Annotated in this window: 59 protein-coding genes, 2 tRNA genes and 3 rRNA genes; 1 reads left to right on the top strand and 63 read right to left on the bottom strand. The window is 42.8% G+C overall.

Annotation, left to right across the window (positions count from 1 at the left end; translation table 11 throughout):
• The 48 genes from AC0DBE_RS21040 to metG form a co-directional block, all read right to left on the bottom strand.
• Positions 1–89 (bottom strand): 16S ribosomal RNA (locus tag AC0DBE_RS21040); the annotation flags it as partial.
• Between the two features lie 311 nt (positions 90–400).
• Positions 401–1,900: a lysine--tRNA ligase gene (gene lysS, locus AC0DBE_RS21035; protein ID WP_014112326.1), complete on the bottom strand. Its 1,500-nt coding sequence runs from the start codon at positions 1,898–1,900 to the stop codon at positions 401–403.
• Between the two features lie 91 nt (positions 1,901–1,991).
• A complete protein-coding gene (dusB, locus tag AC0DBE_RS21030) occupies positions 1,992–2,993 on the bottom strand; it encodes a tRNA dihydrouridine synthase DusB (RefSeq protein ID WP_014112325.1) in 1,002 nt (333 codons plus the stop codon).
• 13 nt (positions 2,994–3,006) lie between these two features.
• Entirely contained in the window at positions 3,007–3,225 is a 219-nt protein-coding gene (locus AC0DBE_RS21025; RefSeq protein ID WP_014112324.1) for a helix-turn-helix domain-containing protein, read from the bottom strand.
• A complete protein-coding gene (folK, locus tag AC0DBE_RS21020; protein WP_014112323.1) occupies positions 3,177–3,680 on the bottom strand; it encodes a 2-amino-4-hydroxy-6-hydroxymethyldihydropteridine diphosphokinase in 504 nt (167 codons plus the stop codon). The genes AC0DBE_RS21025 and folK overlap by 49 nt, the downstream gene beginning before the upstream one ends.
• Complete coding sequence (folB, locus tag AC0DBE_RS21015) at positions 3,677–4,039, bottom strand: dihydroneopterin aldolase (RefSeq protein WP_472963656.1); 363 nt, start codon at positions 4,037–4,039, stop codon at positions 3,677–3,679. Before folB ends, folK begins: the two co-directional genes overlap by 4 nt.
• The gene (gene folP / locus AC0DBE_RS21010) at positions 4,032–4,889 is read right to left on the bottom strand and encodes a dihydropteroate synthase (RefSeq protein ID WP_003218403.1); all 858 of its coding nucleotides are present in this window, start codon (positions 4,887–4,889) and stop codon (positions 4,032–4,034) included. The genes folB and folP overlap by 8 nt, the downstream gene beginning before the upstream one ends.
• Positions 4,871–5,752 carry an aminodeoxychorismate lyase gene (gene pabC / locus AC0DBE_RS21005; RefSeq protein WP_472963660.1) on the bottom strand — a complete coding sequence of 294 codons (882 nt, stop codon included), beginning with the start codon at positions 5,750–5,752 and terminating at the stop codon, positions 4,871–4,873. Before pabC ends, folP begins: the two co-directional genes overlap by 19 nt.
• Positions 5,752–6,336 carry an aminodeoxychorismate/anthranilate synthase component II gene (gene pabA, locus AC0DBE_RS21000; RefSeq protein WP_014112319.1) on the bottom strand — a complete coding sequence of 195 codons (585 nt, stop codon included), beginning with the start codon at positions 6,334–6,336 and terminating at the stop codon, positions 5,752–5,754. Before pabA ends, pabC begins: the two co-directional genes overlap by 1 nt.
• A 13-nt stretch (positions 6,337–6,349) precedes the next feature.
• On the bottom strand, positions 6,350–7,759 hold the full coding sequence (locus AC0DBE_RS20995) for an anthranilate synthase component I family protein (protein ID WP_472963652.1): 1,410 nt from the start codon (positions 7,757–7,759) through the stop codon (positions 6,350–6,352).
• A 163-nt stretch (positions 7,760–7,922) separates the two neighbouring features.
• Positions 7,923–8,849, bottom strand: coding sequence for a cysteine synthase A (gene cysK / locus AC0DBE_RS20990; RefSeq protein WP_014112318.1), 927 nt, complete (start codon positions 8,847–8,849; stop codon positions 7,923–7,925).
• 75 nt (positions 8,850–8,924) lie between these two features.
• Positions 8,925–9,818 (bottom strand): peptidyl-prolyl cis-trans isomerase, encoded by an 894-nt coding sequence (locus tag AC0DBE_RS20985; protein WP_087987618.1) that lies wholly within the window; start codon positions 9,816–9,818, stop codon positions 8,925–8,927.
• 47 nt (positions 9,819–9,865) lie between these two features.
• A complete protein-coding gene (hslO, locus tag AC0DBE_RS20980; RefSeq protein ID WP_041520828.1) occupies positions 9,866–10,741 on the bottom strand; it encodes a redox-regulated molecular chaperone HslO in 876 nt (291 codons plus the stop codon).
• Between the two features lie 11 nt (positions 10,742–10,752).
• A complete protein-coding gene (locus tag AC0DBE_RS20975; protein ID WP_014112315.1) occupies positions 10,753–11,529 on the bottom strand; it encodes a type III pantothenate kinase in 777 nt (258 codons plus the stop codon).
• Between the two features lie 193 nt (positions 11,530–11,722).
• On the bottom strand, positions 11,723–13,636 hold the full coding sequence (gene ftsH, locus AC0DBE_RS20970; protein ID WP_003218392.1) for an ATP-dependent zinc metalloprotease FtsH: 1,914 nt from the start codon (positions 13,634–13,636) through the stop codon (positions 11,723–11,725).
• 97 nt (positions 13,637–13,733) lie between these two features.
• Positions 13,734–14,276: a hypoxanthine phosphoribosyltransferase gene (gene hpt, locus AC0DBE_RS20965; RefSeq protein ID WP_472963646.1), complete on the bottom strand. Its 543-nt coding sequence runs from the start codon at positions 14,274–14,276 to the stop codon at positions 13,734–13,736.
• Entirely contained in the window at positions 14,273–15,691 is a 1,419-nt protein-coding gene (tilS, locus tag AC0DBE_RS20960; RefSeq protein ID WP_072181789.1) for a tRNA lysidine(34) synthetase TilS, read from the bottom strand. The genes hpt and tilS overlap by 4 nt, the downstream gene beginning before the upstream one ends.
• A gap of 103 nt (positions 15,692–15,794) precedes the next feature.
• The gene (prkT, locus tag AC0DBE_RS20955; RefSeq protein ID WP_072565627.1) at positions 15,795–16,811 is read right to left on the bottom strand and encodes a serine/threonine protein kinase PrkT; all 1,017 of its coding nucleotides are present in this window, start codon (positions 16,809–16,811) and stop codon (positions 15,795–15,797) included.
• Positions 16,777–17,514, bottom strand: a complete 738-nt coding sequence (locus AC0DBE_RS20950) for a vWA domain-containing protein (protein WP_014112311.1) — start codon at positions 17,512–17,514, stop codon at positions 16,777–16,779. Before AC0DBE_RS20950 ends, prkT begins: the two co-directional genes overlap by 35 nt.
• Before the next feature lie 84 nt (positions 17,515–17,598).
• The gene (gene spoIIE / locus AC0DBE_RS20945; protein ID WP_061187558.1) at positions 17,599–20,082 is read right to left on the bottom strand and encodes a stage II sporulation protein E; all 2,484 of its coding nucleotides are present in this window, start codon (positions 20,080–20,082) and stop codon (positions 17,599–17,601) included.
• A gap of 199 nt (positions 20,083–20,281) precedes the next feature.
• Positions 20,282–20,353: transfer RNA gene (locus AC0DBE_RS20940), tRNA-Glu, on the bottom strand.
• A gap of 9 nt (positions 20,354–20,362) precedes the next feature.
• Positions 20,363–20,439, bottom strand: a tRNA-Met gene (locus tag AC0DBE_RS20935).
• A gap of 168 nt (positions 20,440–20,607) precedes the next feature.
• Positions 20,608–20,994: a S1 domain-containing RNA-binding protein gene (locus AC0DBE_RS20930; RefSeq protein ID WP_003218379.1), complete on the bottom strand. Its 387-nt coding sequence runs from the start codon at positions 20,992–20,994 to the stop codon at positions 20,608–20,610.
• 80 nt (positions 20,995–21,074) lie between these two features.
• Positions 21,075–21,452: a cell division protein DivIC gene (gene divIC / locus AC0DBE_RS20925; protein ID WP_003242110.1), complete on the bottom strand. Its 378-nt coding sequence runs from the start codon at positions 21,450–21,452 to the stop codon at positions 21,075–21,077.
• A gap of 17 nt (positions 21,453–21,469) precedes the next feature.
• Positions 21,470–22,105 carry a spore cortex biosynthesis protein YabQ gene (yabQ, locus tag AC0DBE_RS20920; RefSeq protein WP_472963642.1) on the bottom strand — a complete coding sequence of 212 codons (636 nt, stop codon included), beginning with the start codon at positions 22,103–22,105 and terminating at the stop codon, positions 21,470–21,472.
• Complete coding sequence (gene yabP, locus AC0DBE_RS20915; protein ID WP_014112309.1) at positions 22,102–22,404, bottom strand: sporulation protein YabP; 303 nt, start codon at positions 22,402–22,404, stop codon at positions 22,102–22,104. The genes yabQ and yabP overlap by 4 nt, the downstream gene beginning before the upstream one ends.
• A 78-nt stretch (positions 22,405–22,482) precedes the next feature.
• Positions 22,483–22,743, bottom strand: a complete 261-nt coding sequence (locus AC0DBE_RS20910) for an RNA-binding S4 domain-containing protein (protein WP_003218370.1) — start codon at positions 22,741–22,743, stop codon at positions 22,483–22,485.
• A 2-nt stretch (positions 22,744–22,745) separates the two neighbouring features.
• The gene (gene yabN / locus AC0DBE_RS20905) at positions 22,746–24,215 is read right to left on the bottom strand and encodes a bifunctional methyltransferase/pyrophosphohydrolase YabN (protein ID WP_472963638.1); all 1,470 of its coding nucleotides are present in this window, start codon (positions 24,213–24,215) and stop codon (positions 22,746–22,748) included.
• Positions 24,205–25,803, bottom strand: a complete 1,599-nt coding sequence (locus tag AC0DBE_RS20900) for a putative polysaccharide biosynthesis protein (RefSeq protein WP_472963636.1) — start codon at positions 25,801–25,803, stop codon at positions 24,205–24,207. Before AC0DBE_RS20900 ends, yabN begins: the two co-directional genes overlap by 11 nt.
• Positions 25,804–25,985: 182 nt before the next feature.
• Entirely contained in the window at positions 25,986–26,522 is a 537-nt protein-coding gene (gene spoVT / locus AC0DBE_RS20895) for a stage V sporulation protein T (RefSeq protein ID WP_003218365.1), read from the bottom strand.
• 134 nt (positions 26,523–26,656) lie between these two features.
• Positions 26,657–30,190, bottom strand: a complete 3,534-nt coding sequence (mfd, locus tag AC0DBE_RS20890; protein WP_087987611.1) for a transcription-repair coupling factor — start codon at positions 30,188–30,190, stop codon at positions 26,657–26,659.
• Positions 30,191–30,259: 69 nt separating this feature from the next.
• Positions 30,260–30,490: an anti-sigma-F factor Fin gene (fin, locus tag AC0DBE_RS20885; protein ID WP_014112305.1), complete on the bottom strand. Its 231-nt coding sequence runs from the start codon at positions 30,488–30,490 to the stop codon at positions 30,260–30,262.
• A gap of 59 nt (positions 30,491–30,549) precedes the next feature.
• A complete protein-coding gene (gene pth / locus AC0DBE_RS20880) occupies positions 30,550–31,116 on the bottom strand; it encodes an aminoacyl-tRNA hydrolase (protein WP_014112304.1) in 567 nt (188 codons plus the stop codon).
• Positions 31,117–31,223: 107 nt separating this feature from the next.
• On the bottom strand, positions 31,224–31,841 hold the full coding sequence (locus tag AC0DBE_RS20875) for a 50S ribosomal protein L25/general stress protein Ctc (RefSeq protein WP_087987610.1): 618 nt from the start codon (positions 31,839–31,841) through the stop codon (positions 31,224–31,226).
• A gap of 84 nt (positions 31,842–31,925) precedes the next feature.
• The gene (locus tag AC0DBE_RS20870; protein ID WP_003218353.1) at positions 31,926–32,879 is read right to left on the bottom strand and encodes a ribose-phosphate diphosphokinase; all 954 of its coding nucleotides are present in this window, start codon (positions 32,877–32,879) and stop codon (positions 31,926–31,928) included.
• Between the two features lie 22 nt (positions 32,880–32,901).
• The gene (gene glmU / locus AC0DBE_RS20865) at positions 32,902–34,272 is read right to left on the bottom strand and encodes a bifunctional UDP-N-acetylglucosamine diphosphorylase/glucosamine-1-phosphate N-acetyltransferase GlmU (RefSeq protein WP_053407025.1); all 1,371 of its coding nucleotides are present in this window, start codon (positions 34,270–34,272) and stop codon (positions 32,902–32,904) included.
• Between the two features lie 192 nt (positions 34,273–34,464).
• Positions 34,465–34,758 carry a septation regulator SpoVG gene (gene spoVG / locus AC0DBE_RS20860; RefSeq protein ID WP_003218346.1) on the bottom strand — a complete coding sequence of 98 codons (294 nt, stop codon included), beginning with the start codon at positions 34,756–34,758 and terminating at the stop codon, positions 34,465–34,467.
• 195 nt (positions 34,759–34,953) lie between these two features.
• Positions 34,954–35,331, bottom strand: a complete 378-nt coding sequence (gene ridA, locus AC0DBE_RS20855) for a 2-iminobutanoate/2-iminopropanoate deaminase (RefSeq protein ID WP_003218344.1) — start codon at positions 35,329–35,331, stop codon at positions 34,954–34,956.
• Complete coding sequence (gene purR, locus AC0DBE_RS20850) at positions 35,328–36,185, bottom strand: pur operon repressor (protein WP_003218342.1); 858 nt, start codon at positions 36,183–36,185, stop codon at positions 35,328–35,330. Before purR ends, ridA begins: the two co-directional genes overlap by 4 nt.
• Positions 36,186–36,240: 55 nt before the next feature.
• Positions 36,241–37,110 carry a 4-(cytidine 5'-diphospho)-2-C-methyl-D-erythritol kinase gene (gene ispE, locus AC0DBE_RS20845; protein WP_003218334.1) on the bottom strand — a complete coding sequence of 290 codons (870 nt, stop codon included), beginning with the start codon at positions 37,108–37,110 and terminating at the stop codon, positions 36,241–36,243.
• 147 nt (positions 37,111–37,257) lie between these two features.
• Entirely contained in the window at positions 37,258–37,443 is a 186-nt protein-coding gene (locus AC0DBE_RS20840; RefSeq protein WP_003218333.1) for a small, acid-soluble spore protein, alpha/beta type, read from the bottom strand.
• Between the two features lie 160 nt (positions 37,444–37,603).
• Positions 37,604–37,864, bottom strand: coding sequence for a biofilm formation stimulator Veg (gene veg, locus AC0DBE_RS20835; RefSeq protein ID WP_003218330.1), 261 nt, complete (start codon positions 37,862–37,864; stop codon positions 37,604–37,606).
• A 210-nt stretch (positions 37,865–38,074) separates the two neighbouring features.
• Positions 38,075–38,947 (bottom strand): sporulation-specific protease PrtG, encoded by an 873-nt coding sequence (gene prtG, locus AC0DBE_RS20830; protein ID WP_014112299.1) that lies wholly within the window; start codon positions 38,945–38,947, stop codon positions 38,075–38,077.
• A gap of 160 nt (positions 38,948–39,107) precedes the next feature.
• Positions 39,108–39,986, bottom strand: a complete 879-nt coding sequence (gene rsmA, locus AC0DBE_RS20825) for a 16S rRNA (adenine(1518)-N(6)/adenine(1519)-N(6))-dimethyltransferase RsmA (protein WP_014112298.1) — start codon at positions 39,984–39,986, stop codon at positions 39,108–39,110.
• On the bottom strand, positions 39,979–40,539 hold the full coding sequence (gene rnmV / locus AC0DBE_RS20820) for a ribonuclease M5 (RefSeq protein WP_014112297.1): 561 nt from the start codon (positions 40,537–40,539) through the stop codon (positions 39,979–39,981). Before rnmV ends, rsmA begins: the two co-directional genes overlap by 8 nt.
• Before the next feature lie 144 nt (positions 40,540–40,683).
• Entirely contained in the window at positions 40,684–41,907 is a 1,224-nt protein-coding gene (locus AC0DBE_RS20815) for a ubiquitin-like domain-containing protein (RefSeq protein ID WP_472963624.1), read from the bottom strand.
• Positions 41,908–42,152: 245 nt separating this feature from the next.
• The gene (locus tag AC0DBE_RS20810) at positions 42,153–42,920 is read right to left on the bottom strand and encodes a TatD family hydrolase (RefSeq protein WP_087987608.1); all 768 of its coding nucleotides are present in this window, start codon (positions 42,918–42,920) and stop codon (positions 42,153–42,155) included.
• Between the two features lie 78 nt (positions 42,921–42,998).
• Positions 42,999–44,993, bottom strand: coding sequence for a methionine--tRNA ligase (gene metG, locus AC0DBE_RS20805; RefSeq protein ID WP_242735221.1), 1,995 nt, complete (start codon positions 44,991–44,993; stop codon positions 42,999–43,001).
• 500 nt (positions 44,994–45,493) lie between these two features.
• Between metG and abrB the strand changes: the two genes are divergently transcribed.
• Positions 45,494–45,778, top strand: coding sequence for a transition state genes transcriptional regulator AbrB (abrB, locus tag AC0DBE_RS20800; RefSeq protein ID WP_003218316.1), 285 nt, complete (start codon positions 45,494–45,496; stop codon positions 45,776–45,778).
• A gap of 49 nt (positions 45,779–45,827) precedes the next feature.
• On the opposite strand, the gene rsmI is transcribed toward abrB, so the two are convergent.
• The 15 genes from rsmI to AC0DBE_RS20725 form a co-directional block, all read right to left on the bottom strand.
• Positions 45,828–46,706, bottom strand: a complete 879-nt coding sequence (gene rsmI, locus AC0DBE_RS20795) for a 16S rRNA (cytidine(1402)-2'-O)-methyltransferase (protein WP_014112293.1) — start codon at positions 46,704–46,706, stop codon at positions 45,828–45,830.
• Positions 46,681–46,980 (bottom strand): GIY-YIG nuclease family protein, encoded by a 300-nt coding sequence (locus AC0DBE_RS20790; RefSeq protein WP_014112292.1) that lies wholly within the window; start codon positions 46,978–46,980, stop codon positions 46,681–46,683. The genes rsmI and AC0DBE_RS20790 overlap by 26 nt, the downstream gene beginning before the upstream one ends.
• On the bottom strand, positions 46,967–47,710 hold the full coding sequence (locus AC0DBE_RS20785; RefSeq protein WP_014112291.1) for a tRNA1(Val) (adenine(37)-N6)-methyltransferase: 744 nt from the start codon (positions 47,708–47,710) through the stop codon (positions 46,967–46,969). The genes AC0DBE_RS20790 and AC0DBE_RS20785 overlap by 14 nt, the downstream gene beginning before the upstream one ends.
• Before the next feature lie 58 nt (positions 47,711–47,768).
• Entirely contained in the window at positions 47,769–48,128 is a 360-nt protein-coding gene (gene yabA / locus AC0DBE_RS20780; RefSeq protein WP_003218308.1) for a replication initiation-control protein YabA, read from the bottom strand.
• A 14-nt stretch (positions 48,129–48,142) separates the two neighbouring features.
• On the bottom strand, positions 48,143–48,970 hold the full coding sequence (gene ricT / locus AC0DBE_RS20775; protein ID WP_472963617.1) for a competence/sporulation regulator complex protein RicT: 828 nt from the start codon (positions 48,968–48,970) through the stop codon (positions 48,143–48,145).
• 2 nt (positions 48,971–48,972) lie between these two features.
• Positions 48,973–49,962 carry a DNA polymerase III subunit delta' gene (holB, locus tag AC0DBE_RS20770; RefSeq protein ID WP_014112289.1) on the bottom strand — a complete coding sequence of 330 codons (990 nt, stop codon included), beginning with the start codon at positions 49,960–49,962 and terminating at the stop codon, positions 48,973–48,975.
• 11 nt (positions 49,963–49,973) lie between these two features.
• Complete coding sequence (locus AC0DBE_RS20765; RefSeq protein ID WP_003218297.1) at positions 49,974–50,414, bottom strand: YaaR family protein; 441 nt, start codon at positions 50,412–50,414, stop codon at positions 49,974–49,976.
• Between the two features lie 12 nt (positions 50,415–50,426).
• The gene (darA, locus tag AC0DBE_RS20760) at positions 50,427–50,756 is read right to left on the bottom strand and encodes a cyclic di-AMP receptor DarA (RefSeq protein ID WP_003218295.1); all 330 of its coding nucleotides are present in this window, start codon (positions 50,754–50,756) and stop codon (positions 50,427–50,429) included.
• Between the two features lie 74 nt (positions 50,757–50,830).
• On the bottom strand, positions 50,831–51,469 hold the full coding sequence (tmk, locus tag AC0DBE_RS20755) for a dTMP kinase (RefSeq protein WP_014112288.1): 639 nt from the start codon (positions 51,467–51,469) through the stop codon (positions 50,831–50,833).
• Positions 51,466–52,908 carry an aminotransferase class I/II-fold pyridoxal phosphate-dependent enzyme gene (locus AC0DBE_RS20750; RefSeq protein ID WP_472963611.1) on the bottom strand — a complete coding sequence of 481 codons (1,443 nt, stop codon included), beginning with the start codon at positions 52,906–52,908 and terminating at the stop codon, positions 51,466–51,468. Before AC0DBE_RS20750 ends, tmk begins: the two co-directional genes overlap by 4 nt.
• 81 nt (positions 52,909–52,989) lie before the next feature.
• Entirely contained in the window at positions 52,990–54,147 is a 1,158-nt protein-coding gene (locus tag AC0DBE_RS20745) for a toxic anion resistance protein (RefSeq protein WP_472963609.1), read from the bottom strand.
• A gap of 18 nt (positions 54,148–54,165) precedes the next feature.
• Complete coding sequence (locus tag AC0DBE_RS20740; RefSeq protein ID WP_061187566.1) at positions 54,166–54,780, bottom strand: 5-bromo-4-chloroindolyl phosphate hydrolysis family protein; 615 nt, start codon at positions 54,778–54,780, stop codon at positions 54,166–54,168.
• A 132-nt stretch (positions 54,781–54,912) separates the two neighbouring features.
• On the bottom strand, positions 54,913–55,107 hold the full coding sequence (gene csfB, locus AC0DBE_RS20735) for an anti-sigma-G factor (RefSeq protein ID WP_014112284.1): 195 nt from the start codon (positions 55,105–55,107) through the stop codon (positions 54,913–54,915).
• Between the two features lie 178 nt (positions 55,108–55,285).
• Positions 55,286–55,401, bottom strand: a 5S ribosomal RNA gene (gene rrf, locus AC0DBE_RS20730).
• Between the two features lie 135 nt (positions 55,402–55,536).
• Positions 55,537–55,665: ribosomal RNA gene (locus AC0DBE_RS20725) — 23S ribosomal RNA — on the bottom strand; the annotation flags it as partial.

Raw genomic sequence — 55,665 nt, 5'->3', positions numbered from 1 at the left:
GGGAGCAAGCTCCCATCTGTCCGCTCGACTTGCATGTATTAGGCACGCCGCCAGCGTTCGTCCTGAGCCAGGATCAAACTCTCCGATAAAGTAGTTTGACTGACTACGCACATCGCTGTGCGATTTTGTAAAAAATGAATTAACAGGTACGTTTTGTCTTGTTTAGTTTTCAAAGATCATTTTGTCCACTTCGTTCAAGCGACTTTATTATTATAACTCGTTGACTCAGTGAAGTCAACAAATTTTTTTGAAGTTCTTTTTTCGTTATCGCCTTGTTTAGCGGCAACGAATATTAATATACCACCTTGTAAATAATAGTGCAATAGTTTTTTTGAAGAAATACTTAGGAATTTAAAAAGAGCGGTATCCCTTCATAGAGAAAGGATGCCGCTCTTCTTTATTAGCGTTGTCTCATCTGCGGGAATAACAGTACATCGCGAATAGAAGGAGCATTCGTCAGCAGCATAACCAGACGGTCGATACCGATGCCTAAACCTCCTGTTGGCGGCATACCGTATTCCAGAGCTTCAACAAAGTCTTCATCCATTAGATGAGCTTCATCATTACCGGCTTCACGCTCTTTTAATTGCGCTTCAAAGCGTTCTCTTTGATCAATAGGATCATTCAGCTCTGTAAACGCGTTTGCATGTTCACGGCCAACGATAAACAGTTCAAAACGGTCTGTAAAGCGTGGGTCCTCTGGGTTTTTCTTAGCTAGAGGAGAGATTTCTACAGGATGTCCGTAAATAAACGTTGGCTGAATAAGCGTTTCTTCAATTTTTTGTTCGAAGAATTCGTTGATGATATGGCCTACTGTCATAGAATCTTTAATCTCTACGCCATGTTCTTTTGCATATTCACGCGCCTGCTCAACAGTAACCTCTTCCCAGAAATCAACGCCAGTCGCTTCTTTGACCGCGTCAACCATATGGATTCTTTTCCACTCAGGTTTAAGGTCGATTTGTTCTTCGCCATATTGGATCGTAGTTGTCCCAAGAACTTCTTGGGCGATATGAGCGACAAGGTTTTCAGTTAAGCTCATGATATCTTTATAGTCCGCATATGCTTCATATAACTCAATCATCGTGAATTCAGGGTTATGGCGTGTAGAGACACCTTCATTACGGAAAACACGGCCGATTTCATATACTTTTTCTAAACCGCCGACAATTAGGCGTTTTAGATGCAATTCGATTGCAATACGCATGTAGAGCGGAATATCTAACGCATTGTGGTGAGTGATAAATGGACGTGCAGAAGCTCCCCCAGGAATGCTGTGCATTGTTGGTGTTTCTACTTCTAAGTATCCGTGATCATCAAGGTATCTTCTCATAGCTTGAATGATCTTGCTTCGTGCGATGAACGTATGTTTGCTGTCTGGATTTACGATAAGATCCAAGTAGCGCTGGCGGTAGCGCTGCTCAACATCTTTCAAACCATGGTATTTGTCAGGAAGCGGACGAAGCGCTTTTGTCAGCAATTCAAAAGAAGTTGCTTTAACAGACAATTCGCCTACATTTGTTTTAAAGACTTTTCCGGTTACACCGATAAGATCACCGAGGTCAGAAGACTTGAAGATTTCATATTGGTCGTCACCGACACTGTCTTTTCTTACGTAGATTTGAATTTGGCCTTCTAAGTCCTGAAGATGTGCAAAACCGGCTTTTCCTTTACCGCGTTTTGTCATCATGCGGCCTGCGATTGTGACTTCAATCGCTTTTTCTTCTAACTCTTCTTTGGTTAGATCTTGATATGCTGAAATAACTTCCTGAGACTGATGAGTTCTTTCAAAACGTGCGCCGAATGGATCGATGCCGTTATCTCTCAGCTGATTCATTTTATCGCGTCTGACTTGCAGCTGGTCGTTCAATTCTTCATGGTTATGCTCTTCTTGACTCATTGTTATCACTCCATTACAGATATTGTTTCATGAAAAAAGCAGAAAAACTGCCAGCGCAAAACTGGCAGTGAGCAGCAAATAGAGGTGAGCATTATCCTACTTTTGCGTTTTGAAGCTCTTTTGCCTCAACTTCAACAGTAAATGCATCTAAAAGCTGCACAAACTCTTCTCTTGTCTCGCAATGATTGATTTCATTACGAACATTCGCATTGCCTCTTACACCTTTCAGATACCATGCAGCATGCTTTCTCATTTCTCTTACCGCTACGTTTTCACCTTTTAAGTCAACCAGGCGGTCAAGATGCAGTTTGCATACCGCCATTTTTTCGCGTACTTGCGGCTCTTCTTTTAATTCACCTGTTTCAAGGTACTGAACCGTACGGTAAATCATCCACGGATTGCCCAATGCAGCGCGTCCGATCATGACACCGTCTACTCCTGTTTCATCGAGCATACGCTTAGCATCCTGCGGCGTCTTAACATCGCCGTTTCCGATAACCGGAATCGATACTGATTGTTTTACTTCTTTGATGATGTCCCAGTTTGCCGTTCCTTCGTACATCTGCACTCTCGTACGGCCGTGAAGCGCAACTGCTTTTCCGCCCGCACGTTCTACAGCCTGTGCATTTTTCACTGCGAAAATATGGTCTTCATCCCAGCCCATTCTCATTTTCACTGTAACTGGTTTATCAACGGCATCCACTACTGCAGAAACCATTTCGTAAATCTTATCAGGATCGAGAAGCCATTTGGCTCCTGCATCGCATTTTGTAATCTTTGGCACAGGACACCCCATGTTAATATCAATAATATCAGCAGTTGTGTTTTGATCTACAAACTTCGCCGCTTCCACAAGGGTTTCCTTTTTTCCTCCGAAAATTTGAAGGCTGAGCGGTTTTTCACGTTCATCAATGTAAAGCATACCCATGGTTTTCGCATTGTTGTAAAGGATCGCTTTGTCACTGACCATTTCAGCACATACCAATCCAGCTCCGAATTCCTTTACAGTCAATCTGAAGGCTGAGTTGCAGACACCAGCCATAGGGGCAAGCACAACCCTGTTTTTCAATTGAATATCACCGATTTTAAACATTTTTGACCTCCCTTCATTTGTTATCTTTTTCTGGCGGCGCTAATTCGTCCGCGCTTATATTTAAAACATCTGCTGCACCTTGAATGATGGCAGCTGACGGCAATCGGTTTCCGCGTTCAATTTCGCCGAGAATAGAAACTGATATACCTAACGCTTTTGCAAATCCTTCTTGAGTATAACCTTTCAGCTTTCTGAATGCACGAATTCGTCTACCCCAGATTTCTGCTTCCATACTCTTACACCTTCTTGGTCTGTTTCCGCACTTGTTGCCTCTTTTTCAACCTGCGGGCAAATCTCCGCAAGCGGCGCAAGGACAAACAAACGCTCATACATTCTCGGATGCGGAACAATTAGTTGCTCTGTTTCAATATTTTCACGATTAAACAGCAAAATGTCAAGGTCTGCCGTCCGCGGTCCCCATCTTACTTCCCTTGTTCTTCCTAATTCATTTTCTATATGCTGCGTCAGCTCAAGGAGTTCAAAAGGGTTCAGCGACGTCTTGATTTCAACAGCCATATTCAAAAATTCATCTTGGTCTTCGTATCCGACCGGGTCAGTTTCGTAAATGGACGACACTTTAGTGACTGTCACCGCATCATGCTGGTGCAGCAATGCCACTGCTTGTCTTAAATATGTTTCTCTATCTCCAATGTTTGATCCAAGTGCGATATAAGCTATGTTGTTCATGACTTTTTTCTCGTGATTTCAATTGCTACTGATTTATAGTGTCCGGGAATTGGCGGATCTGGCTTAATCACTTTCACAGTACATTGCTGCACCGGCTGAAATTTCTTGAGCACATTGTCGGCAATACGTTCCGCCAGCGTTTCCACCAATTTCACAGGCTCCCCTTCTACGATATCTTTACATAAGTGATAGAGCTCAGCATAGTTAATCGTTTGCTCAAGGTCGTCTGTTTGTCCGGCTTTGCTTAAATCCAGCTCAGCGGTTAAATCAACTTTAAATCGCTGTCCAAGCTTGTTTTCTTCTTTGAACACACCGTGGTATCCGTAAAACTCCATTCCTTCTACAAAGACTTTATCCATGGTGCACCCCTCCCTTATTCAGCATCGCGTCCATCATTTTCGCCATTCTGGCAATTTGTTTCACGTCATGGACCCTGACAATGTCACAGCCTTTTTGAATGCCGAGACACACGGTCGCACCTGTGCCCTCAGCCCGCTCCTCAGGCGGAAGATCCAGAACACGTCCGATGAATCTTTTTCGGGAGGTTGCCAGAAGAACCGGATACCCCAGTCCGCTCAAAATCTCGAGTTTGTTCATCACTGCCAAGTTATCATGATAGGTTTTCGCGAAACCGATACCTGGATCAAGGATAATGTTCCTTTCCTCTACTCCGGCCTCAACAGCGATTTTTACACTCTCCATTAAGTCCGACAGCATATCCGGTAATAAGTCATTGTAATTTCTCTCAGGGCGGTTATGCATGAGAACAATCGGAACATTGTGTTCTGCTGCAACGGAAGCCATCTTCGGATCATGTTTCGCTCCCCAAATATCATTGATGATGGATGCGCCTGCTTTAACAGCTTCATCTGCGACAGAAGCCTTGTACGTATCTACAGAAATCGGCACGCCCAGTTCTTTTGTGATCCGCTCAATTACCGGAATCACTCTGGACATCTCCTCATCCTCTGAGACATATTCAGCGCCAGGCCTTGTCGATTCTCCTCCGATGTCAATGATATGGGCACCGTCATCGATCATCTCTTTCGCGTGCAGGAGTGCCTTGTCCAAGCTGTCATATTTTCCGCCGTCCGAGAAAGAGTCAGGCGTTACGTTTAAAATTCCCATCACCAGTGTCTTCTCTTTATATGATAAAGCGCTGGGCTTGGTGTGGATTACTTGTGTTTGGTCTATCGTTTGCTGCGCCATTCTCTTCCTCCCTTTTCATGAATCATGTTCTTTATTTCTTTTTTGTATAGCGCTTGAAGAGCAGAGGCTGCTCCTCCGCTTTGGCCCGCGTAGTTTACTTCTTCTATTTTCGTAAAAGGGATGATCTCAAGAACCGAGTTCGTCATCCACGCTTCGTCAGCTGTCAAAAGAGCTTCCAGCTCATATCGGCCCGTTTTGAGTGCCAGTCCTATTTTGTTCGCATTTTCCATGACAAAACGTCTCGTGACACCGTCCAGAATACCGGTATCAAGAGATGGGGTATAGATGCAGCTGTCTTTTCTCCAGAAAACATTTGATATGATGCCCTCCGCAATAGCTCCATCCTCCGTTAGGAAAATCCCTTCGACACGCGGATCATTTCCGATTTCTCGCTTCGCATACATATTATTTAAATAATGATGAGATTTTAACCGGAACGGCCCCTCTGGTGTGTTTCTCCGTATCGATAAAACCTTTCCTTCTTTTTGCAAAGGAAGACTTTCTGGTTTCAGTTGGTTCACATAGCATAAAACAGTTGGCTTATCGTAAGTCTGGGCAACAAAGCCTTTATCGCTGATGCCGGCTGATATGTCCAGCCTGACACGGGCATTGCCATCCTTGATCTTATTCAGCCGAAGCAGCTTGTCCAGCATCTCAAGGATCTCATGCTTTGAAACAGTATATTCGATTTGCAGATCCTTAAGTGCGCGTTCAAGCCTTTTTATATGCCAATCAAGCAAAAATGGGCAGCCTTCGTAAAGCCTGAAGGTTTCGAAAACACCGATCCCATATAAAAATCCATGGTCAAAAGGAGAAAGAACTGCATCTTTCTCCTCTATATACCGGCCGTTAACATATATCATCACGCAATAACTTCCTTGCGGTATGTCTCAATGAAATTTCTGAGCATTTCTTTCCCAAAGGAAGTCATAATAGACTCTGGGTGAAATTGCACGCCCTCTATCGGGAGGTCATTGTGGCGAATGGCCATGATTTCTCCTTCTTTCGTTTGTGCTGTTACTGTAAAACAGCTTGGCAGCGTCTCAGATTTTACGATCAGCGAGTGATAACGAGTCGCGACAAGGGGATTTTTCAAGCCTTCGAAGATTGTCTTGCCGTCATGCTCAATATCCGAGGTTTTCCCGTGCATAAGCCGTTCAGCCCTAATTACGTCCCCGCCAAATACTTGTGCGATGGACTGATGACCGAGGCATACACCAAAAACGGGAATTTTCCCTGCAAAATGTTTAATTGCTTCAAGGCTAATCCCTGCCTCATCAGGACTGCACGGTCCTGGTGAAATCATCAGAAAATCAGGAGACAGCTCTTCGATTTCTTCGATCGTGATGTCGTCATTGCGTTTCACAATCAGTTCTTCCCCAAGCTCGCCCAAATACTGCACCAAGTTGTACGTGAATGAATCGTAGTTATCAATCATTAAAATCATTTCTCCGCTCACCTCATCTAATTTTTGTCTCTTCTTTGCTCAGCTCTAACGCCTTTTGCATCGCAAAAGCTTTTTTGAATGATTCCCTGTACTCGTGCTTTGGAACGGAATCAATCACAACTCCTGCGCCGGACTGCATAAATGCCTGCCCTCCGGTTGCATAAATGGTTCGAATGACGATATTAAACTGCAGATCGTGATTATATCCAAACCATCCTATAGATCCAGTATAAAGCCCGCGGCGTGTCGGCTCAAGTTCTTCTATAATTTCCATCGTTCTTACTTTGGGAGCACCTGTAATGGTTCCTCCAGGAAACACAGCATGAATAATATCTACGGCATCATACCCATCCTGCAGTTCACCTTGGACGTTAGACACAATATGCATCACATGCGAGTATTTTTCAATCGCCATGAATTCGTTCACGCGCACAGATCCGTACCGTGATACTCTTCCCAGATCATTTCGCTCAAGATCAACCAGCATGACATGTTCAGCGCGTTCTTTTTCATTGTGGATCAATTCGTTTGCGAGCGCTTCGTCTTCTTCATCCGTTTTTCCCCTGGAACGGGTGCCCGCAATCGGTCTCGTCTCTAATAGCTTGCCCTTTTTGCTGACAAGCAGTTCAGGCGATCCGCAAATGATTTGGAAATCAGGTGTTTCTAAATAAGCCATATACGGCGAAGGATTTACTTCTCTCAGGGTCTTGTAAATTTGATATGGGTGGACAGACAGCGACTGTGACTGCCTTATTGATAGATTGACTTGGAACACATCTCCGCTGGCAATGTATTGTTTGATTTTCTCTACAGCTTGTGAGAATCCATCCTCGGTAAATGGTGCCGCGAAGGAACCGTCTGATTCATGCTTCATCTCTCGCGAAGGGACAGCGGGAAGCTCAGTCAGCCACATCCGCTCCAACTCGGATAGCTTCACGTCAGCAGAATCATCAGTGCCATTAACATGAGTAATCAGCCACAGAGACTCATCTTGATGGTCATAAACTGCTATATCATCAAAAACAAGAAAATAAATATCGGGTGTTTCCAGATCATCTAATGAGAGCATTTTAAAATTTTCAATGTAACGTGCGTAATCATAGCTGAGAAACCCGATTGCCCCGCCTTGAAAATCCGGGAGCTCGTGATCTGTTTCTGTTTCCAGCGTTTTAAACCAGCTGTGGAAGGCACGTAATGGATCACCTTCTTTAAACAGCATCTCATCCCCATGCTTAATGGTTGTAATTCCGTCTTTTCCTTTTACAGTCGCAATCGGATCAAGACCGGCTATACTGTATCTGCCGCCTCTTGCACTTTCAAGAAGTACATGCTGTTTTCTGGATTGCGCAAGTTTCTCAAATTGTTGTAAGAATGAGTCTTTTTGAAAAGGTACTTTTTTGCCTGCCGGTCTGCGTTGTGCCATTTATATCATTCCTCTATTTTCTTTTTTGCTTGTTTTTTATTGTAAAGCAATCTTGTTAGTGAAAAAAGTGAATTTCTCTTCCAAGAATAACATTCGTCGCAGACATGGCATATTTGATGCACAAATATAAAAAAACTCCCGGCGGACCGGGAGTTTGGCTTTTTTAATCGAATTGATACAGCGGCGTGCTCAGATAACGTTCGCCATTACTTGGAATGATGGCCAATACTTTTTTGCCTTTTCCGAGTTTTTTCGCTACTTGAAGAGCAGCATAAATTGCCGCGCCTGATGAGATGCCTCCGAGAATTCCTTCTTCACGTGCAGCTCTGCGTGCATATTCGAATGCTTCTTCATTCTTCACGGGGAAGATTTCATCATATACTTCAGTATTTAAGATGTCCGGTACAAATCCAGCTCCGATTCCCTGAATTTTATGGGGGCCTGGTTTTCCTCCTGATAGCACTGGGGAATCTGACGGTTCAACAGCGTAAATTTTGATGGAAGGGTATGCTTCCTTCAGAACTTCACCCGCTCCTGTAATCGTTCCGCCTGTACCGATTCCGGCTACAAATGCATCAAGCTGATCATCACCGAATTGCTCAACGATTTCTTTACCCGTTGTTTGGCGGTGAATTTCTGGGTTAGAGGGGTTATTAAACTGCTGCGGCACAAAGTATCCGTGCTGCTCAGCAAGCTCTTCAGCCTTCTTAATGGCGCCTTTCATGCCTTCTGCACCAGGAGTCAGCACAAGCTCAGCACCGTATGCGCGAAGAAGGTTGCGACGCTCCATGCTCATTGTATCAGGCATAACCAAAATAGCTTTTAACCCTTTAGCAGCAGCAACCATCGCAAGCCCGATTCCAGTATTTCCGCTTGTCGGTTCAATGATTGTATCACCGGCTTTTAATTTCCCTTCTTTTTCAGCGGCTTCAATCATAGCTAAACCGATACGGTCTTTTACACTGCTTCCAGGGTTCATGTATTCAAGCTTTAGATATACATCCGCACTGTTTTCATCTGCAAGGCGATTTAATTTCACGATTGGCGTATTCCCAATTAATTCAGTAATGGAGTTTGCTACACGTACCATTCTCGACACCTCAATTTCCGACTATTTGTATTGGTATTATGTATATAATCTATCAATTTCAAAATTTTTTGTCAATCACTTAGTACTTTTTTCCCCATAAAACCACGATACATCGGCTTCTTTCCAAAGTGTTTTGACTGTCGCTTTATCGCCTAGCTGATCCATTGCGATTTGCCGTCTGATCTGATCCTTTACTTCATCATACGAGAATGTTCTTGCCTTTAGTTTTTCTTTCAGCTGAATAACGGCATATCCGTTACTGACCTTTATCGGTTCGTCAGACCATTCATCCTCTTTGAGTGTTTTTGCTTCTTCAATGTATGCTGACGAAATGTTGTCTGATGCTTCTGTGACAAAACCTAAATCTCCGCCGTATGGTGATGTATATCTGTCTGTAGACCTTTCCGCCGCGACAGCTTCAAAGCTTGAGCCGCCTTTCAGTTCTTTCAGGACTTCTCTCGCTTCTTCTTCATCTTTTACAACAATGTGCCGAATTCGATACGAATCATCAAACTGATACAGTTCTTTATTTTTATTATAGAATGATTTCAGTTCTTTGTTTGAAATATCAATATCCCTTGTTAACAATTCTTCAAGAAGGATATTATAACGAATTTGATCTTTCCACTCTTTCTCAGTTGTATGTTCGTCTTCGTAAAAGGAATTGTTGACCGCTTTAATCAGCAAAAACTCACGATCAATTTCATTTTTAGACACTTTGAGGTTGTTCTTTTGGGCTAGCTGCTCAACAACTCGGACATTGATCATATCTTCAAGTGTCGACTTTCCATATCGGTCTTCCATTTCTTTCAGCCATTCTTCTCTTGTCACACTTTTGCCTCCGATCGTCGCAATAGACTCACCGGACGGCGATGCGCCTGCCTGGGATTTCGTCAGCGTATATGCAACAGCAATACAGCAAACCAACAGCGCCCCTAAAATAATGGTCCAGATTGTTCTTGATTTCAAACCTGTTTTCAGCCCCTTTTCTCAAATTAAAAAACCCGCTAAAGAGCTTAGCGGGTGGTTTGGTCACGAAGCCCTTCCAGCTCTTCTTTTGTAAATAAGTACTTTTCATTACAAAAATGGCATACTGCTTCGGCTTGTCCATCTTCTTCTATCATATCTTGAATTTCTTTTTTGCCTAGTCCTAAAATAGCTGTTTCGAAACGTTCTTTTGAACAAGGGCAATGGAATCTAACAGGCATCGTTTCCAAAATCTCAGGCTTCTCGCCTAGGACTTCTTCTAAAATCTCTTCCGGTGTAAGCCCTTTTTGGATGAGCTTTGAAATCGGCTCTACTTGAGATAGACGCTGTTCAATTTTTGCGATGGTTTCATCATCAGTTCCCGGCATCAGCTGAATAATAAAGCCCCCTGCCGCAAGAATGGTATTGTCAGGATTCACGAGCACACCTACGCCCACTGATGAAGGAACCTGCTCAGATGACACAAGATAGTAAGTGAAATCATCACCCAATTCTCCTGAAACAATTTCTACTTGTCCTGTGAAGAACTCGCGTAAACCTAAATCTTTTACGACACTTAACGTTCCGCTAGTTCCAACTGCACGTCTGACATCAAGCTTGCCTTGTTCATTTAAATCAAAATGAACTTGCGGGTTAGAGACGTATGCTCTGACTTCCCCTTTTGCATTGGCATCAGCTACAATTGCTCCGATTGGACCTCCGCCCTCGATTTTCACCGTCAGCTTATCATCGCCCTTCAGCATAGCGCCGAGCATAAGTGAGGCTGTCATTGTACGGCCCAGTGCAGCGGATGCTGTCGGCCACGTACCATGGCGTCTTTGCCCTTCATTTACCATATCAGTTGTTCTCGCTGCATAAGCGCGAACTTTTCCATCATACGCAAGTGCTTTTACTAAATAATCCATTACAAAACCTCCTATACACTTCCTACGCGGTTTCGTTCATAAATCAATTCCAGCCCTTTTAGGGTTAAGAATGGATCAACGATATCTATACAATCTGATTCGTTTGCAATGAGCGGCGCAAGGCCTCCTGTCGCAATGACCTTTGGTTCCTGTTTTGCCTGCCATTTCATTCGCTTGACGATTCCTTCCACTTGACCGACATAGCCAAATAAAATTCCAGATTGCATCGCGCTTACAGTGTTTTTTCCGATAATATTGTCAGGCCGGGTGATTTCGATACGCGGAAGCTTTGCCGCACGCGAATAAAGCGCCTCTGTCGAAATCGTAATCCCAGGAGCAATCGCCCCGCCCATGTATTGTTTGTTTTCATCAATATAGCAGTACGTTGTGGCAGTTCCGAAATCAACAACAATTAACGGATTGCCGTATAAGTGTATCGCTGCAACAGCATTTACGATTCTGTCTGCTCCCACTTCTTTCGGATTGTCATATTTTATATTTAAACCCGTTTTCACACCCGGACCGACAATTTGCGGTTCGATATGAAAGTATTTTGTGCACATTCTTTCTAACGCAAACATGATTGGCGGCACTACCGATGAAATAATAATGCCATCTATCTGTTCAAACATAAGCCCGGAATGCTCAAATAAGGAGCGTAAAATCATCCCAAACTCATCTTCTGTTTTATGCCTGCTTGTTTCTATACGCCAGTGATATTCTAATTTTCCATCATGATATACACCAAGTACAGTATTGGTGTTCCCCACATCGATAACCAGTAACAACCTCTATCACCACTTTTGAATAGTTTCTCTACTTTACTTTTTACAAACATTCTACAATAACATACACGATCAGCGGCTCATTTGTAAACAAATCGATACCAGAATTGGATGATTGTAAAAGACGCAGCCGAGCCCATGATTTACATAAAAAAACTGCCAGCGTCAGCCGGCAGTTTTTTAGAGAGAAAGCGAATTACTCTTTTGTATCGTCTTTCTTTTCTTCTGTTTTTGTTAGAATGTTTACTTTCACATCATCGTTCTTTTCATCATCAGAGAAATTGCGCTCAGGCAATGTTCCATGATCAACGAGATGTTTGATTTGTTCAGCGTCAAGCGTTTCAACTTTCAGAAGCGTTTGAGCAATCAATTCAAGCTTGTCACGATTTTCAGTCAGAATTTGTTTCGCGCGCTCATAACATTCTTTGATGATGCGCTGAATTTCCTGATCAATTTCGTAAGCGATTTGATCACTGTAGTTCTGTTCGTTGTTGAAATCACGGCCTAAGAATACCTGACCGCCCTGAGACTGTCCAAATTGCAACGGTCCCAGTTTTTCTGACATACCGAATTCTGTAACCATTCGTCTTGCAATATTCGTCGCACGCTGGAAGTCATTGTGCGCTCCTGTGCTGACCTCACCGAAGATAATTTCTTCAGCTACACGTCCGCCCAAGAGGCCGACAATTTTATCAAGCAGCTCCGGCTTTGTCTGGAAGTAACGGTCTTCTCTTGGAAGCATAACTGCATAACCGCCAGCCTGACCCCGAGGAACAATCGTTACTTTATGGACCATATCAGCCTCATCTAAAACGAGTCCGATAACAGTGTGTCCGCCTTCGTGATAAGCCACGATATTGCGTTCTTTCTTGGAGATGACGCGGCTCTTCTTAGCAGGTCCGGCAATTACACGGTCCGTCGCTTCGTCAATATCACGCGCATCGATTTTTTTCTTGTTTTGACGAGCCGCCACAAGTGCAGCTTCATTCAATAGATTTTCTAAGTCCGCGCCTGAGAAACCTGGTGTTCTCATAGCAATTGATTTCAGGTTAACCGTTTCATCCAGCGGTTTGTTTCTCGCATGGACTTTCAATACAGCTTCACGGCCAATGACATCTGGGCGGTCCACTGTGATTTGACGGTCAAAACGTCCCGGACGAAGTAAGGCTGGGTCCAAGATGTCCGCACGGTTCGTCGCAGCAATGATGATGATTCCTTCATTGGCGCTGAATCCGTCCATTTCAACAAGCAATTGGTTAAGCGTCTGTTCACGTTCATCGTGTCCTCCGCCGAGACCTGCTCCACGCTGGCGTCCGACTGCGTCAATTTCATCGATGAAGATCAAACAAGGCGCATTCTTTTTCGCATTTTCAAACAAGTCACGCACACGGGAAGCACCGACACCTACAAACATTTCAACGAAATCAGATCCGCTGATGCTGAAGAAAGGTACGCCGGCTTCACCTGCACAAGCTTTTGCCAGCAATGTTTTACCGGTTCCCGGAGGTCCGACTAAAAGCACGCCTTTTGGTATTCTCGCACCAAGCTCGGCAAACTTGCGGGGATCTTTCAGAAACTCAACAACTTCAACGAGTTCTTGCTTTTCTTCGTCAGCCCCTGCAACGTCTTTAAATTTGACGCGTTTCTTTTCCTCTGTATACAACTTCGCCTTGCTCTTACCAAAGTTCATGACACGGCTGCCGCCGCCTTGAGCCTGATTGAGCAGGAAGAAAAACAGAATAAAGATAATGACAAACGGGATGATGGTCGTCAGGAATGTCACCCATCCGCTTGTTTCTTGAGCGGGCTCAACCTTTACGTCTGTCTTTTTCAAAGCATTAAATATCTGGTCTGCTCCCTTTCCTTCAGGAACATGAGACAAAAAGTATTGATCTTTGTCGTAGTTTTTCAGCTGCCCTTTTACCTCATAAACACCTCTGACAGGCTGAACCGATACGCTATCAACTTTCCCGTCATCCAGGTTTTTGATGAACGTACTGTACGACATATTTTCTGTTTTCGGATTTGAGGTCTGGAAGTAGCTCACAACCCCGATTACTACTAATAAAATAAGTAAATAAAAAATGGTATTACGGAAGACCCGATTCATTCCTTACCTCCTCCCACAGTAAGCACAACTATGTTCAATAGTACCATAGAAAATCATTCCAATACAAACAATAACCATCTCGGAAGCAGGCTGCCGATCAGCTTTCATAAACTGCCGGTTTTAACACTCCGATATAAGGCAGATTGCGATAGCGCTCAGCATAATCAAGTCCGTAACCCACTACAAACGCGTCAGGAACTTCAAAGCCTACAAAGTCTGCTTTAATGTCCACTTTTCTTCCGCTCGGTTTATCCAAAAGGGTAACAATCTTAATTGATTTTGCTTTACGGTATCGGAAGAGCTCTACTAGATAACTTAAGGTTAACCCACTGTCGATGATATCTTCAATAATTAAGATGTCCCGGCCCTCTACAGATGTATCCAAATCTTTAATGATTTTTACTTCTCCAGAAGAAACCGTAGAATTTCCGTAGCTTGATACATCCATGAAATCCATTTCCAAATATGTATCAATATGCTTGATAAGATCCGCCATAAAAGGAAGTGCTCCTTTTAACACACCGATTGCCAACGGAAACGTATCTTGATACTCGCTCGTTAATTCTGCGCCTAACTCTTTTACTTTCTCTTGTATCTCTTCCTCTGAGATCAGTACTTTCTCGATATCATGTTTCATCATGATTTTGCTTGCCCCCTACACTTTTCATGCTGTCTATATTGTAATACAATGCGGTCGCTGTTTGGAATCACAAGATCTTCAAAAATTGATTTTTTCAAGCCCGGTATCCAGATAATTTCACCGCTTGCGTCCGTTACAATCGGCCAGTTGTCTCTTTCTCGGAGAGGCAATTTCTTATCAATAAATATATCCTTTACCTTTTTCGAGCCGTTCATCCCTTTTAGTTTGATCCGGTCTCCAGCTTTTCTCGTCCGGATCGTTAAGGGAAATCGCACCTTTTTTTCACTTGTAATAAAAACAGCATTCCCATGTTCTTCAGGCGAATCCGCATAATGCTTTGCCTCTATCAGAAATCCATTGGGGAGCACTGCCGTTTCATCAGCAGCTCCGCTTATTTGGTATTCAAAGGGAACATTTTTGCACTGCCATTGTTCAAATGTAAACAAACATGTCTGATATGATTTGACCACCTTCAGCCCTTTCGGAAAGTCCAATACTCCTGAAGGACCGCCCTTTTCCGCCCAATCGAGAAACTGCTGAATGTGATGAGCTGAAAAGGATGATGGAACGTTTTCATAAAGATAGTTTAATATTAGTTGAACTCCTCTTCTTTGTAAAGGCATCGGGAGGGCAAGCAATTGAGAGGATTTGATTTCAACTGATGTATTAGACTGGCTTGTGATTACTTTATTCATTTCATCTTTCGTTAATGACTGTAAGAATTGCTCATCTTCCGTCAGTGCCTCACTCACTTTCTGAAACCTTTTATGCACATCCGGCGACTCCTGTTTCAAAAACGGGAGCACTGTTTTTCTGAATCTGTTTCTTGTGTAGTCATCTTTGGCGTTGCTTTCATCCGTCCGGTAGCTCAAGCTGTTTTCACGGCAATAGTGAAGGATCTCTTCCTTTGTAATGGTTAAGAACGGCCTGATGATCCGCCCCGTCCCAAAACGTCTGACCGGCTGCATTCCCGCAAGTCCCGCTCCAAGCGTACCCTTGGCCAGTCTCATAAGCATCGTTTCAACCTGGTCATCACCATGATGCGCAAGCGCCAGATAGTCCGCTTGATGCTTCAACATGATGTCCTCAAAAAACTGATAGCGGCAATCACGTGCCGCAGCCTGCTTATTGAGACCTTTTTCCTGCGAATATGCTGTTACGTTGATTTGAGCCGTTTCGCACGCGAGCTGTTCAGCTTTACAATAAGCTTGGACAAAACGCATGTCTTCCTCAGATTCCGCGCCCCTGAACCGATGGTCGACATGAGCTGCAATAATATTTGCTGAACGGCCGCATAACGTATGCAGTGCGTGAAGAAGAGCCATTGAGTCCGGACCGCCGGAAACGCCTACAATGATTGTCGCCCCTTTTAACGTAAGATTGTGTTTGTTTAAAAAATCTTTGACACTTTTCACAATGTCCTCCTCACAATGAGCAGGTTTTTTAAAGATATTCATATCCTATCACTTTCAATCCTTCCAAGCAAAGAAGAAGCATAGGCTTTGCAGATTGTGCCATTCAGATTAAGAAGAAGATAATGTAGGCGAAATAAAGCGCCAAAACGCTGATCACGATAAGCGTTGTTTCAAATAACCCCCCCGACTTAGCAGGCTTCTGTTTAGGAGTATAGCGCGTCTTCGTTACTTTTCCTTGGCGCGGTTTTTGCTGTCTTTGTCTTGTGACAGGCTGCGGCGGTGTTTTTACAGCTTGTTTTCTCTGTACTGCTTTTTGCCCCGCGTCGAGCATGTCCTTCTTCATTTCATCTGCGGTTTGATAATCGCCGTTCAATGCTGAAAAAAGCACTTTTTTATACTTTTTCAGCAGAGGGTGCCCTTCGATTAGAGACCTAAGCTGTTCCTTGGGCTGGTTTGTTTTCTTGAATTCTTTTTTATGCACACTGTTGATCATAATCATGGCAACTGCAAACAGATCGTAGGATGGCTCTGCTTTTCTTGTTCCATACCCCCAATACCCTCTGTCATAAAACTCGGTATACTCTTTTATCGCACGGCCTTCCTTTGTTGTGCCGCCTACATCAATGCAGCGGATTCTTGCGGGCGGACCGGTTACAATCAGATTATCAGGTTTAAGATCGCCGAATATCCATCCTTGCTGATGAAGCACTGATAAGCTGGATAACAATTGAATCATCAACACCGGTATCCATTCCGCTCCTTTATCATTTACATAATTCAAAAGCAGCGGGCCTTTTATGTATTCCATTGCATAAAACGAAACTTTCGTATTGGCACTGGGGATATAGGCATCATCCGTATCAAAAAAAGAAGGCCCCATCGTAACGGACTGGGCCTTTGAGAAAGATTTTAAGACATTCACTTCAGAAGTAATAGACAAGCTGTCATCGCTCACCTTTAAGGCAACATGTCCATCTGATGCTTCTGCCAAATACACAATTCCATTGGCCCCTTTTCCAAGCTGTTTACGCAATGTATAAGAGTTTCCGTTCCACTTGCCTTTGATTGTCGTACCCGGCTTAAGGTTACATGCCAAACTCGTCAAAGCGTCGTTCATCATCTGCCAGCATGCTCCTTCTTGAGCGGATTTTTTCAAATTGCTGCGTCGCTTCACGTATCGCCGGACCTGTCGGCGTGATGCCGCCTGTCGAAAGCTTTGCAAAGAGTGAGGAAAGAGATTGCAGCTTTGGTGTCCAGTTCAGCACAAGCTCGACCTCTTGTTTTTTCCCGGGAAATATACACATCGCAAATTCGTTATTCCCGATTCGGGAATTGAGGCTGACAGACAAATCAATCAGCGCCTCTTTTACTGTAGGAAGCTTAGGCGCCATACTTGCACTTGTATCAACAAGGACCAAAACCTGAAGATGCACCGTTTCTCCAAGCTCGTCTACCACTTCCATGACTTCGCCGCGTTTTTCGGGAGAAAGCTCCTCCATTTCCACATTCTTTCCGAGAATTTGTTTCAGCTCTTGATTGACTACACCTTGTAAGGTTTGCGTCATTGCTTTTTTTGTTACCATTTGAACGGTTTGTGAAAGCTGAGATGCATAAACCACCTGATGCACACCGCCTCCGGCAAGCGCAATCCCTTCGACTTCCTTCATTGCTTCAGGGTCAATTTGGTTTTCTTCCATTATACCTATGACATTTACCGTAATCCCCTGCTCTTTAGCAAAAGCAGCCATTGCAAGCGGGTCTTCCCCATGGTTCGAGCAGCCATCCGTTATCAGCAAAATTTGATTTAAATGTCCGTTATTCACATTCATTCCTCCTGGAGAATACGAGGATTCTCAGATTCATATATTCCCATCTTCGCCAGAAGAAATTTGATTTATACGGAAGCGTTATGAAATTTCTTGTTTGTTTTGAAAGATGGCCGGAACAGGGATGGATGCCCACTTCGGTGTATTGTGGTCAATCCGGACGACAACAACTGTCATATCGTCCTCAATTTGGCCGGATCTCGTGCGGATGACTTCCTCCATGAGCAAATCGGCAATCTCCTGCGGGTCATTTGTTTTTAACCCTTTCATTTTGCGTTTCATCCATAAATCATGATTTTCTACATGCTTAGGGCCCTCAAATATGCCGTCACTCATCATAATCAAGAGATCACCCGCTTTCAACTGCTCACTCACAACCTCCACATCGAATTCATTAATAATACCGATTGGCAGATTGCTCGCTTGAACTTTCATTACCTGGTCGCCCCGTTTGATAAAGCTAGGCGTCGATCCGACCTTCAAAAATTTACAGCTTGCATCTTGTAGATCGATAATAGATAGGTCAAGCGTGGAATATATCTCATCAGTTGTCCTCAGGGACAGTATGCTGTTGATCGTTTTAATTGCTATTTTTTCATCAATGCCGGATTCAAGGATTTTCTCAAGAAGCTTGATCGTTTCATTGCTTTCGAAGTGCGCCCTTGCGCCATTGCCCATTCCGTCACTGATTGCCGCAGCATATTTTCTGGCACCTAGCTCCATCATGCTGTAGCTGTCGCCGGAGACAAGGCCGCCGCCCTTCGCAGCGTGAGCCGCACCTGTAGACACCCTGTATGATTTAGTTGATCCAAAGGCGACATGACTGTATCCATTCGGATGTGGAGAGTGTTGTTCGGCTTTCACAAGAATTTGTTCTTCCAGAATATCAGAAAGCATAGGCGCAATGATTTTTTCACTTTCTCCATGTCCGCTGAACGGAATGGTCATTTCAATGTCGATATTTCCTTGTTCAAGACTATATATCTCCACATGCTGAATCTCGATTCCGAAATGCTGAAGTGCCTCTATGATTTGCTCTTCCTGCAGAAAGTGCTGTTCCCGCTCTCTTTTTATTTCCCGAGAAAAGTCTGCCATGACTTCAGAAACACCTAAAAGCTGTTCAGCAACAAGGCGCCTGCTGTCCTGCACTTTTTGCTTAAGCGTCAAATGGGCATGATGATGTGCGAGTTCATCCTCAATCAGCTCTTCAACCTGCTTTGATTTAGAACAATGCTGATGAAACTCTTTTTTCAGCCTTCGGTTTGATGCATATTCTTTTTCTTCTGTTTCAAGCATAACTTGTTTCATTAAGTCATATGTTTTATCAAAGTTCTGTACCCAGCATCTGTTTTTCTTGTAGCACGTCTGACAGGAATGCTCCGTGATCTTGCTTAAAAACAAATCAACTTCGCTGTCATCTGTCTGTTCGTCAGATGCTTGGTAAAAGGTTGCAAAGCTTTCAGACAGCGCGTGGAATACATTAGAGAACTGGTCTACCTTTTGAGCAGTGACATCTCTGATTTTCCTAGCATATTGCTGCTGCTCTTGAAGATGCTCCACAGTTCCCGGAATATATCTCGCCACTTTCTTTGTAATCGATTGAGGTGTAAGCAAAAACAGGCCGACTGCAATTAATGACTCATAGAGCGTTGTCATCAGACCAGCAGAGCCTTCACCATATAAAGAAATAAGAAGTGATCCAACGATCAGCCCGATTGCTGCGCCTGCCTTTTTTCCTTCCTTCAGCAAACCGCCTAATAAACCGGAGAAAGCAAGCAGACTCATTTGATAGAGGTTTCCGATATTCGCCAAGCCAAGAATCAGACCGGTCACGACACCAACCGTACAGCCAATGCTAGCTCCACCAATAAAGGAAAAACTCAATACGACATAACGAGCCAGTATATGTTCTGCCTGCATCCCTTGGTAGGACAAGCCGGCAAGCCCCGTCAAAACGGAAGCAATGAGTATCATAAAGCAAATGATTTCTTCTATTTTTAATGATTGTTTTACTTTTTTTACAGTGAAAACCGGAAGGCTCTGAAGGAAAATCAGCGTTAAAATAAAGGATAGTCCAGCTTCAACGACAGCCATCACATAATCATAGGTTGTAAACGCGCCATTTTGGGCGTAAACAAACCCGGCTCTTGCTGCAGCCATGGAGAAGAACACGACAATCGGGAGTGCTTTCACGCGATCGTCGGTGATGAAGGAGGCTACTTTAGAAAATACGAAGAATGCCAGTAATGCGGCTAGTATGAGCAATGAGTGCTTCGGAGAAATGGTCAGCGCACCTGTAAGCACAGCCAGCACCGCATAAAGCGCCTTGTCTCTTCTGATAAGAAGCATCGCCCCAAAGAAAGGAAGTGCGAAAGGAAGCACCTCGGATAATATGAAAGCCCGTCCAAGCAAAAATCCGATGACGACATAAATGAATCCTTTATAGAAAAACAGTGAATGCAAATGATGAGTCACCAGCTTCGTGCCCCTGTTAAAAAAAGATTGGAGTTTTTCCAAAGCTTGTCCCGCCATTGGCCCGTTCACTCTTCTTTCTGCTTTTTCCATTTCTCTCATCTCCCACCTGTTATATTCGTTGCCTGTCATTATAGCGAAAGCACAGATAGGATTTTGTCAAAAGAAGGTAACAATACCAAAGAAATCTTCGACGGTTTCTGCCTTGATATTCGTTTATCAAAAGAATTTCCGGAATGTTGTCTAAAAATGAAAAAAATCGGCTTCTGCAAGAGAAGCCGATTTTTCAGGATGACCCGTACGGGATTCGAACCCGTGTTACCGCCGTGAAAGGGCGGTGTCTTAACCGCTTGACCAACGGGCCAAACAAATATGGTAGCGGCGGAGGGGATCGAACCCCCGACCTCACGGGTATGAACCGTACGCTCTAGCCAGCTGAGCTACACCGCCATATTGTTTTGTGCTTCTAAGCACAAGTTATATAATACAAAGGTTTGTCCTTTTCGTCAACAGAAACTTTAATGTTATAATTTTCTGACTTTTGGAGCGGGTGAGGATAATAAAAAAAGCATCCGTCGGGATGAACGGATGCTTCATTTATTTATAGAAAGCAGCAAGTTATCCTCTTCTTGCTCCGCGCCCTCCACGTTTTGATTCCGTATTGCGTTTTAAAGATGACAAGCGATCTTCGCTGTCTTTTAAAAACTTATTCATTTTCTGTTCAAAAGATTCTTTCGGACGGAAATCATTTCTAGGTCTGGCTTGCGGACGGTCTTTAGCTTTTTTAATAGATAAACCAATTTTCCCGTCTTTTTCAACGTTGATGACTTTCACTTCAACTTGGTCGCCGACTTTTAAGTGATCGTTAATGTCTTTGACATAGTTATCAGCTACCTCACTGATGTGAACGAGACCGGTTGAGCCTCCAGGCAATTCAACAAATGCTCCAAAATTTGTAATACCTGTTATTTTCCCTTGCAACTTGCTGCCAACTTCAATCGACATAAAAAAAGTGCTCCTCCTTAGGCTTATAAAAAGATCGTTTGCTTAATTATACCTAAATAAAAATTTAAGTGTCAACAAGGCTACTTGCTCTTCTTCTCCACATTGAAGATAATTTCTCCGTCTCCAGACATGAATAAGTCTCTTCTGGCAAGCTCTGTGACGTAATCCTCATCCTTCAATTTGGATATTTCTTCTTTTAAATCCGCTTGTTTTGTCTTTAAACTTTTCAGTTCTTTTTCAAGCTGTTCTTTCTTTTCTTCTTTTGCGCTAAGGGAAGATGTTTGGGACCATACAGAGCTTGCCAGCACAATTGCCGTCAGGAATACTAGGGCGCCGAATACAGTCAACCGTCTGTACAGCCCTTTGCGTCTTCTTTTCTTCAGCTGATTCTGCCGTTCTACTTGTTCTTTATAGTCGTTTTGTATTTCAGTTATCGTTCGTTCTCTGGAAAAATTCAAACCAGACGGTCCTCCTTTCATCTCTTCAAAAAACGTGTAATGGTCGTTCTTATGGTTACCAATAGTTTCTTCTTCTTTTTGAGAAATCCTGCACCTTTTTCAAAATAACGTCTAAAAGTATGACGCATTTTTACAGGAAGAAGTTTCATACATTGTTTTGCGATAAAACGGATCGGAAAACACAGAACCATGGCTATTTTATATAGACACGACGAGAGAAAAACGATTAGGCGGTATGTTTTCTTTGATAAAAACGCCGCCAGCCAGATGACCGCTCCGCATGTCAACACAATAGGACGAAATAACACGTGCTGAATGAGTTTTTTGAAGAATTGATAAACAGAAACAACAAGGTAAATGACGAATTTCAGTATTTTTATATAGATTCGTTTGCAAAGGCTCTGATACGTCGCAACGCCCAGCAGAACCGCTAAAAAGATATACAGCCTGAATTCTCCCTCATTTACATGTAGCAAGACATAAAAGAAAAGCAGCCCTTGCACAATCCAGAAAAGAATATCATGAATAAATAATAGCCATCTGGCTGTTTTGGCACGAATGACAAAGAGCCGGTATGTATCAAGCGACGCCCCAAGCCAGAGGCCCATACCGGACATCGCCAGCATTGTATAGAATTGTGTCGTTAGCGTCATTTAAACAACTTGCTAAAAAACCCTTTAGCTTTATCCCCTTGTTGTTCGTCTAAGTACACTAAATCAAATACCCTGCCTTTAATAGAAACAATCCCTTTTTCAACATCTAGGTTTTTCATCTGAAGGTTTTGGCCTCTGACTGAGAGCATTCCCATCACCGTTTCCAGCAGGAATTCTTCGTTATCAAAGCTCTCCACTTGCTTCACCCCAGAAATATCTAAATGCTTCCGGCCTTTCATTGTCACATCATGCTGTTCCGGAACAGACGAAGAATCTTTTTGATCATAATATGAATTCATCTATTCAGCCCCCATATCCTCGATACTTTTAGCATTATTACTGCATTGTATGAGGCGGGGGATTTTTTTAGAACAAGCCTATTCGCCGAGTTTTTCTTCCTTTAGGATCGTATACATGTTTGCAGCTTCTTCTTTTTTCGTCGTGTCTTTTAACTCATTTACTTGAACCGTTACAAGCTTTTGGCCGAAGCGGACCGTTAGTTCATCTCCCGGTTTTACGTCAGAGCTTGCTTTGGCCTGGTTTCCGTTAATAGCGATGCGTCCCTGGTCAGCTACTTCCTTTGCTAGTGTACGTCGTTTGATCAGCCGTGATACTTTTAAAAATTTATCTAATCTCATATTTACGATCTCCTCTCAGTTTCTTTTGCTTCATTCCACAGTTTGTCCATGTCCTCAAGAGACATATCAGCCAGCTCGATTCCCTTTTCCTTCGCTGTTTCCTCAATATACGAGAACCGTCTCCGGAATTTGTCATTGGTCATGGCCAGCGCTTCCTCCGGTTCTATTTTGTAAAAGCGGGCTACATTCACAAGTGCAAACAAAATGTCGCCAAACTCAGCCTTGAGATTGTGTTCATGAGGATCTTCAGAAACCTCAGAAGAAAATTCCTTCATTTCCTCGCTTACCTTTTCCCAAATATCGCTGACGTCTTCCCAATCAAAACCAACCTTTGCTGCTTTTTTCTGAAGTTTAGCAGCTTTCGAAAGAGCTGGTAGGGTTTTCGGCACACTGTCTAATAATGATGCTCCGGATGTGTTTTTTTCGGCTTTTTTTATGTCTTCCCAATTTGCCAAAACATCGTGTTCATCCTGAACCTTAACATCTTTAAACACATGGGGATGTCTTCGGACCATTTTTTCACTGATTCCTTTTATGACATCATCAATTGTGAAATAACCTTCATCTTCACCAATTTGCGCGTGAAGTAAGACCTGAAGCAAAACGTCGCCAAGCTCTTCGATCATATGGTCTGTGTCTTCTTCATCGATTGCTTCGAGAAGTTCATAACATTCTTCAATCATGTACTGTTTTAATGACTGATGTGTCTGCTTTTTATCCCACGGACATCCATTAGGCCCGCGAAGCTCTCTGATGATGCTTCGGAATGCAGAGAATTCGTGATAAAGCAGCTTCTCTTCTTTAATCGGCGGAATATACACACTTGTTAAGTTATTCAAGGCGACATTACGGTCCAGCTCAAATAAAGGCACTGCCTGAATCTCCTCATCACGGCTCCCAGCCGCTGTCACGATCACAACCTCATAATCATCAGGCAGCTTCTCCATCAATGTCAGCTTGACTTCAGAAGCGGTCATTTGGTCGTAAACCTGACAAATGATCAGGTGATGTCTGAGCTCAAGCTCATCCGCGGACAACGTGCCGGCATCCACAAATTGAAAACCTTCAATCGGGTCGATTTGCAAGGCATTGAATGTGGCATCAAGAAAACTTTGTCCTCCCGCAACTTTCACTTGAACATTTTCCTCTACCTGCCGCTCCGCCAGCAGCTGTACTGTTTTTTCTGCGACAAAAGGGTGTCCCGGTACAGCATAAACCACGTCCTCACGCTGCGCCTTCTCAAAGAGGATATCTACAATTTCCTCATATACTGCATCGAACTGGTCATGTTTCTCATATATATCGTCAAAAAAACGGATGTTCTTCGTTTCTTTTTCAAGCTCCTGAATTAAAGGGTGATCCTTGGTTCTGACATACAGCGTATCTGCCTTCGTCAGCAGCTTATGTATACCAATTGTCAATTGGTCCATGTCTCCGGCACCTAGTCCGACGACTGTAATATTACCCGCCATTTTGTTCTCTCCTTCTTATGATTTTGCTTAACTTGCTGCCAAAAGGCACACTGTTCAGCTCTTCATCTGTAAATATTCCCAATTTCATCATACAATAAATAAACACCGCGCCACCAATGGCAACAGCAGAAAGACTTTCAATCACAGCCGCTCCTCGTCCTGCTGCAGGAATCAAGAAAGTCCAGAGGCGCATATACGCAAGCAAGACAGCCGACATCAAAAGGGCAGATCCAATGAGCGGAATCATAATGCCTCTGATCTTATCGAGCCATTCCTTTTGCCGAAGCTGATACAAGTTAAGGCCGGCGACAGCCGCAAAGGAAGCCGCTGTTGCAAGTGATGCACCTTCAATCCCGTAGCGGGGAACCAAAAGGGTGTTTAACACCCATTTCACTGCAACACCTGCGCCTACCGCTATCGCAGGAAAAACTGTGTATCCTGCGCCCTGCAAAACTGCAGCTGCTGTAACTGCCAAGGATGCAAACAAAATGGAGCAGCTGAATACTTGTAACGCAGCTGTCCCTTCGCCATTTTGAAACAGCATGATATTGACCGGCTCAAGAATGCAGATCAATCCAGCCGACGCTCCTGTACCCAGCACAAGACATAGTTTTAAAGAAGACGTGACTTTTTCTTTCATGATCTTCAACTCTTTGTTCTTTACGGCCTTAGAAATATACGGAACGAGTGACGTCGCAATGCTCACCGCGAAAACTGAACCGAGCTGCAGCAAGGGCTGCCCCCGATCATAAATCCCCTTTAGGCGTTTCGCCTCTTCGCTTGCCTCACCGTCCGAAAGCAAAGCATATAAATTCAAAGCATCGACAAGCTGGATAAACAAAAGAAGCAAACTGCTTACACAAATTGTAACCGAATATAAAAGCAGTTTTTTCGTCAATTCTTTTGTTGTTATGACGTTTTCATTTTGCCTATCCGTTTGGTTATCTCTGTTCGCTTTGAACCAAAAAAATCCGAGTATCATCAACGCAACGAAACTTCCGGCAAGAGACCCGGAAGCGGCTGCCGCCCCTGCAGTATAGAGCGAGGCCCCCTGTTTGACGAGCCAAAATGATAAGACCAAGAGCACCACAACCCGCAGAAACTGCTCTGTCATCTGCGATAAGGCTGACGGGAGCATATCTTGCCGCCCTTGAAAACCGCCTCTAAGCAACGCGACAAACGGGAACAGCAGAAATGCAAACGCAGTTACTTGAATTAACACGGCTAGATGTGAATCTCCCATAAAAAGTGCGATTGGAACAGCACCCATATATAAGCAAAGAAATAATAAAACACCGATGATAGACAAAAACAACGCTGATATTTTTAATATGGTGTGATGGCTTTTTTCACTATAATCATTCATCAGTTTCGAAATAATGACCGGAAATCCTGATGTGGACAGCATGACCGCAATACCAAGAAAGGGATATACCTGCTGATATATATAAAATCCAACATCGCCGACAATGTTTTGAAACGGGACTCTGTAAACGGCGCTTAGTATTTTTGAGATGACGCCTGCCAGAATTAAAACAAAAGCCCCCTGCCAAATCCAATGCCGTTTAACGCCTATTGAATCATCCATCCAAAAGCTCCTTCCCAACGTCAGGGGCAATACGGTTCACGTATTACCGCGGCACAAATAAAAACGAGGTTATTATACCACATCCCAACCCTTGGAATCCTTTTTGGGCATGCATGAAAAAAGAACAGCTTCCCAAGGAGAGCTGTTCTTTTCATACCTATTTTCGATAAAAGGAATAAGACCTACTGTTCCATTTGACGAGCCAAAAATCCAGCTGCTGTCTCAACGGCTTTATGCTCTACTTCGCCCATTGTCTGATCCTTTGAAAAAATCACCACAGCGCCTATCGGATCGCCATTCGCCACAATTGGGCCGACAGTATATGAATTCATGTCCTCATCTATGCCATTAACAAGCTGTACTGATTTTGCATCACTCTCAAGCACGGAACTGCGCTGATCCATTGTTCTTTCCAGCATTTCGCTGATCGACTTGTTCAAGTAGTCTTTTTTCGAACTGCCCGACACGGCAATATATACATCACGGTCACAAATCAGCACTGAATGGCCGAGACTGTCGTAAAGCGCGTCTGCATACTCCTTTGCAAAGTCTCCAAGCTCACTGATCGGAGAGTACTTTTTCAAAATCACTTCTCCGTCACGATCTACAAAAATCTCAAGCGGATCGCCTTCCCTGATTCTCAGAGTTCTGCGAATTTCTTTAGGAATTACGACCCGACCTAAGTCATCAATACGACGTACGATACCGGTTGCTTTCATCTCTGGTGCCTCTCTTTCATTTGATGGTTATACATGTGGGAAAGACCTAAAGCAGTTACTTTATGTACCTTCCGCCTCGCTTGAAATTAGTATCCGTCACATCAAATGTAATATACACCAGAGAGTAACAAAATTTACGTTGATGAAATGGTTTGCTTTTTCACATCTTTTAAGCCCTTCAGCATGCCCAGCACGGTTTCGAGCCATTCATCGGCACTGCGGCCTTTTGTCTGTATGGAGATTTTGAGTTTTTTGCCTTCCATTCCCAGTCCGATTTGTCTGCCATATTTATTGCCGAGCTCAAACAGCTTCTGACCGTCAATTTCCGCACTTGCTTCTTCAGAAATCGTCAATCTGACCGTATCTTTATCCTGCTTAATCAGCTCAACACGTTCATGTTTCGCATAAACCTTCATTTCCGCAACAGTAAACAAGTATTCGACTTCTTTTGGATAGTTTCCAAACCGGTCGATCATTTCGTCTTGAAGTTCATTCTTCTCTTCGATTGTAGCCACAGACCTGAAGCGTTTATACATATCTATTTTCTGTTTGCCATCTTGAATATAGGTTTCAGGAATATACGCATCAAGCTCGACATCAATTTCTGTTTCAAACTGCACCGACTTCGCTGTATCTCCTTTACGCTCTTCAATGGCCTCCTTCAGCATTTGTGAATAGAGGTCAAATCCGACCGAATCGATAAAGCCGTGCTGCTGAGCACCAAGAAGATTCCCGGCTCCGCGAATCGTTAAGTCACGCATTGCAATTTTAAAACCGGAACCAAGCTCTGTGAACTCTTTAATAGCCTGTAGCCTTTTTTCAGCCACTTCTGTCAGCACTTTATCCCGGCGGTACGTGAAGTACGCATACGCCACACGGTTAGAACGGCCGACACGTCCCCGCAGCTGATAAAGCTGAGAAAGACCCATTTTATCTGCGTCAAATACGATCAGCGTATTGACGTTCGGGATGTCTACGCCTGTTTCAATAATGGTTGTGCTGACGAGAACGTCTGATTCTCCTTCAAGGAAATTCAGCATAACGGTTTCTAGTTCGTTTTCTGTCATTTTCCCGTGCGCATACGCCACCTTCGCGTCAGGGACAAGCATTGAGATCTCATCCGCTTTCCGCTCAATATCCTCTACCCGGTTGTACAAGAAATAGACCTGTCCTCCGCGTGCAAGCTCACGTTCAATCGCCTCTCTGACAAGGGCGCCGTTGTATTCCACAACATATGTCTGTACGGGGAAGCGGTTTTCCGGCGGAGTCTCGATGACTGAAAGATCCCTTACGCCAAGCATAGACATATGCAGCGTACGCGGAATCGGCGTTGCTGTTAATGTTAATACATCAACATTGGCTTTGATCTGCTTGATCTTTTCTTTATGGGTTACACCGAAACGCTGCTCTTCATCAATGATAAGGAGCCCTAAGTCTTTATACACGACATCTTTTGATAGCAGCCGGTGCGTCCCGATAACGATATCAACAGTACCGTTTTTCAATCCTTTGATCGTTTCGTTCGCTTCTTTTCTCGTTCTGAATCTGCTGAGAAGTCCAATATTAATCGGATATTCCTGGAAGCGCTCAGTAATGGTTTCATAGTGCTGCTGTGCCAAAATCGTTGTTGGAACGAGCAGAGCTACCTGCTTTCCGTCACCGATCGCCTTAAACGCGGCACGTATGGCAACCTCTGTTTTCCCGTAACCTACGTCTCCGCACAGCAAGCGGTCCATCGGACGTTCTCTTTCCATATCCTTTTTGATTTCATGAATGGAACGTAGCTGATCCTCAGTCTCTTGATAAGGGAACGCTGATTCGAATTCACGCTGCATTTCATGGTCAGGAGAAAACGCATAGCCCTTGCTCGCTTCCCTTTCGGCATACAGCTTAATTAAATCATCAGCAATATCCTGAACGGATGTCTCTACTTTTTTCTTGACCCGTTTCCATTCGCTTCCGCCTAATTTATACAGCTTCGGCTCTTTTCCTTCAGATCCGACATATTTTTGCACCTGGTCAATTTGTTCTACAGGGACGTAAAGCTTGTCGCTTCCCTGATAATGAATATTTAAATAGTCTTTATGGATTCCATTGATTTCAAGAGTTTCAATCCCTAAGTACTTTCCGATCCCGTGATTAATATGAACGACATAATCACCGATTTGGAGCTCGGAATAGCTCTTAATGCGCTCAGCATTGGTAAGCTTCTGTTTTCGAGGCTTCTTTTTCACACGGTTTTTGAACAGTTCTTCTTCCGTAATAACAGCAAGCTTCATCAACGGCAGCTCAAATCCCGATTGGAGCTCGCCTTCCATGATATAGACCTGTCCCTGAACAAGCGCTTTTTTGCTGTCTGTCATAGCGGCTTCGATCTCATAATCAGCCAGAACAGATGATAATCTCTGTGTGCGTTCCTTGTTTGCTCCTAAGAATACAACGGTGAAGTTGGATTTTTTAAAGCGCTCCATTTCACCCGCAAGTACGTTCATTTGGCCATGGAAACTCTGCATTTGTCTGCTTGATACATTGACGATATTCTGCGGACTCGTATGGTGTACATGCCGTAAAAATAAAGAATAGTACAGCAGAGGCCGTTTTTGCTCAGCTACTATTTTTTGGAAGTTAAATGACAAACTGATGTCATGCAAAATCTTCCCTTCTTCAAGAAGGTTTGTTATAAACTCCGCTTCTTCTTTTTGAAGCTGCTCTTCCATCTCATGAATCCGGCTGACTTCATCCAAAATCAGAAGTGTGTTTTCAGGTGTATAATCTAGTAAACTAGCAGGCTTTTCATAGAAATATGAGAGATACTTCACCAGCTCCTGATCTGTCTGGCCTTCAGACAAGCGTTCTTTATCGTGAGAAATATTCGCATGAAGAATTTCTTTTTGCTTGTCGACCTTTAATTTTTTCAGGCTTGCGGCAAGACCTTTATCGATTTTCTCCATCGCCCGCGCTTTTTCTTCAGGTCTGATAATCAATTCCTTTGCAGGACCGATATTGATCGAGGTAAGGGTCTCAATTGACCGCTGATCATCTGAGTTAAAGCTGCGGATTGAATCCACTTCGGTGTCAAAAAGTTCAATTCTCACCGGATGCTCTGAAGTCAGCGGGTAAATGTCAATGATTCCTCCGCGAATACTGAATTCCCCAGGTGCTGAAACCATATCAGAACGCTCATATCCTACCTCTACCAGCTGTGATGCAAGCTGGTCGGGTTCGATGTCATGGCCCACTTGAATATGCATTTGGCTGTTTTTCCAGACCTCTACAGGTGGCAGCATTCTTCTGATTGCAGCTACCGGAGCAACAACAATTGGCGCTTCTCCATTCGTTAATCTATTAATGACATCTAATCGCTGCGCACGCAATTCAGGGCTTGCGACTGCGATTTCAGATGAAATGAGTTCATTGACGGGGTACAAAAGGACAGACCGATCCTCTAGAAGTGAAGTCAGATCATCCGTTACTTTCTGGGCTTGATATAAGTTATGGGTGATTAGAAAGATAGGCTTATTCGTTTCATTAGCCAGGGCAGAAGTAAAAACAGAACGCGCGGAACCCGACAGACCCGCGAGCAGCTGTTCCTTCAGCCCCTCGTGTAAACCGTTGATGATGGATTTAAAATCATCGCTTTCTTTTATAAAGGTTTGAATGTTGTCCATATGGCCCCTCCTCTCTGTTTCCTGTGAGAACAGAAAAACGCTTTGGTCTAGTGTCTACACCAAAGCTTTTTATTGAATAAATGTGTGATGTTCGTGGTACTGCGGATTTCGGTCAAGCGCCTCTTGGCAATCTTCACATATCGTCGAAACATGGACATCTCCATTTTCTTTATAAGAAATCATATCGTTTCTTTCCTCGTTTGTTAAGTGCTGAAATCCAAGTGAGTCAGTCGATACCATGGAAGATTCGAGACTGCCTACTTTCACTCCGCAATGACGACAATAATAATGCAAAGCCATACAAGGGACCTCCTGATGAAAAAGTCATTTTGGTGTAGTATGGACTTTGTTGATTCATTTTATACCTTTGCGTTAAATTCGTTCATGACTTCTAAAAACGGTTTGCTCAGAGAAGCTTCACAAGCCTTCACAGACTTATCGATCGCTCCATCAATGTCGGGTGCCTCCTCCTTGGTGAAGGAGCCTAACACATAATCAACGACCTTCATGCCGTTTACAGGCCTGCCGATTCCGATGCGGATGCGGTCAAACTCGGATGTTCCAAGATGCTGGATCAGTGATTTGATGCCATTGTGCCCTCCGGCGCTTCCTTTCGTTCTTAAACGGATCTTGCCAGTCGGAAGATCGAGGTCATCGTAAATGACTGTCAAGTCTTCGTTATCGACATCATAATAGTCCATTAAAGGCCGCAAACATTCTCCTGATAAATTCATATATGTAAGCGGTTTAACAAGTAGAACCTTTTTGCCGGAAACAAATCCGGTTCCGTATAATCCGTTAAATTTATTTTGGTTCAGCTCAATATTCCATTCCTTTGCAAGCTGATCTATCACCATAAACCCGACATTATGCCGTGTATTTTCATAGTTCTTCCCCGGGTTTCCGAGACCGGCTATCACAAGCATGGCGAATCCTCCCTTAGTCACATAAACTCCCGTCTGCATAAGCGGGCTATAATTCTTCTCATTCTAGCACAAAAGACGTAACCACGGGAGGGTTACGCCTTAAGCTATTATTGTTCTTTGTTTTCACCTTCAGGCTGAGCATCGGCAGATTCCTCTTCATCTATCTCAGCTGCTTCCTGTTGCTGTGGAGGAAGGATAGAAGCCACGACCTCATCTGATTCATGATTAAAGGAGTAGTCACCGCCAGCAGGCAAATCCGCAATTGTCAGTACTTCATTTACATCGAGGTTTGAAATATCAGCCTCAATCGTTTGCGGAATGGCTTTTGGCTTAGCCTTTACAGTGAGTGCATATAGCGGCTGCTGCAACACTCCTCCGTTTTTCACTCCAATGGCTTCTCCAGTCAGGTGAATCGGAACTTCCACCTCAATGTCTTCACTCATATTGACCACTTGAAAGTCTGCATGAGTGATTTCATTTTTCAGCGGGTCCGTTTGCAGATCTGTTACCATGACAGAATGTTTTTCTCCGCTGACATCAAGCGTGATGACTGTATTTTTACCTTCGTCCCTCAGCGTTTTGATCAGCTCCACACTGTCTAATGATACAGGTTTGTTTCCCGTGTCTTTCCCATATATGATACCTGGAACATGTCCTGATGTACGGATACTCCGAAGAGACGAACGAGTAAAGTCCGTTCTTTCTTTTGCCGTTAACGTTGCCATATTCAGCACCATCCTATTATCGTTTTATTGTCCTATTACAAACAATACCCATAACGATAAGGATTTAAACCTCAAAAAATCGGTTTAGCTGAACAGATAGCTGACTGATTGCTGCTCATGAACACGAATAATCGCTTCAGCCAGAAGTGGTCCGACAGAAAGCTGCTTAAACCGTTCAATTTTCTTTTCTTCAGGAAGCTTGATGCTGTTTGTCACAACAAGCTCTTTAATTGTTGAATTATTAATCCGTTCAACAGCTGGGCCTGATAGTACAGGGTGTGTACAGCATGCATATACTTCTTTCGCTCCGTTTTCAACGAGCGCATTAGCAGCAAGTGTAATGGTACCTGCAGTATCGATAATGTCATCGATAAGGATAGCGGTCTTCCCTTCGATATTACCTACAATATTCATGACTTCCGCCACGTTTGGACGCGGACGGCGTTTATCGATAATCGCAATCGGTGCTTTTAGTCGGTCAGCCAGTTTGCGGGCGCGTGTCACACCGCCGTGGTCTGGTGAAACAATGACGATATCTTCAAGGTTTTTGCCTTCAAAATATTCTCCTAAAATCGGTACACCCATTAAGTGGTCAATCGGTATATCAAAGAATCCTTGAATTTGCGGCGCATGCAGGTCAAGTGCAATCACACGAGTTGCACCGGCTGTTTCAAGCAGGTTAGCAAAAAGTTTTGCTGTGATTGGCTCACGGGATCTTGCTTTTCTGTCTTGACGTGCATAACCGTAATAAGGAATCACAATGTTAATCGTTTTTGCTGAAGCGCGTTTTAACGCATCTACCATAATCAGCAGTTCCATAATATGCTCGTTAACGGGGTCACTTGTAGACTGGATGATATAACAGTCACATCCGCGAATACTTTCTTCGATATTAATTTGGACTTCCCCGTCACTAAATCTTGTGACAGAACATTTCCCTAATTGAACTCCAACTATATCTGCGATTTCTTTTGCAAGCTCTGGATTCGAATTCAAAGAAAAAATCTTTAAATTCTTATCTCCGTATTGATTAGACATGGATAAACCTCCGAATTTAGGATTATTTTTTATGAATATTTTTCACATAATCGTCTTTATTTACTTGTCTCGCTCTGGCAATAGCAAGCGCTTTTCCAGGTACATCTTCCGTAACAGTTGAACCTGCTGCAACATAAGCGCCTTCTCCGACTGTGACAGGGGCAACCAAGTTGGAATTGCAGCCGATAAACGCGCCATCTTCAATTTTCGTCAAATATTTATTCTTTCCATCATAATTGACAGTTATTGAACCGCAGCCCAAGTTTACATCTGTGCCTACCTCAGCATCACCGACATAGCTTAAATGCGAAGCCTTGCTTCGGTCTCCGAATTGAGTCTTTTTGATTTCAACAAAATTTCCGATCTTCACTTCATTCCCGATGACAGAATCAGGTCTGATGTGAGCAAAAGGTCCTATGTTTACATCATTCCCCACTTTACTGTGATTGACTACCGATTGTTTAATAACCGTACGGCTGCCAATGGAGCTATTCATAATCTCCGTATGAGGTCCGATAATCGTATCTTCTCCGATTTGCACCTCACCTTTAATCACAGTTCCGGGATAAATTACAGTATCGCTTCCGATGACAGCGTCAGGAGAAATATACGTATTCATCGGGTCAATCAGCGTTACGCCATTTTGCATATGCCGTTTATTAATACGCTCTTTCATAAATTGTTCTGCCTGAGAAAGAGCAACTCTATCATTAACTCCGAGCGTTTCTTGGAAATTATCAGTCTGGTAAGCGGCAACAGTTTCGCCTTCGTTTTTAAGAATCTCTATGACATCCGGCAAATAGTACTCGCCTTGAGCATTATCATTAGACACCAGATCAATGGCCCGGAATAGCGCTTCATTATCAAAACAATACGTACCGGTATTGATCTCAGTCACAAGACGTTCTTCTTCAGAGGCGTCCTTATGCTCAACGATTTTTTGAACCGCTCCGTTTTCGCCGCGAATAATGCGGCCGTATCCGGTTGGATCTTCTGCAACCGCAGTTAAAATCGTAGCTTTCGCTTCTCTTTGTGTATGTTCTTTCAGCATCTGTTCCATTGTCTCTGCTGTTAAAAGCGGCGTATCTCCGCAAATGACAATCGTAACGCCTTTTTCGTCAGCAAGAAATGGCTGTGCCTGTTTTACAGCATGAGCAGTGCCAAGCTGTTCTGCTTGAAGCGCGTACTCGCTTTTTTCACCAAGCTGCTTTTTCACTTCTTCCGCACCATGTCCGACAATCGTGACAAGCTTCGATAAAGATAACTTTAAGGCTTCGTCCACGACGTGCTCTACCATAGGCTTACCGCAAACTGGATGAAGGACTTTATAAAGCTTTGATTTCATTCTCGTTCCTTGTCCAGCCGCTAAAACAACTGCAAACCGCTTATCCATTTATTGGCCTCCAATATCCCTTTTATCCATAGAAAAATATATCCTAAATATCTTCTGATTTCAAGGAGACTTCATGAAGTGCAAGAATTTTCTATTGAACGCAATTAAGTTTGAAAAATCAGAATTAAAAAAGGACCGCCGGCAAAAGGCTTTTGTCAGCCCTTTCAGCAGTCCTTGCTTTTTGGTTATTTTTTAAGAAGCTCCAGCTTCTTCGAATTCTAATGCTTCAGTGTCACCCAGACGATGATACTCATTTAACACGGCATCTTGAATCTTTCCTCGCGTGCTTGAATTAATAGGATGAGCGATATCGCGGAACTCTCCATCAGGGGTGCGTTTACTCGGCATCGCAACGAAAAGACCATTGTTTCCATCAATCACACGAATATCATGAACAACAAATTCGTGATCCAGCGTGATGGATGCAATCGCTCTCATGCGACCATCGGTATTCACGCGGCGTAATCTTACGTCAGTAACTTCCACAGTAGTTCACCACCTTTTCCCTATATAAAAGCATTAGTGTATCAATTCCACGATTTTTTCTGAAATCCTGCATGTTTTTAAAATATTTTTTGAAAAAATAGGATATAGTTACACAATTAGGTCATAAAGCTTTCATTTCGGGCATAAGGTAAATAAAAAAGTGATTCCGAGCTCACCCAGAATCACTTTTTCTTATTATTTTACCAATGCAATAACTTCGATCTCGACCAGTGCGTCCTTCGGGAGCCTCGCGACTTCAACACAAGATCTCGCCGGTTTGTGAGTGTCAAAATATTGTCCGTACACTTCGTTTACTTCCGCAAACTGTTCCATATCCGCGATAAATACAGTTGCTTTTACAACTGTTTCTAAAGAAGCACCTGCTTCTTCCAGCACTGCTTTTAAGTTGCTGAATACTTGATGAGTCTGCTCCTTAATATCACCGTTCACCATTTCGCCTGAAGGAGTCAAAGGAATTTGCCCTGAGCTGTAAAACATATTATTTACGATAATCCCTTGTGAGTAAGGCCCGATTGCCGCTGGGGCATGTTTTGTGTGGACTGCTTTTGTCATGATTCCGTCTCTCCATTCTTTAAAAGATTGTCTTTAAAAAAACGCAGAAAATTGCCATTCTGAATTTCAATGGACTTCTCTTTCATGTTGATGGTTGAAAGAGTAAGCAGTGACATATATTCATCAACAAGACGTTCATCTACTCCTTCGGCTTCAACTAGGACGCCGATCCCCGCCACATTCGCGTTAAACTCATCCAACAGGTTAATCATACCATTAATTGTGCCGCCTGCTTTCATAAAGTCATCAATAATGAGTACGTTTGAACCCGTTTTCATGCTTCTTTTCGCAAGTGACATCGTTTGAATGCGGTTTGAGGAGCCTGAGACGTAATTAATGCTGACTGTGGAGCCTTCTGTTACCTTGTTGTCTTTGCGAACGATGACGACAGGCACATTCAGATAGCTCGCAGCTGCGTACGCCAGAGGGATGCCTTTCGTGGCAACGGTCATGACAACATCAATTTCGCGCTCTGCAAACACAGAAGCAAACAGCTTCCCTACCTTGGAGAGTACAGATGGCTTTCCTAAGATATCCGTTAAATATACATAACCGCCCGGAAGGATACGCTCAGGATTTGCCAGCGACTGTCCAAGTGTCTGCACAAACTCTTCAGCTTCAGCCTGCTTCATTTTCGGAATATATTTGACGCCTCCGGCAGCTCCGGGAACAGTAAGCAAAGTACCGATCCCCTGCTGCTCGAAGGTTTGCTTAATAATTGTTAAATCTTCACTGATCGATGATTTTGCAGATTCATACCGCTCAGAAAAAAAGGTTAGCGGTATTAACTCGTGCGGATGGGTTAACAAGTAATTTGTTAAGTCCACCAATCTGCCGCTGCGACGAAACTTCATGAACTTACCCCCAAAATCCGAATATTTTAAGATCAATATAACTTAACATACGGATTTAATCAAGAGCGTTCTGTTCGCCGATCATTCTCACCGCATAAACCTGATCGCAGAAGCCTCTTAACCCGTTATAAATTCTCTGCACCTTCGACTCATACTGAACCAGTCCAAACACTGTCGGGCCGCTCCCGCTCATTAACACGGCATCTGCGCCAAAGCGTTTCATCTGGTTTTTGATCATCGCGACTTCAGGGTGCATATCAAGCGTTACAGATTCAAGCACATTGCCTAAACGGCTGCACATCTTTTGAAAACTCTTTTCCTCTATAGCCTCAATCATGCCATGTACATCGGGATGCTCTACATCATCCACCTTTAGCTGTCTGTACACTTCAGCAGTTGAAACACCGATTGTCGGCTTCGCTAAAATGACCCAGCAATGCGGAGGCGTGCTGATGTGTTTAATTTTCTCGCCGCGTCCTGTTGCTAGTGCAGTTCCGCCATAGACACAAAATGAAACGTCGGAGCCAATTTCCGCTCCAAGCTCAGCAAGCGTTTCTGCTGAAAGATTTAAATTCCACAGCCTGTTCAGCCCTCTAAGGGTTGCCGCCGCATCACTGCTTCCGCCGGCAAGACCGGCAGCCACCGGAATCACCTTCGTAATCATGATGGAAACTCCCTTTTTCACGTTGTATCTGTCCTTGATCAGCTTGGCAGCCTGATAAGCTAAGTTTCTTTGGTCATCAGGCACAAAACGGTTGTGGGAGGAAACCCTCACTTCATCCTCTGCCAGCTCCGTCAATTCAATCCGATCTGCTAAATCAATCGTCGTCATGATCATTTCGACTTCATGATAGCCATCCGGGCGTTTTCGGGTGACGTCAAGTGACAGATTGATCTTTGCTGGCGCTTTTTCTAAAATACGCATAGCTTTCACCTACTTCTCCATCTAAACATAAGTATGAACATTGTATCACATTTGAAGTACAGGATGAACATATCCATATTGCAGCCAATTATGTATTTATATCCAACACAAAAAACCGGGGAACGGCACGTCCCCCGGGTCACATCCTTATCGGTTATTCTGGTTCTGAGCCATTTGCTGTTCGGCGATTTCAATGGCGCGCTTTACCATGTTACCGGCATCGCGGGCCCGAATTTCGCCCCAGCCGCCATTTTTGACTGTGTCATAAAAACCAAGGTCTTTAGCCAGCTCATATTTAAACTCATCTGACATAACTCCACGACGTCTGCCCAAACGAAACAACCCCTTTTTTTAGAAGTGATAGCCATTCGTGCACGTCACGATAATGTGTGACCGTTTTATCTTTTGCTAAATCAGATGGAACTTTCGTTAAAATTACTGGAAACCAAAAAAGGGCAAAACAAAAAGCAGTAAACAAAAGGTTCACTGCCCGTTAAAATGCCACTGAGCTTGCGGCGTCATCATTAAATGTCAGCTCAACAGTCTCAGTCAAAATATCAGCATAACTGTATGAAACTCTTTCAAACGAGTTCTCGTCTTGATCTAGTTGTATCACAAAAACAGAAGGGTACGTCTCAGCTAAAATGCCCGAACGCTCAATCGTTTTTCGGCGGCCACCGTTTGCTTTTAACGTCAGCCTTTTACCTAAATTCCCATCAAGCGATCTTTTAATATCGGACAACGTCTTCGCCATTGCATCCACCTCACTATATTTATTGTACAACACGAGCCCATTTTTGTCAAATAAAATTTAAATTATATCAACGTTAATAAGACGTTGTCAATAAAATTATTTTGACAAAATTCTATGATTCCTCAATTATTTTCCGCAAGTTTCGGTAAATTATGTATCATTATGTAAAATAAAAAACCCGCATAGATCTCCTATACAGGTTTTCAGCTGTTAATTAGACTTATAAGGCATTCCAATTCTCAGCACTCCTCTTGTTTCAATACCTCCAAGCCCTTTCTCTCTTGTCAGCGTATTTCGGAGCACCTCCCATACATTGATTCGTTCCATAAACGGCGTAAAGCTGATTTTCGCGACGATATATACCGGATCAAGCGCATGAATGTTGACTCTTGATGGTGAACTCGCGAAATTTGCCCCCGCTCTTATGAGTGATTCAAAATGGGATTGGCAGGCCCCTGCAAAAATAACAAGCTGATCTAAGTGAGGGGTCTTTTTTCGGGCGTTTTGCACCGTTTCAACAAAGTGCTTTGAATGTCTGTACGCGTTCAAATCATCAATGCTGCCCTTTTGCTTCGAGTACGCATCATGTCCTGTTATCACCAGAATGTCAGGTCGATATTTGTCGAGCAATTCTTCAATAGAAGCAGACATTTTCTTTTCATGGCAATGGATGCCGTAGACCGGAACTCCAATTTTTTTATAGACATTCAAGCATTTTTTCAGATATGCTTCATCACCGTCCAGATGAAGCACCTTGCCCGGCATATGAAAATAATGCTCCTGATGCTGATATTGGCTTGTCGCGTAGTACTCCTGCTTTTCTCTGAGCAGCTTATAATCCTGGCGGAGCAATTCGAGCGATTCATTCATTCTGCTCTCATCTTTCTTTTTCCGCATCATCTGCTCATCTTTTTTCACTGCTACCAGATCAGAAAAATCCGAATCAGCAATCAGCCTGACTTCATCACCATGCAAAATAGCGATTGAATTTCCTTTGCTTGTTTGCTCTATTCCTATAATGCGAAACAAAACATCCATTTGATAGGATTTTCTGGCTACCATATCCCCTATTTGAAATTGCACGTTCCTCACTCCACACATAGACTAAGCCTCATCATGAAAGAAAGAGCCTTGAGAAAGCGCCTTTTTTCGCCGAGTCCAAGTTTTTCTTATCATTGAATGAAAGGTCCTTCTCTAGCCTATGTAGCGGCAGTCCATGTGGTGCGCAAAACAAAAAGCCCTTTTAGAAAAGGGCTTTATACAATCCGTTAGACAGCGCTGCGAACTCCTCGATAGACAGGGATTCACCTCGGCGCTTGCCGTCAATATTTGTTTCTTCCAGCACTTGCTCAATCGTTGATTTTCGTGCTTTTCCTTCAGGCAAGTTGTTGACTAAGTTATTGAGCAGCGTTTTACGGCGCTGAGCAAAGCTTGCCTTGATTAACTGAAAGAAAAAGGCTTCGTTTTCCACGTCCACTGCCGGGCCGTCGCGGAGAATCAGCCGAATGACTGCGGAATCAACGTTAGGCTGAGGAACAAACACAGTTTTCGGAACTGTCATCACCGTTTTGGCTTCTGTATAAAATTGCACCGCAATTGAAAGCGAGCCGTATTCCTTAGATGAAGGGTCTGCCGCCATGCGCTCTGCCACTTCTTTTTGCAGCATGACCACAATCCCTTTCAGCGGAAGATGTTCTTCAAGCAGTTTCATGATAATCGGCGTTGTCACGTAATAAGGAAGATTGGCTACAACCATGATCTCATCACAGTCTTGAAATTGTTCTTCAATGACCGATTTGACATCCGCCTTTAATACGTCCTGATGAATGACAGTGACATTGTCGTAAGGAGACAGCGTATCCTTCAGGATCGGCAATAATCGTTGGTCAATCTCAAATGCCACGACCTTTTTCGCCCGCTTGGCAATCTGTTCGGTCAATGCCCCGATTCCCGGGCCGATTTCTATGACACCTGTTTTCTCCGTCACTTCCGCGTGATCGACAATTCTGTCTAAAATGTTCGTATCAATTAAGAAATTCTGTCCTAAGCTCTTTTTAAATGAAAAACCGTATTTCTTCAGTATTTCTTTCGTTCTAATCGGTGTCGCAATATCTTTATTCATTCTGTTCCTCCCGCTTAACGGTATCGAGCGCACTCATAAAATCACTTTTTTTAATTTGAAACATTTGCAGCCGTTTTTGAAGCTGTTTGCCATTTGTATAACCGATTTTCAACAGTTCACCCAGTCGTTCGCGCCGGCGTTTGGCCGCAGATCCGCCAATCAGCCCAGCATGAATCAAATCTTCAGCTGAAATGTCACTCGGCTTCGCTTCCATCTCTTCGTGCACGTTTTCTAAACATGCCCTAATACTTTCAATCGATGCGTGCTCCACACCAATTCCCCGCTTGTTTTTAGGTTTGGCAAGATGCTTTGGCAAAAATGCATGCTTACAGCCGGGTACAGCCTCTGAAATGGTTTTGCGGATCTTCTCTCCCGGGAAGTCCGGATCCGTTAAAATGATGACGCCTCTGGTCTTCTGAGCCAAACGGATTTGGTCAATCACTTGATCATCGATGGCTGAACCATTTGTTTCAATTGTGTCTGCATCAACAGCCAATTTGATGCGGGCCGTATCGTCACGCCCCTCGACCACAATGATCTCTTTTATTTTCATTATTTCCTCCAAAACAAAATAAAAACTTTTGTATATTCATGAAACTTTTTCTTATGTCGAGCGTCTAATAAGCAGAAAATACACTTTGTCTATTATAACGAAAAAAACAGAGGGCGCAAAACCCTCTGAATACATAAGTATATATTAATTTAAGATTTTAATTTTGACTGTTTTATTTCCCCATCGGTACGCCGATGATTTCTCCGGGAAAAAGACGTCTATTTTGTTCCCTTTAATTGCTGAACCAGTATCTGCAGCAATGGCATATCCATAGCCCTCAACATGGACTTTCGAGCCTAACGGAATGACATTTGGATCTACGGCGATAACTTTGGCATTCGGATTATTTTTTAAATTGACGCCTGTAGCTGTATGTCCTGAACAACCGCTGCAGCTAGCCGTATAAGCCGTAGATGATACAGTCATGACTTTGCCTGTTGATTCATTGCTACGGGACACAACTGTTTTTGAATCACCGGAAGCACTGACCTTTTCAATCTTTGGACTGCTTTGCTTTGTTCCGACAGCAATCACCTTATCTTTGCTTTGTTCAGCTGTTTCTTCTTTTACAAGCTCTCTGGACACTTCTTTGCCGTTTTCTTTAACGACTTCGAAATGTTTTTTAAGCTTGCCTTCTTTTCCTTTTTGGACGACCTTTTCTTTCCCTTTTTCAAGAGAAGCGTCTTCTTGCTTTTTCACATCGAACGCGATTTTCTCTTCAACTACATCGGTGACCTTTTCGATACGAGTAATTGTAATATCAGCCTTTCCTTTCGTCAGCTTTGCATCTAACGCAGGCTTGATTTTATCTTCGTCTTTTATGTTCATCTTTTGCTGTTTTAAAAAGTCAGCGACCGTAGTCGAAGTCGTCCAGATCTTCTTTTGTTTTCCTGCATCATCCACAGTAACTTGGAACGCGGGTTCTATGTTAATCTTCATGTCTTTCGAAATATCTGTATCTATTGCGGGATCAATTTGATCTTGTTCTTTCACATCAACATCTTGTTCGTCCAGTAATGCACCGACCGTTTTTGCTGTTGACCATAATGTCTTTTCTTCCCCGTTTATTGTAAGCTTCACAGGTTTTGCAGCCTCATACACAACGTCCAGATCTGCTGTTATCTTTGTCTGTTTAGCAGGTGTGATCTTGTCTTCGTCTCTTGTCTCTATATCAAGCGTCTCTAAAAGATCACCGACTGTTTTTGCATGTGTGCGTATATGTTTCTTTTTGCCATTGATAGAAACTGAGACTGATTGTTTTGTCAGCTCATGAGCCGCGTACGCAGTCCCGCTTCCTGCCAAAAGCAAACAAGCAGCAACCAGAATGACTTTGCTTTTGCTAAGCTTTACGGAAAACAGCTTTTTCATTTTTTGTGTGATGAAAAACGCCTCCTTCTCCTCGGAGAGATTATATAGAGTATCTAAAAGGCTGTCAACCCTCCCCTCTCTTTCTCCAAAAAGCTCAGTGTCTTCTTCATTATCCTGAATTACACTGAGAAACGGAAGAAAGACTTGTCGACAAACCTATCCTATGAGGAGAAGAAAGCATGTAGAACTTTTATAGAAAAACGCTGTAAGAGACAAGCTCTTACAAAACCTGCTAGCGTTTTTTGTCAGTTTATACGGAAAAGTCTTTTTGCATTTTCAGTCGTGATTGATGCAATCTCTTCAAAGGTCATTCCTTTTAATTCAGCGATTTGCTCTGCCACATATTTCACATAGCTTGGCTCATTTCTTTTCCCGCGGAAAGGATGAGGTGTGAGAAACGGGCAGTCAGTTTCAATCAGCAACCGTTCATTCGGGATTTCCTTCACAACTTCCTTCGGCTTCTTCGCATTTTTGAATGTCACCGGTCCCCCAAATGATAAATAAAAATTCATTTTCATGCATTCTCTCGCCACTTCCGCACTTCCTGTAAAGCAGTGCATAATTCCACCCACAGCTTCTGCGCCTTCCTCTTTCAAAATTGTCACGACATCCTCCGTTGCATCACGGTTGTGAATGATAATAGGAAGGTTGACCTCTTTTGCTAAGGCGATTTGTTTTCTGAACACCTCTTTTTGAACATCTTTAGGAGATTTATCCCAATGATAATCCAGTCCCATTTCACCTATCGCTACCACTTTCTCATGAGCAGACAGCTCTTTAATCCACGCTAAATCTTCCTCTGTCATATCAATCGCGTCAACCGGATGCCAGCCAATGGCTGCATAAATAAAATCATATTCTTCAATCATTTCCATCGCACGAGTAATCGTCGGACGGTCAAAACCAACTACAACAATTCGTTCTACTTTTTCAGCTTTTGCCCGTTCAATAACCTCTTCCAGATCAGTATCATATTGTTCTGCATTTAAATGTGCGTGTGTGTCAAACAACATAAGTCAAAAACTCCTTTCTTGTCGAAACACAAAAGGTGTTCGACGAATTGTTACACGTGAAACACCTTTTGTTTATCATTATTTAATTCTTGTGCCTTTTGGTAACGACTGATCGATAGACACGACTTTTAATACGCCGTCTGCTTCCCCTGCAAGGATCATACCTTGAGAAAGCTCTCCTCTCAGTTTAACCGGTTTTAAATTTGTTACACAAACGAGTTTTTTCCCAACAAGCTCTTCAGGCGTATAATGCTTCGCAATGCCGGATACGACTTGGCGTTTTTCAAAACCAAGATCCAGCTGCAACTTCAATAAACGGTCCGCTTTTTTCACCGGCTCTGCCTGAATGACCTCAGCCACGCGAAGTTCTACATCCATAAATTGATCAATTGTAATTTCAGGTAGACGTTCAACCTCTTGCGGCTCTTCTTCTTTTGTTTCTTCTTTAGCTGGCGCTGAGCCCTGCATTTTCCCTTTGATGTAAGCAATTTCTTCTTCTGCCTCTAAACGAGGGAACAACGGCTCGCCTTTTTGTACTTTTGTATCTTTCAGCTGTCCGAAAGCTGTAATGCTGTCCCAAGCTTTTAAAGCTTCGTCAGTAATGCCCAGCTGCTCGAACATTTTTTCTGGTGTCTTTGTTAAGAATGGCTGAAGCAGCACAGCTGAAATACGCAATGATTCAGCAAGGTGATACATCACTGATTGCAGTTCTTCTTCTTTTGCCGGATCTTTGGCAAGCACCCATGGAGCTGTCTCATCAATGTATTTGTTGGTACGGCTGATTAGCTGCCATAATGTCGAAAGAGCTACTGAGAATTCCATGTTTTCCATTGCTTTCTCGTAAGCCTTCACTGTTTCTTCAGCTACTGAAGTGAGCGTTTGGTCAAATTCCGTCACGGCACCCTTGTAAGAACCGATTTTTCCGTCAAAATACTTATTGATCATCGCAACCGTACGATTCAATAGGTTTCCTAAATCATTCGCTAGATCATAGTTAATCCGCTCAACAAAACCTTCCGGCGTGAATACACCGTCTGATCCGAATGGAACTTCGCGAAGCAGGTAATAGCGAAGCTCATCTAAACCGTAGCGTTCAATTAATGTAACCGGATCTACAACGTTCCCTTTTGATTTCGACATTTTTCCGTCTTTCATCAAAAGCCAGCCATGCGCAAATACTTGCTTCGGCAGCGGCAGATCCAGAGCCATCAGCATAATTGGCCAGTAAATGGTATGGAATCGCACAATCTCCTTACCGACTAAATGCACATCGGCAGGCCAATATTTTTGATAAAGCTCATCATTTTCTGTATCATAACCGAGTGCTGTTAAATAGTTAAATAGCGCGTCGATCCAAACATATACAACGTGCTTTGGATTTTCCGGCACCTTCACACCCCAGTCAAAAGTGGTGCGTGATACAGCCAAATCCTCAAGTCCAGGCTTGATAAAGTTGTTAATCATCTCGTTTTTGCGTGATTCCGGCTGAATGAATGTCGGGTTTTCTTCATAGTATTTCAGAAGACGATCCGCATATTTACCCATACGGAAGAAATAAGATTCCTCTTTGATTAATTCAACTGGGTGTCCGCTGTCAGGGCTTTTACCGCCGATGACCTCTCCCTTTTCATTTCGCTCGATATCAACCAGCTGAGTTTCCGTGTAGAACGTTTCATCCGGGATACTGTACCAGCCTTCATATTCATCAAGATAGATGTCCCCGTTATCAAGAAGCTTTTGAAACACCTTTTCAATCACAACTTTATGCCGTTTTTCTGTCGTACGGATAAAGTCGTCGTTTGAGATTTCAAGCTGCTTCCACAGTTTCTGAATATCTGCCGCTGCACGGTCTACATACTCCTGAGGTGTAATGTTTTCCTGTTCAGCTTTTTGCTGGATTTTTTGTCCATGCTCGTCCGTTCCTGTTAAATAGCGAACATCGAACCCTTTTAATCTTTTGTAGCGTGCCATTGCATCTCCCGCGACTGTCGTATATGCATGGCCGATATGTAATTTCCCGCTCGGATAATAAATCGGTGTTGTAATGTAAAATGTATTGTTTTCTTGCGGCATCTTGAAACCTCCCAATCAGAATGTCAAAAAGCTCCCGCCCAAAGGACGAGAGCGGCGATAAGTGCAAATCATATATGATTATTATTTATATTTATCCTTTATCTATGATACCATCTTAGCCTTTAAGATCAAGAATATATACGTATGCCCTGAAAAAGAATAATTAAAATTAAAAATCTTTAATGAAAGTAAAAAAAGTCTGTTCATGTCGAATTTTGTCGTATATAATCAAATGAAATAAAAAACCTTGGTTCGAAAGTCTTGATTTAAAAGGATTTTTAGTAGGATAATAGCTTTATTAAAAATTTATAAAAGGCTGTTATTTCAGTAGTTTCTGATACATTACTGACTATAAGAACTAATTCTTACAATCAATAGCAAACAAAATGATTGACGATTATTGGAAACCTTGTTATGCTATGAAGGTAAGGATTTTGTCGAATAATGACGAAGAAAAATATAATTTAAACAAATAATCATCTCTTGGGAGGAGAAAGTTTATGAAATCTACTGGTATTGTACGTAAAGTTGATGAATTAGGACGTGTAGTTATTCCTATCGAATTGCGTCGTACTCTTGGAATCGCAGAAAAAGATGCTCTTGAAATTTATGTTGATGACGAAAAAATCATCCTTAAAAAATATAAACCAAACATGACTTGCCAAGTAACTGGTGAAGTTTCTGATGATAACCTTAAACTTGCAGGCGGTAAATTGGTTCTTAGTAAAGAAGGCGCTGAGCAAATCATCAGCGAAATCCAAAACCAGCTTCAAAACCTTAAATAATCATTTCTTATACAAAAAACGTTCTTGTTATGACACAAGAACGTTTTTTTTATTGCTGAATATGGTAAGCATCGTACACTTCACGCTTTGGAACATTGCGATCGACTGCTGCTTTTTTAATAGCTTCTTTAGAAGTAGCGCCTTTCGAGATGTAATGTTCGACATGTTCTTTCAACGTGAGGGTTTCCCACCATTGTGTTTCCTCATCTGATTCTTCATTTTTACTGCCTTCTACGACGAGACAAAACTCACCACGTATTTGATCCTCGTTTGCCCATTCAATGACCTCAGTTATCGTGCCTCTGATAAACTCTTCATATTTCTTTGTGAGTTCGCGCGTTACAGCCATTTCCCGATCGCCTAATATCTCTGCCATCACTGATAAAGTTTCCTTCAATCTATGAGGCGCTTCATAAAAGATGATTGTTTCCTTCCGTTTTTTAAGACCTTCAAGCTCCTTCTTCTTTTCTTTTTTCTGTCTGTTGAGAAAACCGTAAAAGAAGAAAGGCTGCGGTACAATACCTGAAGCGATTAGAGCCGTTAATGCAGCATTTGCTCCCGGCAGCGGAACAACATAGCCGCCTATCTCCGTAAAATCCTTCACGATTTCCGCCCCTGGGTCAGAAATCGTCGGCAACCCGGCATCACTGACAAGAGCAATGTTTTTTCCCGACTTCAGCCATTCTATAATTTTGTGGCCGCTGCTCTCTTTATTATGTTCGTGATAACTAACGAGCGGTGTCTCAATTTCATATACATGACAAAGTTTTTTCGTTTGTCTCGTATCTTCCGCAGCAATCGCATCCACTGATTTCAGCGTGTCAATCGCCCGGAATGTCATATCCTCTAAATTTCCAATTGGGGTTGGGACCAAATAAAGAATCCCCATGTCCGACTTTCCATTAAAGCTCATTTGGCGCCTTAACATATACAGCCTCCTTGCTGTTCCGCTTTTCTTCTATATAAAGCTCTTTTTTCTTTCGAGTCAGTTTTTTGAAATAATATTCCGCCTGCATGGCTTCCCGCTTTGTTGTGAAAGCTTCGGCAAAAATCAATTCAACCGGACGTCTTACTTTTGTATACTTTGCGCCCTTTCCATCATTGTGTGTTTTTACCCGTTTCTGCAGATCGTTGGTATACCCAGCATACCAGCTGTTGTCCCTGCACTGTACGACGTAGAAGAAATGGTTATTTGTCTCCATATAAAATGGACCTGATTTCTTTTGTATATTCATTTTGTTCGTCATAAACGAACAGAGGAGGAAGAATTTTTAAATCCGGACGCCCGCCTTTAATACCCTCTACCAAAATGGTATTGGCTTCTTTCCCTTGCTTCGGATAAACAAATTGCACACGCTTCGGCTCGATTTGGTAAGCCTTCATCAGTTCAAAAATCTCCAAAAGCCGTCCCGGCCTGTGAACAAGTGCTGCCTTTCCTCCTTGTTTGAGCAGCTTGCTGCTGACTGAAATGACATCCTCCAGTGTGCAGTGGATTTCATGTCTGGCGATTCGGAGATGCTCATTCATGTTTTGTTCAGTTTGTTTCGGTGTTTTAAAATACGGGGGATTGCAGGTGACAACATCATATCGATTATGTCCCAACTTCTCCGGCATGTTTTTCAGATCATCATGTATGATCTGAATCTGATCCTGCAGCTTATTATACTCCACACTGCGAACAGCCATATCATGGAGTCTTTCTTGAATTTCAACTCCAAGAATGTCTGCTTTTGATCTTGTACTGAGCAGCAGCGGCACAATGCCATTGCCGGTGCATAGATCAACGATTTTTCCTTTTTGAATCGGAACGTAGGCAAACTTGGACAGAAGCACAGCGTCCAATGAAAATGCAAACACCGTTGGACTTTGTATGATTTTCATGTCCTCTGCCAGCAAATAATCTAATCTTTCATCATCACGTAATGAAACCATCTTCTTATCCTTTCAGTACCTTTGAAAAAGGCTCCCGTCTTATGCGGAAGCCTTTTCCTTATTTTTTATTTAAGAATGACAGACAGAAAAGACAATCTTCTTTTCGAACACTTCCATAGTGAACATTGCAGATATGAAATCCTTCTTGATACAGACGTGCCAGATTATCATATCCTTCCCCTATATCAGTTTGCTCTGTCTTCTGTGTTTTTGATTCTTTTTTATCAGCTTTGAACTTTTCAATCTGCTGCGTCGTATCGTCCAGCCGTTTGCGCAAATGCTTGTTTTCAAGCTGTAAATGATGATTTTCTTCAATCATCTCACCGATATGCTGCTTCAAATCCCCCAGCTGCCGGTACAGTGAGCCAATTTGTTCTTCTAAGTTAATGACTGTATCAAATAACTCTTTTTTATCCAAGGTTCCACACCTCGTTAATCTGTGGTTTGTGCGGATACGACGCCCTCTTCCAAGAGCTCTTCCCAAGTATATTCTATCACTTTTGCACGGTTTATCAGTTCCACCTGAAGCACCCGTTCCAGAATATTAAGTCCAACGACCTTCGCGGGGCCGTTTGCTGTCGTAATCATTTCTCCAATATCCGGAAGCTGTTCTTTGGCCGTCTCATACTCATCGTTCTCATATTTTAGACAGCACATCAAACGTCCGCAAAGACCTGAAATCTTCGTAGGATTTAAAGACAAGTTCTGATCCTTGGCCATTTTAATGGAAACGGGTTCAAAATCTCCAAGGAACGTTGAACAGCAAAGCATTCTTCCGCAAGGACCGATTCCTCCGAGCATTTTCGCCTCATCCCTTACTCCGATTTGGCGCAGCTCAATTCTTGTTTTAAAGATAGAAGCCAAATCTTTTACAAGCTCTCTAAAGTCTACTCGGCCGTCAGCAGTGAAGTAAAAAATGACTTTATTGCGGTCAAACGTAAATTCGACATCGACCAGCTTCATATCCAAGCCATGTTCAACCACTTTCTTTTGGCAGATGTCAAATGCTGATAAAGCTTCTTGTTTATTTTCTTCTACGATGAGAAGATCGCGTTCGTCAGCCACACGTATCACTTTTCGAAGGGGCAGCACAACATCATGCTCATCCACCTGTTTATTCGCAATCACGACCTGGCCGTACTCAACGCCTCTGACAGTTTCTACAATTACGCAGCTGTCTTGTTCTATATGAAATCCATTTGGATCAAAATAATATATTTTACCCGCTTTCTTAAAGCGGACTCCAATTACATTGTACAAGCTTATCCCTCCTGCAACATTAACACCAAGTGCTCCATTAATCCTTGTACATTCACATTGGAATGAAGCCGTTTCTTTGCTTCTAAAACAGCAAGTATCTGATTCGTAACGCTTTGTTGTGTTGATTGTAGCGCATGCTGTTTTATTGATTGGAATAAGTCTTGATAAATCAATTTATCTTCATTTCCTATTTGGATGGACAACACATCACGATATATCAATAAGAGCATATCAAGACCCATTTCTTGATGGGTTTTTTCTTTGAAAAAGGGCATCCATTGATCTTGAATAAAGAAAAAAGCATGTCCTTTCCGCTGGTGTAGGACTTCATACAATTTTATCACTTTCGCTCTAGACTCTGCAAACTCATCATTTCGACTTAATTCGACTGCTTCTGCTACATTGTTGGTCATGTTGGCCAAAAGCCTTGCCATATGAGGCGAAACGTCCTGTTCGATCAGTCTGTCTTCAATTGCTTTCGGCTGCAAAGGCTGAAAAGGAAGGGTTTGGCATCTTGAAATGATAGTGTCCAATAACCTTTGGGGCTGCTCAGTGATGAGGATGGCCATTGTGTCTTTATTGGGTTCTTCTAAAAATTTCAGCAGGCTGTTTGCCGCATTTGCTGTCATTTGATCTGCGTGCGAAATAATATACAGCTTTTTATGCGATTCAAGCCCTGTCTTAGAAAACTCTTCTTGCAGCGCTTGAATTTGCGCCTTTTTGATCGATAAACCATCAGGCTGAACAAGATGGAGATCAGGATGGTTCCCTGACTCTATCCGTTTACAGTTTCGGCAGTTTTCGCAAGGCTCCGCGCCGTCCTCTAGGCAAAAAAAACTTTTCGCAAGAAGCAGCGCGGCATCAAGCTTGCCTGTTCCTTTTTTCCCCTCAAACAAATAAGCGTGTGATAGTCTGTCCTTCTCAATACTATTATATAAAAGCTTCATCACTCTGGGCTGAAGCTCGTTCATTTCCTTCCAGGATATTGCCATTGTATCACTCTCTATGTGTAAAGGTTAATCAATAAACCTTTTATTTCGCCAATACGATCCAGCAAATCAATTGCCGGTTTTTCCTGATCCATCATCTCTTCCGTAAGCTGTATCAATTTGTCATCTATTTCCTTCACAAGTCCCAGCGTTCTGCTGTTTCCATACAGGTCAAAGCTTTTCGACGTTTCGTGTGAAAGGCCGCTGTCTACAGCTTCTTTGACAAAACGCTTCACAAGCCCTTTAAATCTCGCTAAGTCTTTAAAATTCCGGGATTTCGTCAGTCTTTTTCCAAACGCTTCTATATCCGATAACAGCCTGGTAAGCTGATCAAATTTCAATTTGCTGCTTTGGTTTTCCATCGATGTTTTAAACGACGCTGTGATCTCAGATGTTTTCACAGAAGGAAGCTGCTTATTATCTATAAATGTACGTATATCTTTATTAATTTTCACAGTTTCAAATCCTTAAAATTGATGAAATTCATCGACTGGAAGGACAAATACTGTCGCTCCGCCAACTTCAACTTCTACTGGATAAGGGACATATGAATCAGCATTTCCGCCCATTGGAGATACAGGGGCAATCATCTGGTCACGTTTCTGTCCGTTTTCTTTAATGAGACTTAATGCTTTATCGACGCGTATATCCTCGACACCAATCATAAACGTTGTGTTGCCTGATTTAAGAAATCCTCCCGTCGTTGCAAGCTTTGTAACTCTAAAGTTGTGATCCGTTAAGGTTTTCAAAAGTCGGTTGCTGTCCTGATCTTGTACAACTGCCACTATCAATTTCATCTGTGAAGGCCTCCTTTAGATTGGAAACAACAATGATCTCGTTTACATTATTATATCAACTATTGGGAAACAGGTCACAATTGAATTTTTTTCAACGCTTCATTGATCACTTTTAGGACGTCCTGAACGACGAGGTCTTTGGATTGGCTGGCATCAACTGAGTGAAATCTTTTCGGGAATCGCTTCATCAGCTCTTGGTAACCTTCCCGTACCTTTGTATGGAAGCTTAAGTTTTCTAAATCGAGCCTGTTTTTCTCCCGCGAGCCGTTTGCGTGAATACGTTTCAGGCCTTCTTCCGGATCAATTGAAAAATACACCGTTACATGGGGCATCATATCTCCGATGGCAAACTCATTAATTGACAGAACCTCATCAATCCCAAGTCCTCTTGCGTATCCTTGGTACGCGAGCGAACTGTCTATGAATCTGTCACAAAGAACAACATGCCCCTGTTCTAAAGCAGGTTTTACTTTTTCAACTAAATGCTGGCGTCTTGCAGCCGCATATAAGAGAGCTTCTGTTCTTGGATCCATTAATGTGTTGTTCTCATTCAGAATAACCTCTCGAATTTGTTCTGCAATGTCTATGCCACCTGGCTCTCGAGTTGCTGTAACCTGAAGGCCCTCTGCTATCAGTATGTTTTTGATTTCCTGCAGAACAGTCGTTTTCCCCGCACCTTCAGGACCTTCGAATGTAATAAATAAACCGCTCATGATTTCTCCTCTTCTATATAAACAAGTAGTTGTTTCTCTTTAATTTTCATATTCCCTTGAACATGCGTTTTCATGCTGATCAAGCGGCTGAGCTTTTGCACACTTTCTTTGGTAATTCTTTCTCCCGCCATGATCATCGGGATACCCGGAGGATAAGGGATGATATCCTCTGCATTCAGCCGGCCTGCTGCTTCATCAAAGTCCACATATTCTTTCTTGAACGTTTGTAAGACCTTTTTTTGATAAGGCAAGACAGTCACAGGCTGCGCTCCCCATTCTACAGAAACAAACATCTGATCCGGAGGCGTTTTTTCAATCTCTTCATCAATGCTTTTAATCGTTTCAGCGTTTATTCTGCGCTTTCCTCCCAATGGAAGAACGAGCAGTACTTGATTTTCATCAGCAAGCTCAGTGAATATGTTGGCACGCTCTAATATGTTTTGCAGCGTATACCCCGAATGGCCCCGTTTTGAGCGAATTGTGAGCTTCAGCGGATCCGTTATCATCCGTGGATCAGCCGGTTTGACAGCTTCTGCATTTGAAAGTGAATCAAACGTTTGTTTAAGTGATTGTATGCGGTGCAGAATGTCAGAAAGCTTTTGTTCTTCTATAATATGCTGTACATAAGCGCGGGCAATGTCTAACGAAGCCATAATCGGATAAGACGGGCTGCTGCTTTGTAATCGATTTAAATACTCTGCCAGCCGATTCCGATCAATTCTGCAGCTGCTGTTGAGATGCAAATAAGAACCCATCGTCATGGCAGGCAGCGTTTTGTGAGCCGACTGAACAACAACATCTGCCCCCATTTTTAAAGCGGAGACTGGAAAAGGCTCCCCCAAAACAAAATGTGCGCCATGCGCTTCATCCACCAAAACAGGAATCCCGTAATGATGGGCCTCTGAAATGATTTCGGTTAAATCAGCACTATGTCCGTAATATGTCGGATTGGTCAGCACCAAGCCTTTTGCATCTGGATATGCTGCCAAGGCTTTTTTAATTGTATCAAGCGGAACATGCGTAGGCACATGCATCGCTTCATCAATGTCAGGTGCGAGATAAACCGGCTCAGCACCAGCCAAATCAACAGCATGAAATACAGATTTATGACAGTTTCTTTGAACCAGAATTGTTTCACCCGGTTCACAAACAGATAAAATCATCGCTAAATTCCCGACAGTCGTACCATTCACCAGAAAAAAACTTTCCGTCGATCCATATAATTGACTGACAAGCTCTTGAGCTTCCTTAATCACCCCAGAAGGATGATGGAGATCGTCCAGTCCTGCCAGCTCAGTTACATCAATGGTGAGAAGCGGATCGAATATCGACTTAGCGTCATCAAAAAAGACATCTCCATTGTGATGTCCCGGAACATGAAATGAATGAGAATTTCTTCTCGCATGTTGAATCAATGCTTTATATAAAGGTGTGTTCATTAAAACAATCCTTTGAATGTGTCTTCTTACACTTTATTATATCGTGCCTCTGACAGAACTTAAAGCTAGACTTACTGGTAACTACCTTTCCTTCATCATAAGCAGCTTGTGCTTCAGATCGCCTTCCATCATCATAAGCTCTTCTTCTGCCTGACGGCGTTTGATTCGGCCTTCTTCTTGTATGGTCAGCGTTTCTTCAAGCGTGCTGATTAAGCTTTCCTGCACCTTCTTTAAAGTATCGATATCAACAAGACCTCGTTCATTTGCCCGCACGGTTTCAATTGTATTGGTTTTCAAAAGCTCCGCATTTTTCAGCAAAAGCTCGTTGGTTGTATCAGATACTTTTTGTTGTGCATCCACTGCATTGCGCTGCCTTAAAAGCGTCAGTGCAATTGCTACTTGGTTTTTCCAAAGCGGAATCGCCGTCACAATGGATGACTGGATTTTTTCAGCTAATGCTTGATTTGTATTCTGAATCAGCCTGATTTGTGGAGCACTTTGGATTGTGATTTGCCTGCTCAGCAGCAAATCGTGCACCCTTTTATCTAACCGGTCAGCAAATTGAACCAAATCGTTTACTTCTTGAACGGCCATTTGGTTATGCTCACTTGATTCGGCCTGTTGCTTCAGTTCAGGAATCGTTTTTGTTTTTAATTCCTCCAGCTTCAGTTCCCCTGCAGCAATATAAACATTCAGCGCGGTGAAATACTCTTTGTTTTTTTCATATAACTGCTCTAACAACTTATTGTCACTGATTAAAGCATTTTTAGAGTGCTCCAACTTCAAACTGATTCTGTCTATCTGTACGCTGGTCTTTTGATATTTAGACAGCACCTCCTGAAGAGAATTCGATACTCTTCCAAACATGCGTGCCAAAAAACCCTTTTTCTTAGACTGAAGATCATCAGGATTTACTTGATCCAGCTTTTGCATCAGTTCTCCAAGAATTTCGCCGATCTCTCCGACATCCTTCTTTTGAACATGATCAATAATAGTATGAGAAAAATTCAGCAGTTTAGACTGAGCTTGTGAACCGTATAAAACAATACTTTGCATATTCTTATGATCGATCTGCCCAGCGAGCTGAATTGCTTTTTCCTTGTTTTCCTCGGGAAGAACATCAACAAGGCGTACTTGCTGCTTCTCTGCTTTTACAGTCTCCGCCCTAGGCATCTCTATATCACCAAAAGGATCCGCCAATAATTCATCTATATGAAGGTCGCTTTGATCTCGGTTCATCGCTCTTACCCTCTTCCATTATTTCTTCAATGAATGCTTTGCTGCATCTAATTCAAATTGCAGTTCGTCAATTTCATCACCCATTACTTGAGTTAAATCTTCCTCTAAACGCTTGGTCAATTCAGCAAGAGTGATACGAGCCTCACTCAACGACATCGACAGTTCTTTGCTTTTTTTCGGATGAGATGATAGAAAGGCATACTTCTCTGTCAATTCAACAACCGAATCGAGAGTTTGATAAAAAAAGCGCTCAGCCTGATAAAACCGCTTTGGCTCTTTTTTGGTGAGGATATAAATCCTTCTGACAAGTCTCAGCATTTCTGCATTTTGTTTAAACATTTGAATGCTTTTTGCCTGAAACAAAGCTTTCCGAAGGCGTATGATCTTCTGCCTTGCTTCCTCGAGATTTTTCTTAATGTAGGCATATTCTCTTCCTGTCAGTGCATGCTTTTTAAGAAATAAGCGTCTCACATTCCAAATGCCAGCTGTATATACAAATGCTCCCGAAGCGAGCCCATAAACAAAAGATAGGAAAAGCGACTGATTTAAACCGAAAAAGCACAAAATCCCTATGAAAACAAAAGTCGCACTGCCTGTTAAACTCCATATCAAAAAGTGAAGAAATCTCTGCATGAGATAATCGACTCCTGTGTATATACTCAGTTTTAATATTATTATCTACTACGTTCTATCCCTAAACAAGTTTCATCTTCTTTTTATTAACCCATTCCTTATGAAAGGATACAAAAAAAGACCTTTTCAGGTCTAAGAATATAATGGCGGTGTATGAATGCTCTTTAATTTTTTCACGTAAAAGGCATAGTCAGGATCGGAAGTTGATGTAGAAATTACTTTTCTCTCACAATCTAAGCATATGAATTTCGTATAAAGATGAATGCCTCTATTCTTCTCTTGATCACAAATCACACATGTATGATTAGGTTTAACAGTTTTGTCCATCGTCCCCACCTCCGTACAATTAGCCTTCCCTTAAACCAGATATTGTATACACTATTTAGATCTTTTTGAAACTTGAAATCAGTATATGGACTATATAAGCTGTCGGTGTTTGTATTTGTTTGATTTTATTGATCTTAAATAAACAAAAAACCCAGCTCAATGAGCTGGGTTTTACCTTGCTTGGCGGCGTCCTACTCTCACAGGGGGAAACCCCCGACTACCATCGGCGCTGAAGAGCTTAACTTCCGTGTTCGGTATGGGAACGGGTGTGACCTCTTCGCTATCGCCACCAAACAAATGCCTTCAGGATGAAGGTACTGGGCGTTTCTCACAGGATGTGAGAGCTCTTAGCGGAGTTTCTTTACTTTTCCGCCTTTTAGAGAGGTATTCTCTCAAAACTAGATAACAGGTGTGACATCATTCAAAATGTGGGTTAAGTCCTCGATCGATTAGTATCTGTCAGCTCCATGTGTCGCCACACTTCCACCTCAGACCTATCAACCTGATCATCTTTCAGGGATCTTACTTCCTTGCGGAATGGGAAATCTCATCTTGAGG

This window comes from Bacillus sp. VA15, assembly GCF_055721145.1.
The sequence above is the reverse complement of the archived record's forward strand: the minus strand, read 5'-3'. Positions and strand labels throughout refer to the sequence as shown.

What these genes read in the sequence shown, in the direction of transcription:
- AC0DBE_RS20900 (WP_472963636.1), bottom strand. Translation starts at nt 25,803, where the DNA reads ATGGATGATTCAATAGGCGTTAAACGGCATTGGATTTGGCAGGGGGCT.
- spoIIE (WP_061187558.1), bottom strand. Translation starts at nt 20,082, where the DNA reads ATGGAAAAAGCAGAAAGAAGAGTGAACGGGCCAATGGCGGGACAAGCT.
- cysK (WP_014112318.1), bottom strand. Translation starts at nt 8,849, where the DNA reads ATGGTACGTGTAGCAAACTCCATTACTGAATTAATTGGGAATACGCCA.
- veg (WP_003218330.1), bottom strand. Translation starts at nt 37,864, where the DNA reads ATGGCGAAGACGTTGTCCGATATTAAAAGATCGCTTGATGGGAATTTA.
- AC0DBE_RS20810 (WP_087987608.1), bottom strand. Translation starts at nt 42,920, where the DNA reads ATGTTGTTTGACACACACGCACATTTAAATGCAGAACAATATGATACT.
- yabN (WP_472963638.1), bottom strand. Translation starts at nt 24,215, where the DNA reads ATGGCGGGTAATATTACAGTCGTCGGACTAGGTGCCGGAGACATGGAC.
- spoVT (WP_003218365.1), bottom strand. Translation starts at nt 26,522, where the DNA reads ATGAAAGCAACCGGTATCGTACGTCGTATTGATGACTTAGGTCGGGTC.
- AC0DBE_RS20875 (WP_087987610.1), bottom strand. Translation starts at nt 31,841, where the DNA reads ATGGCAACGTTAACGGCAAAAGAAAGAACGGACTTTACTCGTTCGTCT.
- rnmV (WP_014112297.1), bottom strand. Translation starts at nt 40,539, where the DNA reads ATGAAAATAAAAGAGATCATTGTGGTCGAGGGGCGTGACGATACGGCC.
- AC0DBE_RS20930 (WP_003218379.1), bottom strand. Translation starts at nt 20,994, where the DNA reads ATGTCGATTGAAGTTGGCAGCAAGTTGCAAGGGAAAATAACAGGTATT.
- rsmA (WP_014112298.1), bottom strand. Translation starts at nt 39,986, where the DNA reads ATGAATAAAGATATTGCGACACCGATTAGAACGAAAGAAATACTGAAG.
- metG (WP_242735221.1), bottom strand. Translation starts at nt 44,993, where the DNA reads ATGCCGCAAGAAAACAATACATTTTACATTACAACACCGATTTATTAT.
- holB (WP_014112289.1), bottom strand. Translation starts at nt 49,962, where the DNA reads ATGGCAATATCCTGGAAGGAAATGAACGAGCTTCAGCCCAGAGTGATG.
- ispE (WP_003218334.1), bottom strand. Translation starts at nt 37,110, where the DNA reads ATGCGTATTTTAGAAAAAGCGCCAGCAAAGATCAATCTGTCACTTGAC.
- AC0DBE_RS20740 (WP_061187566.1), bottom strand. Translation starts at nt 54,780, where the DNA reads ATGCAGAGATTTCTTCACTTTTTGATATGGAGTTTAACAGGCAGTGCG.
- AC0DBE_RS20785 (WP_014112291.1), bottom strand. Translation starts at nt 47,710, where the DNA reads ATGGTTTCATTACGTGATGATGAAAGATTAGATTATTTGCTGGCAGAG.
- pabA (WP_014112319.1), bottom strand. Translation starts at nt 6,336, where the DNA reads ATGATTTTAATGATTGATAACTACGATTCATTCACGTACAACTTGGTG.
- hpt (WP_472963646.1), bottom strand. Translation starts at nt 14,276, where the DNA reads ATGATGAAACATGATATCGAGAAAGTACTGATCTCAGAGGAAGAGATA.
- AC0DBE_RS20870 (WP_003218353.1), bottom strand. Translation starts at nt 32,879, where the DNA reads ATGTCTAATCAATACGGAGATAAGAATTTAAAGATTTTTTCTTTGAAT.
- glmU (WP_053407025.1), bottom strand. Translation starts at nt 34,272, where the DNA reads ATGGATAAGCGGTTTGCAGTTGTTTTAGCGGCTGGACAAGGAACGAGA.
- pabC (WP_472963660.1), bottom strand. Translation starts at nt 5,752, where the DNA reads ATGATATATGTTAACGGCCGGTATATAGAGGAGAAAGATGCAGTTCTT.
- AC0DBE_RS20745 (WP_472963609.1), bottom strand. Translation starts at nt 54,147, where the DNA reads ATGAACCGAGATCAAAGCGACCTTCATATAGATGAATTATTGGCGGAT.
- AC0DBE_RS21025 (WP_014112324.1), bottom strand. Translation starts at nt 3,225, where the DNA reads ATGGAAGCAGAAATCTGGGGTAGACGAATTCGTGCATTCAGAAAGCTG.
- folB (WP_472963656.1), bottom strand. Translation starts at nt 4,039, where the DNA reads ATGGATAAAGTCTTTGTAGAAGGAATGGAGTTTTACGGATACCACGGT.
- yabP (WP_014112309.1), bottom strand. Translation starts at nt 22,404, where the DNA reads ATGAATTCATATTATGATCAAAAAGATTCTTCGTCTGTTCCGGAACAG.
- folP (WP_003218403.1), bottom strand. Translation starts at nt 4,889, where the DNA reads ATGGCGCAGCAAACGATAGACCAAACACAAGTAATCCACACCAAGCCC.
- hslO (WP_041520828.1), bottom strand. Translation starts at nt 10,741, where the DNA reads ATGGATTATTTAGTAAAAGCACTTGCGTATGATGGAAAAGTTCGCGCT.
- fin (WP_014112305.1), bottom strand. Translation starts at nt 30,490, where the DNA reads ATGGCTTTGCATTATTATTGTCGTCATTGCGGAGTGAAAGTAGGCAGT.
- ridA (WP_003218344.1), bottom strand. Translation starts at nt 35,331, where the DNA reads ATGACAAAAGCAGTCCACACAAAACATGCCCCAGCGGCAATCGGGCCT.
- yabQ (WP_472963642.1), bottom strand. Translation starts at nt 22,105, where the DNA reads ATGACGCTAACGACACAATTCTATACAATGCTGGCGATGTCCGGTATG.
- mfd (WP_087987611.1), bottom strand. Translation starts at nt 30,190, where the DNA reads ATGGACAACATTCAAACCTTTATAAAAGAAAGCGATGATTTTAAATCC.
- dusB (WP_014112325.1), bottom strand. Translation starts at nt 2,993, where the DNA reads ATGTTTAAAATCGGTGATATTCAATTGAAAAACAGGGTTGTGCTTGCC.
- abrB (WP_003218316.1), top strand. Translation starts at nt 45,494, where the DNA reads ATGAAATCTACTGGTATTGTACGTAAAGTTGATGAATTAGGACGTGTA.
- AC0DBE_RS20910 (WP_003218370.1), bottom strand. Translation starts at nt 22,743, where the DNA reads ATGAGATTAGATAAATTTTTAAAAGTATCACGGCTGATCAAACGACGT.
- csfB (WP_014112284.1), bottom strand. Translation starts at nt 55,107, where the DNA reads ATGGACAAAACTGTTAAACCTAATCATACATGTGTGATTTGTGATCAA.
- prkT (WP_072565627.1), bottom strand. Translation starts at nt 16,811, where the DNA reads ATGATGAACGACGCTTTGACGAGTTTGGCATGTAACCTTAAGCCGGGT.
- AC0DBE_RS20790 (WP_014112292.1), bottom strand. Translation starts at nt 46,980, where the DNA reads ATGGAGACAAATAACCATTTCTTCTACGTCGTACAGTGCAGGGACAAC.
- rsmI (WP_014112293.1), bottom strand. Translation starts at nt 46,706, where the DNA reads ATGTTAAGGCGCCAAATGAGCTTTAATGGAAAGTCGGACATGGGGATT.
- pth (WP_014112304.1), bottom strand. Translation starts at nt 31,116, where the DNA reads ATGCTTGTGATAGCCGGTCTCGGAAACCCGGGGAAGAACTATGAAAAT.
- darA (WP_003218295.1), bottom strand. Translation starts at nt 50,756, where the DNA reads ATGAAATTGATAGTGGCAGTTGTACAAGATCAGGACAGCAACCGACTT.
- folK (WP_014112323.1), bottom strand. Translation starts at nt 3,680, where the DNA reads ATGAACAACATAGCTTATATCGCACTTGGATCAAACATTGGAGATAGA.
- lysS (WP_014112326.1), bottom strand. Translation starts at nt 1,900, where the DNA reads ATGAGTCAAGAAGAGCATAACCATGAAGAATTGAACGACCAGCTGCAA.
- AC0DBE_RS20815 (WP_472963624.1), bottom strand. Translation starts at nt 41,907, where the DNA reads ATGAAAAAGCTGTTTTCCGTAAAGCTTAGCAAAAGCAAAGTCATTCTG.
- AC0DBE_RS20995 (WP_472963652.1), bottom strand. Translation starts at nt 7,759, where the DNA reads ATGGCACAACGCAGACCGGCAGGCAAAAAAGTACCTTTTCAAAAAGAC.
- ftsH (WP_003218392.1), bottom strand. Translation starts at nt 13,636, where the DNA reads ATGAATCGGGTCTTCCGTAATACCATTTTTTATTTACTTATTTTATTA.
- tmk (WP_014112288.1), bottom strand. Translation starts at nt 51,469, where the DNA reads ATGAGCGGTTTATTTATTACATTCGAAGGTCCTGAAGGTGCGGGGAAA.
- purR (WP_003218342.1), bottom strand. Translation starts at nt 36,185, where the DNA reads ATGAAGTTTCGTCGCAGCGGCAGATTGGTGGACTTAACAAATTACTTG.
- AC0DBE_RS20750 (WP_472963611.1), bottom strand. Translation starts at nt 52,908, where the DNA reads ATGAACACACCTTTATATAAAGCATTGATTCAACATGCGAGAAGAAAT.